Source organism: Paenibacillus vortex V453 (assembly GCF_000193415.1).
Classification (GTDB): domain Bacteria; phylum Bacillota; class Bacilli; order Paenibacillales; family Paenibacillaceae; genus Paenibacillus_AQ; species Paenibacillus_AQ glucanolyticus.
On the sequence record NZ_ADHJ01000045.1, the window covers coordinates 1 to 57,671 of the forward strand.

51 protein-coding genes, 6 pseudogenes and 1 riboswitch (1 of these 58 running past the window's edge) are annotated in these 57,671 nt (G+C 50.6%); of the genes and pseudogenes, 18 read left to right on the forward strand and 39 right to left on the reverse strand.

All coding sequences use genetic code 11. The annotated features are described in order from the left end of the window. Positions 1 to 107: 107 nt before the first annotated feature. Positions 108 to 290: a hypothetical protein gene (locus PVOR_RS24645; protein WP_006212263.1), complete on the reverse strand. Its 183-nt coding sequence runs from the start codon at positions 288 to 290 to the stop codon at positions 108 to 110. 306 nt (positions 291 to 596) lie between these two features. Here PVOR_RS24645 and PVOR_RS24650 point away from each other — a divergent pair. The 4 genes and pseudogenes from PVOR_RS24650 (at position 597) to PVOR_RS24665 (ending at position 4,204) form a co-directional block, all read left to right on the forward strand. Then, positions 597 to 1,551: pseudogene (locus PVOR_RS24650) on the forward strand (TIGR01212 family radical SAM protein). Beyond that, the gene (locus tag PVOR_RS24655) at positions 1,551 to 2,141 is read left to right on the forward strand and encodes a class I SAM-dependent methyltransferase (protein WP_006212264.1); all 591 of its coding nucleotides are present in this window, start codon (positions 1,551 to 1,553) and stop codon (positions 2,139 to 2,141) included. The pseudogene PVOR_RS24650 and the gene PVOR_RS24655 overlap by 1 nt, the downstream one beginning before the upstream one ends. A gap of 74 nt (positions 2,142 to 2,215) precedes the next feature. Beyond that, entirely contained in the window at positions 2,216 to 3,184 is a 969-nt protein-coding gene (locus PVOR_RS24660) for a type I phosphomannose isomerase catalytic subunit (RefSeq protein WP_006212265.1), read from the forward strand. A 57-nt stretch (positions 3,185 to 3,241) separates the two neighbouring features. Beyond that, positions 3,242 to 4,204, forward strand: a complete 963-nt coding sequence (locus PVOR_RS24665) for an alpha/beta fold hydrolase (protein ID WP_006212267.1) — start codon at positions 3,242 to 3,244, stop codon at positions 4,202 to 4,204. A 107-nt stretch (positions 4,205 to 4,311) separates the two neighbouring features. Here PVOR_RS24665 and PVOR_RS24670 read toward each other — a convergent pair whose 3' ends face one another. From PVOR_RS24670 to recQ, 3 genes and pseudogenes are all read right to left on the reverse strand, one after another. Next, entirely contained in the window at positions 4,312 to 4,488 is a 177-nt protein-coding gene (locus PVOR_RS24670; protein ID WP_006212269.1) for a hypothetical protein, read from the reverse strand. An 82-nt stretch (positions 4,489 to 4,570) separates the two neighbouring features. Further along, complete coding sequence (locus PVOR_RS24675; protein ID WP_006212270.1) at positions 4,571 to 6,334, reverse strand: B12-binding domain-containing radical SAM protein; 1,764 nt, start codon at positions 6,332 to 6,334, stop codon at positions 4,571 to 4,573. Between the two features lie 59 nt (positions 6,335 to 6,393). Beyond that, a pseudogene (gene recQ, locus PVOR_RS24680) lies at positions 6,394 to 8,275 on the reverse strand (DNA helicase RecQ). A gap of 196 nt (positions 8,276 to 8,471) precedes the next feature. Here recQ and PVOR_RS24685 point away from each other — a divergent pair. The 3 genes from PVOR_RS24685 to speD all read left to right on the forward strand — a co-directional run bounded on the left by PVOR_RS24685 (position 8,472) and on the right by speD (position 10,966). Then, positions 8,472 to 9,257, forward strand: coding sequence for an AraC family transcriptional regulator (locus PVOR_RS24685; protein ID WP_006212271.1), 786 nt, complete (start codon positions 8,472 to 8,474; stop codon positions 9,255 to 9,257). A gap of 299 nt (positions 9,258 to 9,556) precedes the next feature. Next, complete coding sequence (locus PVOR_RS24690; protein ID WP_006212273.1) at positions 9,557 to 9,919, forward strand: VOC family protein; 363 nt, start codon at positions 9,557 to 9,559, stop codon at positions 9,917 to 9,919. Positions 9,920 to 10,150: 231 nt separating this feature from the next. Then, positions 10,151 to 10,966: an adenosylmethionine decarboxylase gene (gene speD / locus PVOR_RS24695; RefSeq protein ID WP_006212274.1), complete on the forward strand. Its 816-nt coding sequence runs from the start codon at positions 10,151 to 10,153 to the stop codon at positions 10,964 to 10,966. A 31-nt stretch (positions 10,967 to 10,997) separates the two neighbouring features. On the opposite strand, the pseudogene PVOR_RS33110 reads toward speD, so the two are convergent. Both PVOR_RS33110 and PVOR_RS24705 read right to left on the reverse strand, forming a co-directional pair. Continuing rightward, positions 10,998 to 12,826: pseudogene (locus PVOR_RS33110) on the reverse strand (response regulator). 65 nt (positions 12,827 to 12,891) lie between these two features. Then, the gene (locus PVOR_RS24705; protein ID WP_006212275.1) at positions 12,892 to 13,476 is read right to left on the reverse strand and encodes a sensor domain-containing protein; all 585 of its coding nucleotides are present in this window, start codon (positions 13,474 to 13,476) and stop codon (positions 12,892 to 12,894) included. Positions 13,477 to 13,735: 259 nt separating this feature from the next. Here PVOR_RS24705 and PVOR_RS24710 point away from each other — a divergent pair, with 259 nt between their 5' ends. Then, positions 13,736 to 15,766, forward strand: coding sequence for a serine hydrolase (locus PVOR_RS24710; protein ID WP_006212276.1), 2,031 nt, complete (start codon positions 13,736 to 13,738; stop codon positions 15,764 to 15,766). A gap of 39 nt (positions 15,767 to 15,805) precedes the next feature. On the opposite strand, the gene PVOR_RS30825 is transcribed toward PVOR_RS24710, so the two are convergent. Next, a complete protein-coding gene (locus PVOR_RS30825; RefSeq protein WP_160164033.1) occupies positions 15,806 to 16,051 on the reverse strand; it encodes a hypothetical protein in 246 nt (81 codons plus the stop codon). Here PVOR_RS30825 and PVOR_RS24715 point away from each other — a divergent pair. Next, positions 16,032 to 18,608, forward strand: coding sequence for a rhamnogalacturonan lyase (locus tag PVOR_RS24715; RefSeq protein WP_085980680.1), 2,577 nt, complete (start codon positions 16,032 to 16,034; stop codon positions 18,606 to 18,608). The genes PVOR_RS30825 and PVOR_RS24715 overlap by 20 nt on opposite strands. Before the next feature lie 102 nt (positions 18,609 to 18,710). Here the strand turns inward: PVOR_RS24715 and PVOR_RS24720 are convergent, their stop codons facing one another. Both PVOR_RS24720 and PVOR_RS24725 read right to left on the reverse strand, forming a co-directional pair. Next, positions 18,711 to 19,517 carry an MBL fold metallo-hydrolase gene (locus tag PVOR_RS24720; RefSeq protein WP_006212278.1) on the reverse strand — a complete coding sequence of 269 codons (807 nt, stop codon included), beginning with the start codon at positions 19,515 to 19,517 and terminating at the stop codon, positions 18,711 to 18,713. A gap of 27 nt (positions 19,518 to 19,544) precedes the next feature. Then, positions 19,545 to 20,153, reverse strand: coding sequence for a winged helix-turn-helix domain-containing protein (locus PVOR_RS24725; protein WP_006212279.1), 609 nt, complete (start codon positions 20,151 to 20,153; stop codon positions 19,545 to 19,547). A 186-nt stretch (positions 20,154 to 20,339) separates the two neighbouring features. Between PVOR_RS24725 and PVOR_RS24730 the strand changes: the two genes are divergently transcribed. Both PVOR_RS24730 and PVOR_RS24735 read left to right on the forward strand, forming a co-directional pair. Next, positions 20,340 to 20,855 (forward strand): hypothetical protein, encoded by a 516-nt coding sequence (locus PVOR_RS24730; protein ID WP_006212280.1) that lies wholly within the window; start codon positions 20,340 to 20,342, stop codon positions 20,853 to 20,855. Positions 20,856 to 20,904: 49 nt separating this feature from the next. Next, positions 20,905 to 21,093, forward strand: coding sequence for a hypothetical protein (locus PVOR_RS24735; RefSeq protein WP_006212281.1), 189 nt, complete (start codon positions 20,905 to 20,907; stop codon positions 21,091 to 21,093). 28 nt (positions 21,094 to 21,121) lie between these two features. On the opposite strand, the gene PVOR_RS24740 is transcribed toward PVOR_RS24735, so the two are convergent. The 8 genes and pseudogenes from PVOR_RS24740 to PVOR_RS24770 form a co-directional block, all read right to left on the reverse strand. Further along, on the reverse strand, positions 21,122 to 21,976 hold the full coding sequence (locus tag PVOR_RS24740) for a VOC family protein (protein ID WP_006212282.1): 855 nt from the start codon (positions 21,974 to 21,976) through the stop codon (positions 21,122 to 21,124). A 218-nt stretch (positions 21,977 to 22,194) separates the two neighbouring features. Next, positions 22,195 to 22,641 carry an Rrf2 family transcriptional regulator gene (locus tag PVOR_RS24745; protein ID WP_006212283.1) on the reverse strand — a complete coding sequence of 149 codons (447 nt, stop codon included), beginning with the start codon at positions 22,639 to 22,641 and terminating at the stop codon, positions 22,195 to 22,197. A gap of 335 nt (positions 22,642 to 22,976) precedes the next feature. Beyond that, entirely contained in the window at positions 22,977 to 23,144 is a 168-nt protein-coding gene (locus PVOR_RS31135) for a hypothetical protein (protein ID WP_006212284.1), read from the reverse strand. 141 nt (positions 23,145 to 23,285) lie between these two features. Then, positions 23,286 to 24,210, reverse strand: a pseudogene (locus tag PVOR_RS24755) (AEC family transporter). Between the two features lie 104 nt (positions 24,211 to 24,314). After that, the gene (locus tag PVOR_RS24760) at positions 24,315 to 26,981 is read right to left on the reverse strand and encodes an ATP-binding protein (RefSeq protein ID WP_006212287.1); all 2,667 of its coding nucleotides are present in this window, start codon (positions 26,979 to 26,981) and stop codon (positions 24,315 to 24,317) included. Between the two features lie 28 nt (positions 26,982 to 27,009). After that, complete coding sequence (locus tag PVOR_RS32365; RefSeq protein WP_234973089.1) at positions 27,010 to 27,414, reverse strand: hypothetical protein; 405 nt, start codon at positions 27,412 to 27,414, stop codon at positions 27,010 to 27,012. Between the two features lie 203 nt (positions 27,415 to 27,617). Continuing rightward, positions 27,618 to 28,103, reverse strand: coding sequence for a hypothetical protein (locus PVOR_RS24765; RefSeq protein WP_006212289.1), 486 nt, complete (start codon positions 28,101 to 28,103; stop codon positions 27,618 to 27,620). A gap of 166 nt (positions 28,104 to 28,269) precedes the next feature. Next, positions 28,270 to 29,427: a response regulator gene (locus tag PVOR_RS24770; RefSeq protein WP_006212290.1), complete on the reverse strand. Its 1,158-nt coding sequence runs from the start codon at positions 29,425 to 29,427 to the stop codon at positions 28,270 to 28,272. Positions 29,428 to 29,689: 262 nt separating this feature from the next. Between PVOR_RS24770 and PVOR_RS24775 the strand changes: the two genes are divergently transcribed. Continuing rightward, on the forward strand, positions 29,690 to 29,959 hold the full coding sequence (locus tag PVOR_RS24775) for a hypothetical protein (RefSeq protein WP_234973090.1): 270 nt from the start codon (positions 29,690 to 29,692) through the stop codon (positions 29,957 to 29,959). Between the two features lie 67 nt (positions 29,960 to 30,026). Here PVOR_RS24775 and PVOR_RS24780 read toward each other — a convergent pair whose 3' ends face one another. Together PVOR_RS24780 and PVOR_RS24785 are read right to left on the reverse strand one after the other, a co-directional pair. Continuing rightward, positions 30,027 to 30,515, reverse strand: a complete 489-nt coding sequence (locus PVOR_RS24780) for a GNAT family N-acetyltransferase (protein ID WP_052649317.1) — start codon at positions 30,513 to 30,515, stop codon at positions 30,027 to 30,029. A gap of 100 nt (positions 30,516 to 30,615) precedes the next feature. Beyond that, positions 30,616 to 31,191 carry a GNAT family N-acetyltransferase gene (locus PVOR_RS24785; RefSeq protein ID WP_006212293.1) on the reverse strand — a complete coding sequence of 192 codons (576 nt, stop codon included), beginning with the start codon at positions 31,189 to 31,191 and terminating at the stop codon, positions 30,616 to 30,618. Between the two features lie 109 nt (positions 31,192 to 31,300). On the opposite strand from PVOR_RS24785, the gene pdxR reads away from it, so the two are divergent. Continuing rightward, the gene (pdxR, locus tag PVOR_RS24790) at positions 31,301 to 32,758 is read left to right on the forward strand and encodes a MocR-like pyridoxine biosynthesis transcription factor PdxR (protein WP_006212294.1); all 1,458 of its coding nucleotides are present in this window, start codon (positions 31,301 to 31,303) and stop codon (positions 32,756 to 32,758) included. A 166-nt stretch (positions 32,759 to 32,924) separates the two neighbouring features. Here pdxR and PVOR_RS24795 read toward each other — a convergent pair whose 3' ends face one another. Beyond that, positions 32,925 to 33,425 (reverse strand): GNAT family N-acetyltransferase, encoded by a 501-nt coding sequence (locus PVOR_RS24795; protein ID WP_006212295.1) that lies wholly within the window; start codon positions 33,423 to 33,425, stop codon positions 32,925 to 32,927. 232 nt (positions 33,426 to 33,657) lie between these two features. On the opposite strand from PVOR_RS24795, the gene PVOR_RS24800 reads away from it, so the two are divergent. Continuing rightward, a complete protein-coding gene (locus tag PVOR_RS24800; protein WP_006212296.1) occupies positions 33,658 to 34,746 on the forward strand; it encodes a M24 family metallopeptidase in 1,089 nt (362 codons plus the stop codon). Positions 34,747 to 34,935: 189 nt separating this feature from the next. Here PVOR_RS24800 and PVOR_RS24805 read toward each other — a convergent pair whose 3' ends face one another. The 11 genes and pseudogenes from PVOR_RS24805 to cobD form a co-directional block, all read right to left on the reverse strand. Continuing rightward, the gene (locus tag PVOR_RS24805; protein ID WP_006212297.1) at positions 34,936 to 36,330 is read right to left on the reverse strand and encodes an L-cystine transporter; all 1,395 of its coding nucleotides are present in this window, start codon (positions 36,328 to 36,330) and stop codon (positions 34,936 to 34,938) included. 204 nt (positions 36,331 to 36,534) lie between these two features. After that, a complete protein-coding gene (gene cobS, locus PVOR_RS24810) occupies positions 36,535 to 37,356 on the reverse strand; it encodes an adenosylcobinamide-GDP ribazoletransferase (RefSeq protein ID WP_006212298.1) in 822 nt (273 codons plus the stop codon). Continuing rightward, complete coding sequence (gene cobU, locus PVOR_RS24815; protein WP_006212299.1) at positions 37,353 to 37,931, reverse strand: bifunctional adenosylcobinamide kinase/adenosylcobinamide-phosphate guanylyltransferase; 579 nt, start codon at positions 37,929 to 37,931, stop codon at positions 37,353 to 37,355. The genes cobS and cobU overlap by 4 nt, the downstream gene beginning before the upstream one ends. After that, the gene (gene cobT, locus PVOR_RS24820) at positions 37,928 to 38,998 is read right to left on the reverse strand and encodes a nicotinate-nucleotide--dimethylbenzimidazole phosphoribosyltransferase (RefSeq protein WP_006212300.1); all 1,071 of its coding nucleotides are present in this window, start codon (positions 38,996 to 38,998) and stop codon (positions 37,928 to 37,930) included. Before cobT ends, cobU begins: the two co-directional genes overlap by 4 nt. Positions 38,999 to 39,065: 67 nt before the next feature. Then, positions 39,066 to 39,851, reverse strand: coding sequence for an ABC transporter ATP-binding protein (locus tag PVOR_RS24825; protein WP_006212301.1), 786 nt, complete (start codon positions 39,849 to 39,851; stop codon positions 39,066 to 39,068). Then, a pseudogene (locus tag PVOR_RS24830) lies at positions 39,848 to 40,895 on the reverse strand (FecCD family ABC transporter permease). Before PVOR_RS24830 ends, PVOR_RS24825 begins: the two are co-directional and overlap by 4 nt. Further along, positions 40,892 to 41,899 (reverse strand): ABC transporter substrate-binding protein, encoded by a 1,008-nt coding sequence (locus tag PVOR_RS24835; RefSeq protein ID WP_006212303.1) that lies wholly within the window; start codon positions 41,897 to 41,899, stop codon positions 40,892 to 40,894. The pseudogene PVOR_RS24830 and the gene PVOR_RS24835 overlap by 4 nt, the downstream one beginning before the upstream one ends. A gap of 249 nt (positions 41,900 to 42,148) precedes the next feature. Then, positions 42,149 to 42,353: riboswitch (cobalamin riboswitch) on the reverse strand. Positions 42,354 to 42,505: 152 nt separating this feature from the next. Further along, positions 42,506 to 43,246 carry a histidine phosphatase family protein gene (locus tag PVOR_RS24840; RefSeq protein WP_006212306.1) on the reverse strand — a complete coding sequence of 247 codons (741 nt, stop codon included), beginning with the start codon at positions 43,244 to 43,246 and terminating at the stop codon, positions 42,506 to 42,508. Next, entirely contained in the window at positions 43,237 to 44,214 is a 978-nt protein-coding gene (cbiB, locus tag PVOR_RS24845; RefSeq protein ID WP_006212307.1) for an adenosylcobinamide-phosphate synthase CbiB, read from the reverse strand. The genes PVOR_RS24840 and cbiB overlap by 10 nt, the downstream gene beginning before the upstream one ends. Continuing rightward, the gene (locus tag PVOR_RS24850) at positions 44,211 to 44,945 is read right to left on the reverse strand and encodes an adenosylcobinamide amidohydrolase (RefSeq protein WP_040680989.1); all 735 of its coding nucleotides are present in this window, start codon (positions 44,943 to 44,945) and stop codon (positions 44,211 to 44,213) included. Before PVOR_RS24850 ends, cbiB begins: the two co-directional genes overlap by 4 nt. 88 nt (positions 44,946 to 45,033) lie before the next feature. After that, positions 45,034 to 46,149 (reverse strand): threonine-phosphate decarboxylase CobD, encoded by a 1,116-nt coding sequence (gene cobD, locus PVOR_RS24855; protein WP_006212309.1) that lies wholly within the window; start codon positions 46,147 to 46,149, stop codon positions 45,034 to 45,036. A gap of 175 nt (positions 46,150 to 46,324) precedes the next feature. On the opposite strand from cobD, the gene PVOR_RS24860 reads away from it, so the two are divergent. Beyond that, the gene (locus PVOR_RS24860; protein ID WP_006212310.1) at positions 46,325 to 47,329 is read left to right on the forward strand and encodes a lipoate--protein ligase; all 1,005 of its coding nucleotides are present in this window, start codon (positions 46,325 to 46,327) and stop codon (positions 47,327 to 47,329) included. A 118-nt stretch (positions 47,330 to 47,447) separates the two neighbouring features. Here PVOR_RS24860 and PVOR_RS24865 read toward each other — a convergent pair whose 3' ends face one another. After that, positions 47,448 to 48,158 carry a metal-dependent hydrolase gene (locus tag PVOR_RS24865; protein ID WP_006212311.1) on the reverse strand — a complete coding sequence of 237 codons (711 nt, stop codon included), beginning with the start codon at positions 48,156 to 48,158 and terminating at the stop codon, positions 47,448 to 47,450. 284 nt (positions 48,159 to 48,442) lie between these two features. Between PVOR_RS24865 and PVOR_RS24870 the strand changes: the two genes are divergently transcribed. After that, positions 48,443 to 49,345, forward strand: coding sequence for a DMT family transporter (locus tag PVOR_RS24870; protein ID WP_006212312.1), 903 nt, complete (start codon positions 48,443 to 48,445; stop codon positions 49,343 to 49,345). A 36-nt stretch (positions 49,346 to 49,381) separates the two neighbouring features. Beyond that, positions 49,382 to 50,188 carry a Cof-type HAD-IIB family hydrolase gene (locus tag PVOR_RS24875; protein ID WP_006212313.1) on the forward strand — a complete coding sequence of 269 codons (807 nt, stop codon included), beginning with the start codon at positions 49,382 to 49,384 and terminating at the stop codon, positions 50,186 to 50,188. Positions 50,189 to 50,326: 138 nt separating this feature from the next. Here the strand turns inward: PVOR_RS24875 and PVOR_RS24880 are convergent, their stop codons facing one another. The 5 genes from PVOR_RS24880 to PVOR_RS24900 all read right to left on the reverse strand — a co-directional run bounded on the left by PVOR_RS24880 (position 50,327) and on the right by PVOR_RS24900 (position 55,231). After that, a complete protein-coding gene (locus PVOR_RS24880) occupies positions 50,327 to 51,088 on the reverse strand; it encodes a TioE family transcriptional regulator (RefSeq protein ID WP_006212314.1) in 762 nt (253 codons plus the stop codon). 305 nt (positions 51,089 to 51,393) lie between these two features. Then, complete coding sequence (locus PVOR_RS24885) at positions 51,394 to 52,179, reverse strand: MBL fold metallo-hydrolase (protein ID WP_006212315.1); 786 nt, start codon at positions 52,177 to 52,179, stop codon at positions 51,394 to 51,396. A gap of 400 nt (positions 52,180 to 52,579) precedes the next feature. Next, a complete protein-coding gene (locus PVOR_RS24890; RefSeq protein WP_006212316.1) occupies positions 52,580 to 52,813 on the reverse strand; it encodes a hypothetical protein in 234 nt (77 codons plus the stop codon). Beyond that, positions 52,810 to 53,838, reverse strand: a complete 1,029-nt coding sequence (locus PVOR_RS24895) for a TIR domain-containing protein (protein ID WP_006212317.1) — start codon at positions 53,836 to 53,838, stop codon at positions 52,810 to 52,812. Before PVOR_RS24895 ends, PVOR_RS24890 begins: the two co-directional genes overlap by 4 nt. A 112-nt stretch (positions 53,839 to 53,950) precedes the next feature. After that, positions 53,951 to 55,231, reverse strand: a complete 1,281-nt coding sequence (locus PVOR_RS24900) for a serpin family protein (protein WP_006212318.1) — start codon at positions 55,229 to 55,231, stop codon at positions 53,951 to 53,953. 186 nt (positions 55,232 to 55,417) lie between these two features. Here PVOR_RS24900 and PVOR_RS24905 point away from each other — a divergent pair, with 186 nt between their 5' ends. Beyond that, positions 55,418 to 56,035, forward strand: a complete 618-nt coding sequence (locus PVOR_RS24905) for a GNAT family N-acetyltransferase (RefSeq protein ID WP_006212319.1) — start codon at positions 55,418 to 55,420, stop codon at positions 56,033 to 56,035. A gap of 181 nt (positions 56,036 to 56,216) precedes the next feature. Here PVOR_RS24905 and PVOR_RS24910 read toward each other — a convergent pair whose 3' ends face one another. Then, positions 56,217 to 57,275 carry a sulfate ABC transporter substrate-binding protein gene (locus PVOR_RS24910; RefSeq protein ID WP_006212320.1) on the reverse strand — a complete coding sequence of 353 codons (1,059 nt, stop codon included), beginning with the start codon at positions 57,273 to 57,275 and terminating at the stop codon, positions 56,217 to 56,219. A 30-nt stretch (positions 57,276 to 57,305) separates the two neighbouring features. Continuing rightward, positions 57,306 to 57,671: pseudogene (locus PVOR_RS24915) on the reverse strand (sulfate/molybdate ABC transporter ATP-binding protein) (it continues 700 nt past the right edge of the window).

The window sequence follows — 57,671 nt, forward strand, 5'->3', positions numbered from 1 at the left end:
TCCAATGTCCACAAAATGGGGTCTTGACCATGCTTAACGCAAAGGTTTTAGGTTCCTTTTTCTTATATTTGGAATTGGGGTTCCGCGATGGTTAAACTGTGAATAGTCTACCTTTCATCTGCCTTAAAATCAAATGTCTTCTCAAAGGCGGCCCGAATCTTGCGACGTGCTGAAGCCTTCACATCTTGGTTGGAGTTAAACTCTACTCCTGTAAGGGCTAAAGCTTCATTCGGGGTAAGCTCCACAGCGATTTTGTCACTACGATCATGCTTTACTGTTGATGAATTCATTCGTAATCACCTCACGGTATTATTGTATCCATGACGTCACACAAATATGAATCCTATCCGATATATACCCATGCCAAAATTGCTTGAATCATATATTTATTTTTCTACTTTAAATATACCAATTATATGTAGTCCGTTCAAGTAACAACGTCTTAATTAGGCAGGAAGACCTGCATATGACGTAAAGCCGGATTTTTTGTTACAATAGACGTATCTGTTTGATAAACAAATGCCAAATAACGGCATGCTTAGAAGCTTCAAGATGCACATCTCAATTCAACCTATACAGCTACAAAGGGAGAACACATGAATACGCCACTTATACCCGCTCCAGAGCTATGGGGCGAGAAACGATTTCATACCTGGAATTACGAAATGCACAACCAATTCCAGAACAAGGTGTTCAAAGTCATGCTGGACGCCGGGTTTACTTGTCCGAACCGTGACGGCACGATAGCCAAGGGCGGATGCACCTTCTGCAGCGCACGCGGCTCCGGTGATTTTGCAGGACGCAGGCGGGATGATCTCGTTACCCAGTTCAATACCATCCGGGACAGACAGCACCTGAAGTGGCCAAACGCCAAATATATCGGGTATTTCCAAGCCTATACCAATACCTACGCTCCTGTTGAAGAACTTCGGGAATACTACGAAGTAATACTGCAGCAGCCAGGTGTTGTCGGCCTGTCGATCGCTACGCGCCCCGACTGTCTGCCTGACGATGTCGTGGAATACTTGGCGGAGCTGAATGAACGAACCTATCTGTGGGTGGAAATGGGTCTGCAGACGATCCACGATTCAACCTCTGAGCTCATCAATCGTGCCCATGACACGGAATGTTACCTGGAGGCCGTCGAGAAGCTGCGCAAGCATAACATTCGTGTCTGCACCCACATCATATACGGTCTCCCGCAAGAAGACCATGAAATGATGCTGGAAACGTGCAGAGCCGTAGCCAAGATGGATGTGCAGGGCATTAAGATCCACCTGCTGCACCTGATGCGGAAGACGCCTATGGTGAACGCAGTATGAAGCCGGACTGCTGCGCTTCCTGGAGCAAGACGAATACATCAAGCTGATCGTGGACAGTCTGGAGCTGCTGCCCCCGGAAATGATTGTCCATCGCCTCACCGGAGACGCTCCCCGGGATCTGTTGATCGGACCGATGTGGAGTTTGAAAAAATGGGAGGTCCTCAATGGCATTGATGCCGAACTCAAACGCCGGAATACATGGCAGGGCAAATTGTGGAGGGAATCCTGATGGGCTTCCTCTCGGTGTTGAGTTTTGCCCACAAACTGGTGGCTGAGAGGCTCCGGCAAGGAGACATCGCTCTGGATGCCACAGCAGGCACCGGGGCCGATACGCTCTATCTAGCCAAATGCATAGGCTCAAGAGGCAAGGTGTATGCTTTTGATATTCAGGAGCAGGCGCTGCAGCTAACCCGCGAAAGGCTCGCCAAGGAATCGCCGGATTCGCTTCCCGCAATCTCCCTTCATCAGCAGAGCCATGCGCTCATGAAGAGCTGCGTTTCGGATCGCGATCACGGCCAAGTTGGCGCGGTTATGTTCAATCTCGGCTACCTACCGGCTGATTCGTCGGATAAACGGATCATGACGGAAACCGCCAGCACGCTAACGGCTCTGGAAGCCGCAATCGAGCTTCTCCGGCCGGGAGGCATTATCACGGTCGTGCTCTATCCGGGCCACAAAGGCGGCGACGCCGAAGCAGCCGCTGTGCAGGCATGGGCGGAGCGGCTTCCGCAGCACGCGGTGCAAACGATATTATATCGAGGCCTTCAGCGTGCAGATGCACCATATCTCATTGCACTGGAACGCAAGAAGCCCTTATGATATAAGTTCTTAAAGCAACCCAAAGTTAAAGCAGCCATAGAATTTCAAACATGACGAAAGGTAGTTGATGTACAATGACACAACCATATCCACTGTTATTTCAACCTGAATTCAAAGAACGCGTATGGGGAGGCCGCGCCCTCGAGCAATTCGGCCTGGATATTCCGGAAGGACATATCGGAGAAGGCTGGATGATCGCTGACCATCCGAACGGCACTACCAGCATTGTCAACGGCGAGCTGGCTGGCCGCGGCCTGGATCAGGTTCGGGAGCAATTCGGCCGGGAATGGTTCGGAAGCAAAGGATTCTCCGAAGTTAACGGACGTTTTCCATTGCTGATCAAGCTGCTTGACTGTAATGACAACCTCTCGGTTCAGGTCCACCCGACCGATGACTACGAAGGACTCCCGAAAGGCGAATTGGGCAAGACTGAAATGTGGTATGTGCTGGATGCGAAGCCTGACGCCAAGATCATTTACGGTCTGAAAGATCAGGTTAGCCGTGAAACCCTGAAGGAAGCCATGGAAAATGGGACCGTTATGGAGCAGCTTCGGGAAGTATCCGTAAAAGCCGGAGATACGTTCTACATACCTGCTGGTACGGTTCATGCACTTTGTGCCGGCGTTGTTGTGGCAGAGATCCAGCAGAACTCCGATACCACGTACCGGATTTTCGATTATAATCGCCCGGGCCTTGACGGCAAGCCGCGTGAGCTGCACATCGAGGATTCCCTGAATGTCACTGCTTACGAAGGGTCAGGCGCTACTACCATGAGCACGGATGGCACGGCACCTGGAGAATGGCTGGAGCTTGCCAAGTCTCCGTATTTTGTAGTGGAAAAAGGTGTTGTCAACGGAGCTTGGGCACAGTCCACTTCCCCGGAGAGCTTCACCATCATCGTAGTATGCGACGGTCAAGGAACGCTAAGCTGGGATAATGGCTCCATCGGCTATACATCGGGACAATGCTTCTTGCTGCCCGCTAATCTGGGCGCCTATACACTGGATGGGCAGTCGACGGTTCTTCGTTCTTATCTTCCTTAATAAGCTTATGTAACATGCTGTAATCCATTCGTTTTTGTGGAGGTGTAAAGCCCAAAAATGCAGACCGACACGTTTACGATACTGAATACGCAGGGCATGTATGTTTTTGTATATCAATGGCTTCCTGACCCGGATACTCCCACCCGTGCAGTCGTGCAAATTGCTCACGGCATGTGCGAAACCGGCAAACGGTACGAGGAGCTTGCTGAATTGCTTACAGGACATGGTTATGCCGTGTACTGCAATGATCATCGAGGTCATGGACAAACGGCCGGGCTTGAGTTTCTCGGCGATGCCGGGGAGAACGGGTTTGAAGGAATGATCGAGGATCAATTGCTTCTTGCTTCCGAGCTGCGCAAGCGGCATTCCGCTGTTCCTCATTACTTGATGGGACACAGCATGGGGTCCTTTTTGACACAGAAAATCATGTGTTCGAACGGGGAAGCATTCGATGGCTTCATCCTTTCCGGCTCAAACGGTCCCCAGGGAATGCTTCTGTTTGGCCTCAAGCTGGCCGCACTGCAGATGCGCTTCCAGGGTAACACACACCGAAGCGTGATGCTGAACGCCCTCGTGTTCGGCCCATACAACAGAGGCTTCGGCACCATCCGAACGCCGTTTGATTGGTTGTCCCGGGATGAAGCGGAAGTCGATAAATATGTGAACGATCCCTACTGTGGTCAGGTGTGCAGTGCACAGTTCTTCCGTGATTTCTTCAAGCTGCTGTCCGAAATCCATAAGCCGGAATTGATGGAATGCCTGCTCAAGGATAAACCGATTTATATCTTCTCGGGTGAGGAAGATCCCGTCGGACAACGTGGCAAAGGCGTGCGGCGGTTGATTGAACTGTACCAGAAGTATGGCATTGAAGATCTGGAGTACCGTTTGTATCCTGGCGGCCGTCATGAGATGCTGCACGAGATCAATCGAGATGAAGTAGCAGCCCATGTCCTCGATTGGCTGGAGCGGCATACAACTGGATCAGGTGATACGGCCCGGAAGCCGGAACAGATCATGTAAACATGCTTATTAATGTCTCAATCATAGAAAAGGATGCCTCAGGGTTGTAAACCTGGGCATCCTTTTTCTGTTTATCATTAATTGTCAGCGTTGAACAAACAAGCCGCTTATTCTTCGTCGCTCGGTGTGCGGTCAATGATCAATTGTGTGACCTCGGTATAATCCCCGCGCTCCACTTCGTCTTCTGCTGCCTCTATACGCAAATCATCGTTGGTTTCCATCCCGGGCGCAATCGTCGGTTCATCATGCGAATGCGGCGCTCGCTCCTTCTGATTCCCGTTCACCAAACATCGCCTCCTCATATAGGTTGATGCGATTAGAATACCGATACCCGGGAAGTTTTATTCCGAGCGGGAGCTGCCCTTGTTACACAGGCACCGTGTAGTACTGCGGTTGCCCGGTTTCATTCTGCTGGTACAATACCAGCAGCATCGTTGCCGCCTCACCTTCGCCGCCGCTCGCCGGCAGGCCGGTTCCTCCCTGAATGACATCATTCAGGTCAAAAGGCAGCATCTCGATCATCGCATGTTTCTGCAGATCGCGCTCGGTGATTCCCAGATCGGCGAAATCGCCGGACAGTGCCGCAGGCTTCTCAACAATATGACGAACATGGGCGGTCCACTGGGCTTTATCCTGTGTATGATCCCACCAAATTTTACGCGGCTTGTACTTATGGCCCAGGAAATAATCAAATTTCATAAGACCCAGAATGACCTCCATATGTCGCGTTTTTCGATGCTGAAGAAATGCGGTCAAGCGCGTAAACAGATCCTCCAGCTGATGGCCGATTTTCTGCCAGCCCTGTCCTTCCCAATAGTCGCCGAACTCCTGGAAGAAATCAAACGGGGATGTAAATTCATGCTTCATCAGATAATTCACGGTATGGTCCATTCGGTGCGCGTTCCAATACTTCTCAAGCACGTCCTCCAGCCTCTTCAATCGAACGATATCCGAGAATGGAAGCACGTCACTGCCTAAAATCTCATATGGAGCATGATCCATATACGTGTAATTATACTTCTCCGCATCAATCCGCAGTCCGGTTCCCCGAAGCATCTTCAGAAAGCCTAACTGCAGCTCCTCCGGTCCGAGGGCAAATACATCATTGAACGTTTTGCGGAAGGTATCGTAGTCCTCTTCAGGAAGCCCTGCAATCAAATCCAAATGCTGGTCGATCTTGCGGCTGTCCTTGATCATGGTCACCGTGCGGGACAGCTTGGTAAAATTCTGGCGCCTTTTCACCAGCTCATTCGTTGGATCGTTGGTAGACTGTACCCCGATCTCAAATCGAAAAATGCCGGGAGGGGCATTTTTCGCCAAGTAATCCAGAACCTCGGGACGCATGATATCCGCCGTTATCTCAAACTGGAATACGCAGCCGCCATGATTCTCAATCAAAAACTCGAACATGTCAAGCGCATAATCCCGCTTAATGTTAAATGTCCGGTCCACAAATTTGATCAGCTTCGCACCGTTCTCAATCAGATAGAGAATATCCTTCTTGGTCCGTTCGATGTCGTAGTAGCGAACACCCACCTCAATGCTCGACAAGCAGAACTGACAGCTGAAAGGGCACCCCCGGCTGGTCTCAAAATATACGACCCGCTTCCCGAGATGCGGTATATCCTCCGGAAAACGATGCGGCGAAGGCAGCTCTGCCAGAATGCTTTTGGGTCTTCCCGGATTCACGATCACTTCGCCCTGTTTACGGTAGGCCACGCCATACACAAAATGAAATTTCCGGTCGCCTTCTATCGTTTGCAGCAGATGGTGGAACGTTTCCTCGCCTTCCCCCATCACGATAAAGTCGACATTATGCAGCCGTTTCATCCAGTAGTCCGTATCGTAGGAAACCTCGGGTCCGCCCAGTATGATCGTGACTTCCGGCATAATCTTCTTCACGATGTCGATCACTTTAATCGTCTCTTCGATATTCCATATGTAACACGAGAATCCGATCACATCCGGCTTGCGCTGGAACAGGTCGGAGACAATATTCATCACCGGGTCCTTGATCGTATACTCCGTTAATTCAATATCGAAATCCTTCTCGCTATATGCCTTCAGGCAGCGAATCGCCAAAGAGGTATGGATGTACTTGGCATTCAGGGTTGTTAGTATGACTTTCATGGTAGTGTCCACTTTCCTTCTAAATAATATATTCCGTGCTTCTGACCTGCGGCAGCTCGTTATTCATAGTCGTACAGGTTGTCACTGTCAGGCGATGCGCCCGGTCCGTTCAGGAAAAAATCCAGGAACGGGCGGCCATATTTGCGGAATTTCACTTCCCCGACCCCTTTGACATTCAGCATCTCATCCTCACTCTGCGGGCAGGCCACACTCATCTCACGCAGCGTTGCATCATTAAAAATGATGTAAGAAGGCACATGCTCTTTGCTTGCCAGCTCACGCCGAATCAGGCGAAGCTGTTCGAATACCGTTTCATTCACAGCGGACGGCGAGTAATCGCGACGGCCGCTGCTTCGCTGGCTGCCTGCTGCTTTTGAAGGTCGCGGAACGCGCTGCATGACTTCGCGCTGCCCTTTTAACACGTCTGCCGCCTCGCTTTGAAGTTTCACGACAGGATACTGGCCTTCGGTCAACGCCAGAAACCCTTCCGAAATCAGCACATTGATGGTCTCGGAAATCTCCTTCTCCGTCCGATTGGACATCACACCATAGGTCGGAAGCCGGTCAAAACCGTATTCCAGCACCTTTTTGGCACGTGATCCCTTCAGCACGGAGGCGATCATGGACACACCAAAACGTTCACGCATCCGGTGAATGCAGGAGAAGATTTTCTGCGCATCCACCGTGATGTCCACAAGCTCACGGTCATCGGTGCAGGAGCTGCACGTGCCGCAAGGCTTGTCCTCATGCTCTTCCCCGAAATAATCCAGCATCGCGCTTCGCAGACAGCGGGTCGTGTAACAGTAATCAATCATCTGCTGCAGCTTCCGGTAATCATTCTGTTTGCGCTCGCCTTCCTGCGGATTCTGTTCAATTAAGAATTTCTGCGTCATGATGTCCTGGGCGCTGAACAGCAGTATGCACTGGCTCGGCTCGCCGTCCCGCCCTGCACGGCCAGCCTCCTGAACGTAGGACTCCATGTTTTTCGGCATATTGTAATGAATGACATACCGAACATTGGATTTATCGATCCCCATCCCAAATGCATTCGTTGCCACAATGACCCGGATGTCGTCATACAGGAAGGCCTCCTGGCTGTCTGCTCGCTCCGAATCACTCATTCCGGCATGATATCGGCCGGCAAGAAGCCCTTGAGCCTGCAGCCTCTGAGACAGATCATCCACCTCTTTTGCGGGTTGCAGCATAGATAATGCCCGGCTGGTGGGTATGCGAAGCCGCGTAGTCGAGCACAAACTCGCGCTTGTTCTCACCGCGCAGAACCGACATCTCCAGATTATCCCGCCCAAGTCCCGTTACGAATACTTGCGGCTGCTCCAGACGAAGCAGACGCTGCATGTCCTCCATAACCTCAGGTGTCGCCGTTGCCGTAAATGCGGCTACAATCGGCCGCTTAGGCAATCCTTTAACGAAAGGCGCCACCGAGAGATAACTTGTCCGGAAGTCATGACCCCACTGGGATACGCAGTGAGCTTCATCGACGGCAACAATCGAAATATCGAGTCCTGCCATCTCCTCCCGGAACCAATCCAGCTCAAGCCGCTCCGGGGCAACATACAACAGCTTCAGGTCTCCCCGTTTCGCTGCGCGTATGCGCTCGTTCACTTCTTTGCCGCTGAGCGTGCTGTTGATATAAGCAGCCGCAACGCCCGCCGTCATGAGTGCATCCACCTGATCCTTCATTAAAGAGATCAAGGGGGATACAACCAACGTCAGACCGGGATACAACAGTGCCGGAATCTGATAACAGATGGATTTGCCTCCACCGGTCGGCATGATTCCCAGCGTGTCCTGGCCTTCCAGAAGACTGGCAACAATTTTCTTCTGACCATCCCGAAAATCAGGATAACCGTAATATTTCTGCAGATAATCCCGCGCTGTATTCATGTTGGTTGATTCTCTATCATTTGTTTCCACATTCATGGATAAAAACTCCTTATTTCACCTTGGTTTTCCGTTTTGGAAACGCTCATCCTTTAAGTTTAACGGCCTTTCCGTGAATGGGCAACCGAATCCAAGAAGGAAATTGCATTTGATAACGAGAACTTGATAATCATGGAAACAAAATGCCTTCCGTTCATAGTCAAAAAATATAAACACCCAAAGTTGGTGATCCCTAGTGAATGATGAACATACCGGAGCCGTACAGCAAGTCATTCAATATATGAAGGAGCATCTCGATGAGCCTATGACAACACAGCAGCTCGCCGATCTCGCAGGATACAGCTCCTTCCACTTCTCCAGAGTATTCAAGCGCGTAACCGGCATCTCGGTCAGGCAATACCTGTCAGCGCTAAGAGTCGAATCCGGCAAAACTGAACTCCTCAAAAGACCCTCCCTGCTCGTTAAAATCGGGATGACTATCGGTTTATCCAGTCCGGGCACCTTCAATACCCGTTTTAAGCAGTTTGTCGGTCATTCCCCGAAGCGATTCCGGTCCACATCCGGATCCCTGCATCAGTATGTGAATCAGTATGAGAACAAACCGTTAAGTTGGGCTGAGGAAGAACTCAATGACTTACCCCGGATCCATTGCCAGATTGTAGCTCCGGAGAATTTCCGCGGCATGATCTATGTCGGGCTGTTCCCGAGGCCCGTTCCCGACCAGAAGCCTATAAGCGGTACAGCTGTCAATCTTAGAAACCGGTCCTGTATATTGACCCGCATTCCAGCCGGCACGTACTATGTGCTGGCTGCCGGCATCCCCTGGAGCCTGAATCCTCGGGATTACTATCTGCTGAATAACTCCTTGCGCGGCAAGCTCGATAATCCCGTTCATATTGACGAGACTACCGATCTGTCGGTCAAGATTACCCTGCGGGAGCCGCTGCCCTATGACCCTCCGATCGTGGTCAACCTGCCTCTGCTATTGTTCGAGAAGGATCGGGGCAACAGCGCAAAGTAGAAGAATTTTGGAATAGCCTGTCCCTCTATACTGAATTTATAGAATAAGCGATCTGAACGCTTGATCGTTAGATGATGGAGGCAAAAGACATGACCATAATTCAAGAAACCCGGATCGAAGCAGCACCCGAGTTACCTTGGAGCATACAGGCTGGAAGGATTCGCAAGAATGGCTGCAAGCCAGAGAATGGGATGTGAATGCCTGGGAAGACATGTTAGCCAGCCTGAAATCGAGCTTCGAATCAGGAGATGGCATTCTATGCTGCGAGTAAACCAATTAAACTAGAGGAGTGAATAACTATGCCCAATCTATGCGTTCTGTCGATTAATGTAAGTAACATGGATCAAGCCAAGCAATTTTATTGCGACATTCTGGGATTTCAAATTTCCAAGGCATACAGTGAAGAGATCATCAGTTTGGAAAACGAGGGCCTCTCTCTTGTTCTGCAGAAATGCGACCGCATTACAAAAACGGATTACCCGCATGAGGCGCAGGTGATTATCGGAATCGAAACCGCTGATGTGAGCGCTGCCATATCGAAGTACAAATCACAGGGCGTTGAGGTGATCTTTGATACGCCGCAGCCTTGCCCTCCCGGTCTGTACAGTGCGATTCGGGACCCGTTTGGCAACGTAATAGAACTGCTTGAGTTTACGGAGTAAACGTACGAAACCCAAAGGATACGCTGCGTGTAGCAGGGTGTCCTTTTTTTATGCAGCGGATGCTTGACTCTGTGCTTTCCTTAGAACCCTCTGTTAAGGTTTAACCTGATACGGGTAAGAACATATTGTTGCAAACCTCTGGAGTCAGAAGCATCGATAGATTAGGAATTACCGGTTTCGGAAATAATAGGTACTCGAACTGATACACTAACTACACAAGGGGAAATTCATATGGATATTACACCGGAACAACGTGTCACCCTGCATGGGTTCAACAACCTGACGAAATCGCTCAGTTTTAATATGTACGATGTCTGCTACACCAAGACCCGGGAAGAACGGGAAGCCTATCTTGAGTATATTGACGAGCAGTACAATGCGGATCGGCTTACCAACATATTAAGCCACGTGGCCGAAATTATCGGAGCCCATGTGCTGAATATTGCTAAGCAGGACTATATCCCTCAAGGAGCCAGCGTTACGGTGCTCGTATCCGAAGGGCCTGTCGTTGAGGTTTCGGAGGAATCCTATGACGAGTCGCCGGGACCACTGCCGGGCAACGTTGTGCTGCAGCTCGACAAGAGCCATATCACCGTCCACACGTATCCGGAATTCCATCCGGACGAAGGCATCAGCACCTTCCGTGCGGATATCGATGTGTCGACCTGCGGGGAAATCTCGCCGCTCAAAGCCCTGAACTACCTGATCCACTCGTTTGATACGGATATTATGACAATAGACTATAGAATCCGTGGATTTACCCGGGATATTCACGGTCACAAGCTGTTCATCGACCATGAAATCAGTTCCATTCAGAACTACATTCCCGACGAAGCCAAGGATTTGTTCGATATGATTGACGTCAATGTTTACAAGGAAAACATCTTCCACACCAAGTGCAAGCTGAAGCAGTTTGACCTGGACAACTATCTGTTCGGTTACACCAAGGACAAGCTGGCAGAAGGCGAGCAGCAGGAGATAACAGAGCGTATCAAGCTGGAGATGGATGAGATCTATTACGGTAAGAACATGGACCGCAGTTATTGACGATTCGGATATATTAAACAAGGCTGGGCTCTCATATGAGCCCGGCCTTGTTTGCCGCTTCTATGGCTTCTTCCCGGTTACGGACGCCCATTTTGGCATACAGGGCTGAAGCGTAATTCCTTACGGTGCCATCAGACAGATATAATTTCATCGCAATCGATTTGTACCGCATGCCTTTGGAGAGATGCTGTAGAATCTCCATCTCCCTCGGCGTCAGATCATATAAAACCCTGAGCGGAGATGACTCCGGAGCACTAGTATCCAGGGGAGCAATGACCGTCTTCTCCTCAAGAAAATCACTCGCGTCCCCTTCGAACAGCTTCGCGGAAATGGAAGGATCCATCAGCGTTCCGCCTCGAATCACGATTCGGATATGTTCGGCAAGTTCACGGGGCTCCATCGTCTTCAGTAAATAACCGTCAGCCCCGCTTCGCATAGCCTGAACGGCCTTGCCCTTCTGCTCAAACGTGGTCAGGATGACCACCTTGATGGAGGGCCAGCGCTGTTTGATACTCTGAGTCGCTGTAATGCCATCCATCACGGGCATTTCCAGATCCATCAGAATGAGGTGAGGTTGGAGTTCCTCACACATGTTCACGGCATCCAGACCATGTTCTGCACGCCCAACCACCTCGAAATCCCTCTCCGATTCCAGAATCATTCCGAGACTATCCCTGACAAAGGGTTTCATTATCCACCAGCATTAGACTTTATGACATCGTCTGCCGGCTTCAGCGCCCTGGGCAGGCTGCAGGTCACAACCGTGCCTTCTTCGGAATCCGAGTGGATCGATACCTGCCCTTGAAGGCGGCTGGCTCTTTCTCTCATCGCGCTTAAGCCGAATCCTTCCTGGATTCGGGCAGTTCCTCTGCCGTTATCTTGTATCTCAAGCCGAGTCTGCTGCAGCTCAAATTGAAGCAGAACATCCATCCTCGTGGCATGGCCGTGACGCACGCTGTTGGTCAAAGATTCTTGCAAACAGCGGTAGAAGGTCATTTTCGCCTGCCGCGATATCTGATACTCATCCCCAAGTACTCTGAGCCCAACCTTAACCCCGGCGTTCCGCCCAAACTCCTCTGCTGCCTGTCGGAGTGACTGTACCAACGGAAGCTGCTCCTGGGGAGAATCCAACTCATGCAAATACCCTCTAATCTCATCCAGACTTGTCCGCGTCAATTCCAGCAGATCAGACAGCTTATGTTGCGCAGCTGCGTCAGCTGCCGTGGAGCGAAGGCTTTCCAGCCCCATAATGACAGCGGTATACGTATGGCCCATCGTATCATGCAGTTCCTTGGACAAGCGTTCGCGCTCTTCGAGCAGCGTGACCCGCTCAACCTGAGACAAATACTGCTCCAACACTGTATTTTGCGTTCGAATGATTTCATTCTGGCGATGATTGACCATTAACAGATGAAAAGCAAATCCAAATGCAAACGCAAGCGCGACATGAACCATCATCAGGATCAAATTCGTTGATGGCGCATACAGCTTGATCAGCAGCGGTATCAGCACTATAGTAACTGGCCCCGTCCATCGATACGCAATGCCCGAGCTATTCGCAGCCATCAGAAAAGCCGGTACAATAAATGACAGATAGGCTGCCGGAAATATGGAGGTCAAATATATAGAGATACCGCCCGAAATGACGGTTTCCGTAACCCAATATGCTTTATGATTCAACAGCAGGCACAGCCATGGTACCGAGAAAGCCGCCAATTCCCACAAGACGACAACCCATAACGCCAGAGTAAACTGATCTCGAAGCTCAATGAACGTTAAGATCAGAGAGATGCAGGCCACCATGCGGAGCAGGAGCATCGCCCAGTCGTACCACTTCCATTGCTTCACGATGTCAAACAAAGCTACCACTCCTTGTATTCCCTCTCACGATACCTCATTAATATGACATGGCTCCCAGCATGTGTCTACTGCCAAACGGAGAACATCCATTGCGTGTAGCGGCCTGTCAGTCTGGCTGCCCCCTTAGCTGCCCACGACCCGACGTAAGCAAAAAGAATGCCAGCCACCATCACAAGCAGGGATTTCGGCAACGTATCCATGCGAAGGTTCCCTAAATTCACATCCACAACCGAACTGGCCCATGGTGCCAATATCCACAAGACAGGGACAATACAAAATATAACGCCACAGAATAAACTAATGATGCCAACGATAAACTTCAGCATTAACATCGACACCGCTTTCCAATTTCGTACGTTCGCAAGCTCTTCCTTGGCCTGAGTCCAGGAAGACCCAGAGTGCGCCTTCCTCTTCATAACAGGCTCAATCGTAATATCCGTATAGAACTTTGTCTGGATCCGGTCATAATTCATGAAGGTCCGGGTCGTTCGCAGAAGATACGTAAGGATCGGTATTCCCACGATGGTAAAACACATACTCAAGCCAAACACCAGGCCCACGAGATAATAGCAAAAATAAAATACCCCGGTTCCAAAAGTCAACATCAAAAAACAAAAGTTCAACAGATATTCCCTCAGCCATTTCTTCATACTTATCAGAGCTCCCTTCAGGTCTTGGCGACCTCGATTTCCTGTATCCTACTTCACCCATTGTCATATCGGACAGTGTCAAATTGTCATATGACACTGCTGCATCAAAGAGATGACAGCTTGTTACTGGCCGATATGACAACCCGTTTGCCATACTGTGGGAGATCAAGCCGTCCAAGCCCCAAGATGATGAAATGCAGGATCAAGGAGCCATCGGACCAGCCTTATCCAAACTCATAACTGAAGGAGTATGATATCAATGAAATGGAACAACCCGAAACTGAAAAAGGCATGTTTATTTGTAACGACCGGAGCTCTTGCAGCGGTTGCACTATTGGGGAATGGACCTCTTATAACCGTAGCCTCGAATACGACAACGAATACGATTACCTCTCCGGCGGGATTATCCGCCCCGGTCCGTAACGGACCTGAGGATGTACAGGAGTTGTTAACATTCGCTGATCCGCTGTTTGCCGACAAAATGAAAAAATTCAATGTCGCCGGATCCAATTTTGTGGTTGTCAAAGATGGCAAAGTGCTTGTCAGCAAGGGTTATGGGTATGCCGATAAAAAGAAGCAAATTCCCGTAGATTCTCAGACCGTATTTCAGATTGCTTCCATTAGCAAGACGTTCACGGCCTTGGCAGCGATGCAGCTCGTGGATCAGGGCAAAATCCAATTGGACCATAACATAGAAGAATATTTGGGCGGATTGAAGATTCCGAACAAGACAGGGAAGCCGCTCACCATGTTCGACTTGCTGACGTACACCAGCGGCGTGGATAAGCCTGACATTACCACCTACGTCTCACCGGAATACGTGAAGCAGGACATTCCGACCAGAGAATTTTTGGAGAAGCATATGCCTACCGTGGTCCGTCCGCCAGGAGAAGCTTATACGTACGACAACTTTGCCTTTCTGCTCGCCGGTTACGCAGTGGAGAATATGAGCGGCATGCGTTATGACCAATATATGAAGAAGAATATTTTCGAGCCTTTGGGAATGAAATCCACAAGTGTGCGATTCACACCGGAGCTGCTTGCGCGGCTGGCCTCCCACTACAGCCCGGCCGGGGAGTTCCAGCCGCTGTCTGGTCACGCTCCAACTGATGGACCTCAGGGAAGCATCTTATCCACGGGGGAAGACATGGCGCAATATCTTCTGATGCAGCTGCAAAATGGCAGAGCTGGCGATAAACAGCTGGTAAGCCCGCAAAGCTTGAAGCAGATGCACACTTACCAAACCTTCGCAGAAGCCTCGATCCCCATCGCCACCGTTGGCTTCGAAGGCTACTACAAAGAACTAATGAATGGACACCATGTCGTCCTGAAAGGCGGCAATATGCCGGGACATTCCTCCTTAATGGTATTGATTCCGGAGCATAATACGGGCTTTTACATGTCCTATAATAACGACACCAACATGAGCTTGGAGATCTACGAGGCGTTCATGGATCACTACTTCCCGGAAACGGAAGCAAGTCCGCAGCCTGCATTCGTAGAATTAAGCAAAGAGGAAGCCAAGCCATATACCGGGATTTATCAAAACACCCGGGCTTTCAGTATTCGAACTCAATTCGCTTACGAGAACGGCCATCTTACCATGGAAGATTCCACAACGGGTAAACATACGCTTCAGAAAATCAATGCCCTGCTGTTCCAGGATGAGCTGGGAAACAAAGTCAGCTTCAAAAAAGGAGCAGCCGGACAAATCCAATATTTTTACTACACCAGCCCAGTCGGTCTGGGTGTCGTAGCGGAATCTCAGAAAATGGAGTCTAAACCTCCTTTTGCAGATGTGCCGTCAAACAGCAAGTTTAGAACCCACATCGATCATTTGCAGACTTTGGGCTTAATCCAGGGCATAGGGGGGAATCGCTTTGATCCCAAAGGAACGATGACGCAGGGACAATTCGCAGACCTGCTGATCCCAGCCCACGGCTGGAATATATTCCCTGTCGCGGCCAAAGCCAATCAACAGCAAATGATCCAAGGCATTCCCGGTTATCATCGCTCGAAGCCTATTACAAGGCAAGTTGCCGCTGTCATGATCCAGAATCTAAGACAGCTGAACGTGGATACCAAGGTTACCTTATCCGGTTCGACAGATGCCTGGGCGGTAGAAGCCGTTCAAGCGCTTGTCGGAAATGGTGTCGTGGACCCGGACACCCGCGTCCAACAAGACGGCTCGGTCCACTTTCGTTCCAAGCAGCTGCTCCTTCGTCAAGAAGCCTGTGCGCTGCTGGACAAGGCTTTTAACTACTACGCCCTCCCGATAGCCTTGAAATAAATCATGGATCAATAAGTTCTGCACCCCTCGCTGCAGGACTTATTGATATTCCCCTTTATATCCAACAAGGAAATAAACTCTGTTTTTTAAATCAAATGGCCTGTTTTTTGTATGTTGCCAATCCCCAATGTTCCATACAATGAAAGTGATTTTCCAATAACTTGCCATTCCATAAGGGAAGGAGGATTTCCACACCCCGTAAATGAAAGCGCATACGGATGGCTGTATATCAGCATCCACACCAACCATGGAAAGGTGGCTGAACATGAAGAAAGGAATAATCATCGGCTTTTACCGCAAGCTGCTGGCAGCAGCCCTTATCATTCCACTTATGATTGGCGGTAGCAGCCCATTGTTTGCGGCGGAATCACATGACCTGGAGGGCAGTCCTCAGGAAGCAAATGCGAAAGCCAGCCGCATCCAGCTGGAATATTTGGACAGGGGGATCGTATCGGCCCCCACATCGGAAGGTATCTTCCTGAGCTGGCGTTTGCTTGCTGATGAAGTGACCGGCTATAGCAGCAAAGGACTGACCGGTCCGATCTTCCATGTATACCGGGACGGCGCCAAAATTGCCGTTGTGGAGAACAGCACCAACTATCTGGACCCATCAGGTACAAGTTCATCGACCTATTACGTATCCGCCGTTATCGACGGCAAGGAAGTGGATCAAAGTGCAGACTCTGCCCCCTGGTCCTCCCCTTACTACGACTTGAAGCTCCAGAAACCGGCGGCTGGCATGACGCCTGCCGGAGAGCCGTATACGTATTCCGCGAATGACGCCAGCATCGGGGATGTCGACGGCGACGGGCAGTATGAGTTTTTTGTCAAATGGGACCCCTCCAACTCCAAAGACGTTTCCCAGATAGGATACACCGGCAACACTTACATTGACTGTTACACACTGGAGGGTACCCTGCTGTATCGGATCGACCTCGGTGTAAACATTCGTTCAGGCGCACACTATACGCAGTTCATGGTCTACGACTTTGACGGTGACGGCAAAGCGGAAATGATGCTCAAGACAGCACCCGGCACTAAAATTCTGCGCTATGACCCTGCGGGCAACATGACCTCCCAGAGATACATTACGCTGCTGCCCGAGGATGTGAAGGCTGGTTACTCCAATCAGGACGATTACCGGCTGAGTAAAGACGGCTATTACGAGCATATGGTGAGTTTGTTCATGAATTGGCATCAGCATGAAGAGGTCGCAAGCGGCCATTGGCCGGCTATACTGGAAGAAAGCTTCGGGATGGAAAAAAAATACAGCTATCCGCTCTCCCGCACCGATGCCGAAAGTCTGGTCGATGATTTCATGGATCGTTATGCGCCGCAGCGAAGCGCCCGCAATAATCTCCGGGCCTTCGAAGGGTTTATCGTGGAGGGTCCGGAATATCTCAGTGTATTCGAAGGCGCAACCGGCAAAGAGCTGGAAACCATCCGTTACAAACCCGGCAGACATGACGACGGTCTGATGTGGGGCGATTATGCGATGGCCCGAATTGAGCCAGGGAATCGCGTGGACCGCTTCCTTGCTGCTGTCGCTTATCTTGATGGAGTACAGCCCTATGCCGTATTCGCTAGGGGATATTACACCCGATCCACGCTGGTCTCCTATCAATGGGACGGGAAGCGTTTAAAGGAGAATTGGTACGTGGACAGCGGCTGGACGCCCATGACCAATCCGTTCAACGACAGCCCGCATGGCCGGGACGGAACCGATGCCGTCTTCGGTACGTTGACAACGCAAGGGGCACACTCTCTGAGTGCGGCCGACGTCGATGGAGACGGCAAACAGGAAATCGTATACGGCTCCGCAACGATTGACCATGACGGCACGCTGCTGTACAGCTCCATGGACGTGCTTCCGCCCCAGAGCGCAGATCCCGGTACGGTGGCTCGCCTTGGGCACGGGGATGCGATGCATGTGACCGATATCGATCCGGATCGACCGGGTCTCGAAATCTTCATGGTTCATGAAGGCGGCACTTATGCCCCTTACGGTTATTCCCTCCGTGACGCTGCAACAGGCGAGCTGCTGTACGGTGGTTATACCGGAAAAGACACCGGCCGCGGCATGATTGGGGATATCGATCCCGATCAGCGGGGACTTGAAACCTGGGCTGTCGGGACGTGGACTGCAGACGGGAAGCAGCTTTCCACCGCCATGCCGGGCACAAACATGAACATCAAATGGTCCGCCGACATGACAACCCAGATCATTAACGGAAATTCAGATCTGACGCCTTCCATTGAGCGCTGGCGCCATGGAACACTGCTCACCGCAGAAGGCACACGCACCAATAACGGTACGAAGGGAAATCCGGCGCTCGTTGCCGATATCTTCGGAGACTGGAGAGAAGAGCTGGTGGTGCGCACTACGGACAGCTCCGCACTTCGGATCTATCTGAGTACCGAGGTCACCGACCGAAAACTCTATACGTTAATGCATGATCCGCAGTACCGGGTAGAGGTTGCCCGGCAGAATACAACGTATAACCAGCCTTCTTACACCAGCTTTTATTTTGCATCCGATACGGACTTTTCAGCTGTTCCCGTTCCTTACTATCAATCACCGGGCATGCTGGATTTGCTGGAAAATCGGGTGAGCGAATATGCCCTCTCGGGCGAACTGACAAATCCACTGCACTCCCGGCTTACCCATTCCCTGAAGCAGGCGAAGTTTCACATGAGCAAAGGCTCCAGGGGGCAAGCGCTCAAATTCATGAATACATTTATTGCTCAGCTTGAGGAGATGAAGAAACCGGGAACGATATCGAATAAAGCACGGTTGAATCTGTCTTACCAAGCCCATGCCCTCATGGGCTTGTGGAAGTAGCATGATCCCTCAGTAGTATCACTCCCTAATAAAGCCGCCCCACTCCAATTTCTATATTGGCAGTGCAGGCGGCTTTAACGACTTTAACCTATAAACCGTGTATTAGAATTGAACCGAAAATCCGTCAAACCGGTGAATTCCCGTCCCAAATCGAACCAGGTCCTGCTTCCGCAGTGCTTGCACCGCTGCTCGAACCTCGTCCAGCAGGACCGGGTCCAGCCCGATCGTATTATGCGCACCGTAAATCCGCTTCACCCCGTCGATATCCGCTATCCGCTCCAGCGAGTTCACCAGATCCTCCGGGCTTGTCGTAGGGTAAAATGCGTAGACCGGCGTCTCGTCATACAGCAAATCCCCCGTGAACAAATATCCCCGGCTCGGATCAAACAATGCGATATGACCGGGAGAATGACCCGGTGTGTGGTAGATGACTAGATTTCGCCCGCCAAGCTCGATGATATCTCCATCCCGGAGGAGACCGGTCGGCTGCCCTTGGTAAGGGGTGTACGCTGCGGGATCAAAGGAGGCCGGTACGGGTCTTGTGATATCGCGTGATATATCCTTGCGAATCTGTTCAACAGAGAGCTTCTTAATACCGCTGACAAGCCAGTCCTCCTCAGCCTCATGCACATAAATATCTTCATATTGCCCGTGACTGCCGATATGGTCCGCGTGAACATGCGTGGTCAGTACCATGATGGGTAAATCCGTCAGCTGATCCGTCATCCGCTTCATGTTGTCGATGCCGAGTCCCGTATCAATCAATGCCGCCCGCTCGTCGCCAATTAACAAAAACGAGTGCACCTTCTCCCAATGACCGTATTCACTGATCACAAACGTAGTGTCGTCAAGCTTGGATACGGTAAACCAGACATCATCGATCACGACTTGATATGGTTTATGCTCCATATGTATGTCCCCCTCATTCAGCTTTATTTAGCCGTTTATGTCCTTACGATTATCCTGAAATGCAATCAAAGACATATAATAACTTTTCTCTTCTGCGGTCAGAGATGTCCCACCTGCTGGGGGCGGCTCCATCCTGAAGTGCTTGTCCATAAGCAATTTGAACTCCTCTATAAAAGCATGAAAGCTCTCCTGTGTAGCATGGAAACGATAGGTCGAGGCCAGATTTTTCCGGTGATGCTCATTCGCGCTGCTCAAGGCAAAAGAAGCTGCCGGTGCATGCTCAATCTTCGTCCGGGTAATATCCAGCGTCTCCATAAAGACCTGCCGCGAGGTTTCCACCAAATCGAGGCTGGGGAGCAAGTGATCTTCCGGAATAAAACGGCTCGCGACAGCGCGATAATATTTCTGAACGATCCCGTTCTTCTCTTCCTTGCGGACGATCTGAATAACCCCGTGTTTCTCCAGCTCTTTCAAGTGAAAATAAATATTGTTTCGCGTTATATCCAGCATCTCTGCCAATTGCTGTCCCGTATGGGCATCCTTTACGAGTTTCATCAGTATTTTCGTGCGGAGCGGATCGGCAATCGCCTTCAGCTGCTCATGGGTTTTAATTTTATAGACACCCGTAATTTCCAATTTAACACCTCTCTATACTTTACCGGTAAAATTAATTTTACTGTTGGTCGTGTATCATCCTAACATGTCAACTATCCACAGTCAATCCTGTTATCCTATAGTCGGCATGTTCCCCTTCTATGACCGAATTGTGATATAGTAGCCTCATCGTATTTATGTCATTATGATTTTCGAAGGATGTGCCTTATGTTTGACCCCAATATATTTGATAATTTAAAGGTTGGCATTGAGAATGTCGTCTATGACCTTGACAATCTGGATGAAGTTATTCATGTAATCGGCAGGGCAGACCTGCTGGATATGGCCGTTATGTCCAGAAGCTTCAGCCTTCGATTCGAGTTAGTTCAGCAGCCCATGACTTCGGCTGAGATTATTCTGGAGACGGGACTGCGTGATCTTGCCACTGAGATTTTGGAAATTTCGGAGGGACAGCCTGGCTGTGAGCTGAAGCTCCGCTTCTATAAACATATCGCAGATGTTTCCAGGGAATGTCCGGTCATTTCGCAGATCGTGGAGGAGATATGGAAGCCCGAGCTTCGTCCGGTGCAAACGATAAGTTACACCTACGGCAACGATTCGCCTCAATTACACAACACCATTGAGCTTCGCTTTCCCCGCAAAATTAACGAAGAACAGATGGGGGATATCCAGAACATGATCGAGTTTATGCTTCGTACGCTGGGGGAATTAAACCGGATGTAACTAGCAAGGGGCTCTATAGTGTACAAGAATTAGAGAGGAGTGAGTTCTAGTGAAACGGTTCATTCTGTCTGCTGGGATCGGATTAACGATGATTTTCGGCATAACTTGGTTGATCCGCTTGGTGAAAGACGATACCTTTCTAATTGCACATTTTATACTAGGACTTGCCGGTATCATCATGCTGAGTTACTCCATAGGCAGCTATCTCATAAAAAGAAAGAGCCCACCCTATCATTAAATAGAGGTCGGGCTCTTCTGCTATACTCTTATGCAACCACCAATCGGATCCAGATATCCGATGGATCCTGGACTGCCCAGACGCCATCCCGCTGCTCCAGCTGCAAGCCGGCCTCGCGGATACGCCCGGTCACGGCCTCAAGCTCCTCATGGCTTGGAAGCACAATGCTATAATCCTCGATTCCCGCAGCGCTCCGCGGGGTGTTCGGAATACCGCGTCCAGCCCATACATTCAGTCCGATATGGTGATGATATCCACCAGCAGATATAAACAGCGCAGCATCTCCGTAATGGGCCGTCACCTCAAAACCGAGCACGTCGCAATAAAACGCCCGTGCATCCTGCAGGCTGGACACATGGAAATGCACATGCCCGATCACGGTGCCTTCCGGAAGTCCATACCATTCCTTATCCTTGGATAAAGCGAGCAGACCCTCCACATCGACAGGATCGGTGGTCATCACGTATTCACCCTTGGCATCCCGCTTCCAGGTATCCTGCGGGCGGTCGGCATAAATCTCGATGCCATTTCCATCGGGATCATTAATATACAATGCTTCGCTGACCAGATGGTCGCCTTGACCAACCGGAATATTATGAGCAATTAAATTCGCAAGTGCGAGCCCCAATGATTCCCGGTCCGGAACGAGAATTGCAAAATGGTATAGACCCGCCGTTCGGGTCTGGGGTCTGACCAGATCCTGAACCTCCTCTACAATCAGCAGCGGCTGCTTGCCGTCCGCCGTCAGCTCGGCCACTCTGCCGTGTTGGCGAAGCATTTTCAAACCAACGACCTCCGTATAAAAGCGTACGGATTGTGCCAGATTGCTGATGCGCAGAGAAACCGGTCCGAGATTTGTGGATGGATGTAGTATGGCTGTCATGTTCTCACTCCTTAAATGTTGTTTGTATTCCAGAAAATATATTCATCTGTTCTATAAGGACAACTTGTAATCAAATCAGTTACATCTTACTTGTAATCATTATAGTTACAGGACGTGACTTTTGTCAAATACAGTAATTAACATTTCAACTATTTGCACTACTACCGCTAACAAAAAGAAAACGCCCTTCCCACACTAGGACAGAGCGTTGATCATCACTATTTTTCGTTTAATGTTCCATTAGCTGAAGCGTAGATATTCCTGATGATCTCTTCCAAACTCACCTCATGCAGCGTATTCTCCATCGCCTTCTGAGCAGCAGAGAAGACCGGTACAATGGCCGTTTGTATATGTTTGCCCACAGGACACTTCGTGTCCGAATTCTCGTGAATGCTGAACAGGGAATCCTCCTGCACGACGTGAACGGCATGATAAATATCCAGAAGCGTAATCTCGGCTGGATGCTTCGCCAGCTTCGCGCCTGCAACTCCAGGTTTAACCTCAACAAGGCCCGCTTTACTCAGCATGCCGACAATACGCCGTATGACCACCGGATTCGTATTCACACTCTCTGCAATATAATCTGAGGTGCTGATCCCAGCCTTATTCATCTCCAGCACGGAAAGAATATGGATAGCCACTGCAAATCGGCTGCTTATATTCATGTGATCCCTCCTGACGGTCCCAATCTTCAAATAACTAGCATGTAACCATCATAGTTACATTACACCGCAAAGTCAACGATCAAGCCCCGCCAAGAGCATGAAGTGCGCTATATCAATCCAAGGAACACGGTCCCTCCTATGTAATTTTACGATTCGGATATCCGATATATTCAGGAGCTGCTCGCCAACTGGTCTGATGAAGAGACCACACTGGAGAATCTGATGATCCCGCCTGCGAAATAAAGCTCATCCCTTCATGAAAAAAAGCCTCTTTCACGCTATGGGTCAGTCCCATATGGCTGAGAGAGGCTTTTCACGTTTAGGATCCGCTGGATTTAGAACATCGGGAATACGTATTTGATAAGGAAATACAAGAAACCAAAAAAGATGATCAGATATGCAACGTACTTGATTAAAGTAGAAGCCACCCTGCTGGAGTCGCTGCGCTCCTCGATGTTCCGAGTCTCAATCTCCACGTCATGGTCCTGGCGCTGCCTGCTCATAGTCTCCACCTCCATCCGATTCTGTAGTGCAGATGATGGTAATCTCTTGAAGCTTACTACTCTTTACACACTCGTCAAGAGATTGAACCATTCTGCAAGGGAGACTGGAGTAATTGATAGTACCTTAGCAGGCCTTGTTATTTAAAGAAAGCCAATCATGGCAGGCAGCACGATGAAGGAAGCCAGTGTGGTCCACAGGATGCACCTGGATACAAGCTTCGGTGCGGCGTCATACTCTTCCGCAAGGATCACGGCGTTTACCGCCGCAGGCATGGCGGACAGAATCAGAATAACCGAGAATAATGTTCCCTTAATGGATAGTATCGCGAGCAAGCCCCAAGCCACTAACGGGCCGATCAGCATTCGCATCGCCACTCCCCGACCAGAATCCGCGCCTTGTGACGGATAAAGACGTTCCAGCTTCCCGTACGCCTACCATCTGAGCGCCCAGAATCACAAGGGCCAGCGGCGCATAAGCTGCGGACAGCATGGATACGCCGGTTTCCAACCCTTGCGGGAGCTGGAAATCCGTCACGCGGAAGAGCACGGCGAACGCCGCTGCGTAGACCGAGGGAAGCGTGAATACCGATCGGATCGCTTTGACTGCCGAAAAATGTGATCTTGCTGCCAGATACACGCCTAATGTATTCATAATGATAATTTGTACAATGACATAGACGGAGGCTTTATCCAGCCCTGCCTGCCCGAAAGCCAGCAGCACGAGCGGAAGTCCATAATTCACGCTGTTGGTGAAGATGGTGGTCAAGGCAAGCCCGGATTTTTCCGTTTGGGATAGACCCAGCATTTTCCCGGCGAAGGCACTGAGTGCCCACAGGACCATCACGTTCAGAAGACAAAACGCAACTGTGACCGTGACCTCGTTCGAGGTTATAGAAGCCTTCTCCAACGTCTCGAAGATGAGGGCCGGGCTTAACACATACAAAGACAAGGCCGAGAGCGCCTTGGTTTCGATTCCCTTAAAGCGTTTGAGCAGCGCTCCACCGATGACAGGCAGAGATATGGGCAGGAATACGCTATAAATCGTAGCTAAGAAAGAAGAGATCATGGAGTTCACCCTTAAACAAATTAAAATATCACGTTCTCTACATCCTACCCCATCCCTAAAGCATTCGTCCAAGATTCAAAGACTATAGGTCTAATAGGTATTCATTATGTAAGCCTCCTGATCACAAAGGAAACGACGGTTCCATTGCCCCGCGAGCTGTTGATCTCCAAGCCTTGCCCGTATATTTGCTTCAAGCGGCGGTCTGTGTTGATCATGCCGACTCCCTTGAGGTGTTTGTGGTTTCGCTGATCGTGCTCCAGCATGCGGCTGAGGTGCTTCTCATCCATCCCGACACCATCATCCGCGATAATAATCTTCACGATTTCCGCTTCACTTGAAATGCTGATGCTCACGGTTCCCCCCTCAGCCCGTACCAGTATTCCATGAACAACTGCATTCTCCACAATCGTCTGCATGGCCAATGGAGGCAGCTCCAATTCCTGAACAGGAATTTCGTCCGCAATATTCCAATGGACGCGGAGCCGGTTACCATACCGTTCACCCTCGATATACAGATATGAACGAACCAGGCCCAGTTCCTGCTCCAGCGGTATAAGTCGCTGCAAGTTGCTGACATCATAGCTTGTTCTCAGGTAATGGCTGAATTCCTCAATCAGCATAATCATCCGGGAAGGGTCGAGCTCGCCTAATGAAGCGATCGAATTTAATGTATTGTGCAGAAAATGCGGCTGGATTTGTGCCTGGAGCCAAGCCGCTTCCATATGCAGCCGTTCCTGAATGGACCGCTTCAGTTCCAGCAGTGCGCGTACCCTCGTTTTTAGTTCCAGATGATCCACCGGCTTAATCAGATAATCGTTGGCTCCGGACATGAACCCCATATGGATATCCTCGGGCTGGCTTCGGGCGGTCAGCAGCAGGATCGGAAGCTCGGCGAGCATATATCTCTGCCGAATACGTCTGGACAGCTCATATCCTGACATCTGGGGCATCATCACATCCGAAATGATCAGATCCCACTCGGCCTGCTCCAGTAATCGGAGGGCCTCCTCTGCCTGGGTCACGACAGTAATCCAATACCCTTCGCCAGAGAGCAATCCACGGATAACCTTCAGGTTAACCGGATCATCATCTACGACGAGCAATCTGAAGACGTCTTGATCCGAATACGGCTTAACCTCCACCGTTTCGGTCCTTTCCTTATCGGACACATCCATCTTATCAAATGCGGCCCCCGTCTCTTGTAATGGGGTTGAGGATGAAGCGGCCGCTGCGATCAACTCCTGAGTCTGCAGCTTCTCCTGTGCCGTAATCTCATCCAGTTTCAAGGTGAACGTAAAGTAAGTTCCCTGTCCGGGAACAGATGACACGGAAAGATTCCCTCCATGCAGCTCGACCAGCTGTTTACAGATGCTCAGCCCAAGCCCCAAGCCGCCTCTTGCAGCAGTCAAACGGGAATCACCCTGCTCATATGGGTGGAATATACGTCCCAGCGTCTCTTTCTCCATGCCGATCCCCGTATCACGAACATGGACGCGAGCGGTTGCCTGATCCGCATCCGCAGCTAGCTCAATTCGGCCATGCTCGGTGTACTTCAACGCATTATGGATCAAATTAAACAAAATCTGGACCAAACGGCTTTCGTCAGCGCGTACCTTAGGAAAGTCATCTGCGATCTTACATACCAGCTCGATGGGTCTGCCTTCCGCCATCGGCCGGAGCATATCCAGCACACCCTGGGCTGCACCCTGAAGATGAACAGGCTGAATGTTAAGCCGCATTCGGTTGTCCTTCAGCAATGAAACATCCAGCAAATCATCCAGCAGCAGCGACATCCGCCGGCCAATTCCGGTTATCAGCTCAAGCTGTCTTTGATCCTCTTTCGCTGGTGCTTCTTGTTTCTTATCCCGATCCAGCAGCGTTTGTGCGATATTAATCATGCCGTGCAGCGGGTTCCGCAGTTCATGAGACGTATTCGCGAGAAATTCATCCTTCATCTTGTCTGCACGCTTCAGCAGCTCAGCCTGTTCCTTCAGAACGACAGCGTTTCTCGTAAAGCGGATGAACCAGAAGGAGGCGAAACCGAGAAATGCGATGATCAGATCAACCGGATAATACGGAAGCTCTTTGAAATACCAAAATCTAAGAATTCCGCTTAGCATAATATTGCAGGACACGGCAACGGCCGACAGCAATATGAATATCGCGGCCTCCGTCCGCTCATTGACCGCCTTTCTGGCCATTGAGGGCAGAAACAACACGGCACCTATTAATACCACGGACAAAAATTTTGTGAGATACACCATAAGATGAAACGGCAGAATCAAATAAACCACTGCATAGGAAACTGCCAGAATCACGTAGACCCGATAAAAGACCTCCTTGATTCTGGGCTGAAGCAGATGCTTGGTGCACAGAATCAAGCATAGAGAAATCGCCACATAACTGATAACCCTGAGCTTCACCGTCCATTCAAAATTAATGACAGGAAGCCAGGCAAGAAGCAGCTTATCATCGTCAACCAGCGTGGCAAGGAGAGTGACAAGAATGAGACCGGCAAAATAGTATAGGCCTTTGCTCCGATAGCCGATCAGATACAAAATAAACACATACAAGACATGAAGCAGTAACACGATGCACACCAGCAGCTGCATGTTTTCCGAGAATGCTTTCCCCTTCATGACCGCTTCAGCCGTTCCAAATTTGATGGGCAGCCGGATTCCGCCGGAATCCGGATATTGATAATTGCTCACTTCCAGGGTGATATCCAGCTCATTTCCAATGCCCGGTGGAAAGATTGCGACATGAGGCACATTCCTGGCGACATGAGTGTCTGGCGTATCAGACGGATCGGCCTAATTCGTGCACTAAATCGCCATTGACGTACAAACGATAGGCCGTACGGATATCCGTGATCCAGATGCCATAAATTGCGCTCTGTTTCGGTACGAGCACCTTGAGACGATAGGTTCCGTATCCGATCTCGCTTCCGTTCTCGTTCAAACTCTCCCAAGGGCCGGGAACCTGCAGGCAGCATGAATCGGAGGCCGTCTGTGCTCCTTGATGATGCAGCCGTTCAGGGCCCATCCATTGATTCGGGTAAAAGATCCATTCCCCATTAAGAGCAACCATATTTCGGTCATCCGCCTGCCACTCCCGCAGATCTAACACCCCCTGCTGGAACGGGACTTGTTCGGGTACCATGATGAACTTAAACCATACGAATCGTATGAAGAGTAATATCACGATAAATAATAAAGTAATCCCCAGCAATCTTCTGCCGGAGATCGGTTTGGAATCAGTGTTGGAATGGGTCGACAACCATAACAGTCCTTTACCTTATAATAATGAACCCTACATCATATCTGTCCATTATTTTACATCGTTACAGGACCGCTGTCTTTGAATTTCGACAAAGTTTCAGCTTAACCTGCTGTCAGGCACACCCCTTACACAACCGCCTTCCCTTCACGCTGCAGCGGCCGGTATGGAAATAATTCTGCGGCAGAAACATGTTTTAACCTATAATAAGAATAAAATCTTTTCCTTCCCGACGCCTCATACAGCCACGAGAAAAAATCGAATATCGAATCATCCACCCATTTTCCGTTGTATTCAACGAGCGACCGCAGATAAGGGATTTGGAGTTTCACTTTGCCCTCCCACATGAAAATAAACGTGTTGACCTCCGCATTTTTTTGCAATAAAAAATGAAGTGTTTGCTCATCCAGCAAAAACTTCTCCTGGTCACATATGAATACAGGCCCCTCGTCTGTCGCTACGATGCCGATCAGCTTTGTGTTGAAATGAACATAGAAGCCTCTGCAATACTGGACATCCTTCCCCGCATCCAGCTCAAGCTCCCGAAACGATCCAAGCTCCAGCCCCACAGCCTTATGCAGCGAAGAATCCTTAAATCTCCGAATAAATTTCATAACCGAATGATGTACCTCCTGATTCTTATGATTCTCTCCAGAGTATAGGCGGCCATCCTCTACAATTTCTGAACAGGGCACCAGAATGCAGGTCTTCCTTCTTCGAACAATATAAAAAAAATCACCGAATGCATATCCGGTGATTACGCGCAATATAAGTGTTATTCTAGTTCAGGCTCTCAGTATGAGCTCCGTGGTTCCATTCGTCGTACCACTTTTTTATGTAAGGACTCGGCTCCTCACCCATCTCATCCCTTAATAATTGAGACAGAAGAGCGAATTGTCGGTGCACTTGTGCCGGATTATCCTGCATCACATATAATTTCATGAGTGAAAAATAGGCCTTCTCCTCCATGGGATGCTGCCTCTGGATCGAGGAATAACACAATATGGCCTCATCCATACGCTCCTGTTCCACATACCAGTCCGCCATGCATAAAGAAGAAGTAAGCCATAACTCCTTCAAGCGCTGCCGTTCTCCCTCTGCCCACCAATAATCATATTCCTGCAGGTAATCGCCTGTGTACAGCTTCATCATTTCAATATGCCGATCAATCGAAGCGGCCGACACGGAAGGGTTTGACGAGAACCAGTTCTCCCATTCCTCGATGTCCAGCTGTACGTCCTCTATATTCAGCACGTAGCCTTCCGTCGTGTTGGTAATCTGAAACCTAGTGTCGTAAGGCTCCAGGGTCTTTCGGATGTGATAAATGGCGGTATACAGCTGCGGATATGCCTTGTCCATATCGAACTCCGGCCACAGCATATCGATCAATGCCGACTTTCGAACAAGCTGCCCCCTATGCTGCAGCATATAGATGAATATCTCCTGGGCCCGGGTTGTCCGCCAATGGAGCATGGCAAATTGCCCTGGATCATTCGGCTGCTCGACCATCACTTGACGAAACATTGTCATCCGAATTTTGCGGTTGGGCTCCATAACCTCTTCCGGCCTTGCAGCAATGCGGCTTCGCAAGCGCTCCATCGTTTTGGCCACTCTGTCGATCTGCACGGGTTTCACAATGTAATCGACCGCATTCAATTCAAATGCAGTAACGGCATACTCGTGATAACCCGTCACAAAAACAATGCACAGATGGGGCTTTTGTTCCAGAAGCTGCTCGGCCAGCTCAATTCCGTTTAATTCGGGTAAGCTGATATCCAAAAAAACGATATCCACATCCCGTGATAGAATTTCTTTTCTCCCTTCAAAGGGATTCGTGTACGCGCCTATTACATCTATAGAAATGGTATCCAGTTTTAACAGCTGCCGTTCTAAATACTTCAAGGCCAACGGTTCGTCATCTACGAGAATTACCTTCATTCATATTACTCCTTGGATTGGAAAAATACGGTCATATTTAACTATATTGATTCCTGCGCATTGTTGCAACAATCGATATCGCAATTATGACAATATACTCATTATTTTTTCTCTTGAAAAACTTATAATTCCAAGTATAATACTTGGTATAAAACTGAGAAAGAGTTTGCTAAGGGGGCCTTCAACTTGGAGAATCACGATAAAGAACCGGCATCTTTGTCCCTTGATGATTATCTCGATCTTCTAGAATCTGGCCATTCGCTTGGGAGATACGAAGTGGCAGGTAGATATTATGGCCACGCTCCAGCAAATGCAGGAGCCGCAGTCCAAACCGCACATGAAAAAGGACGAGTGCACCGAGCAGGAGCTGTGGCAATGCGTGGATCAAATCAATGACCGCATGCTTGTCCTGTACAATGATCTGAAGGCAACGGATGATGAAGACATGCAGCGCGAGCTGCTGGATCAGATGTGGAGGCTTAAAATTGCGCGGGTTGAGGTGTTCCGAAAAATACGCTCGATATATCTATAAAACAAAGACGATTCTTCAGCTGGAAGAATCGTCTTTGTTTTATAGATGAGGATACCGCTCTCTATAATTATACATTCAGGTTATAATACACAAACTCATCATCCCTCGCGTACCCCGCGGATTCATACAACCGCTGCGCTTTCAGGTTATGCAGCTGCGTGGACAAAGTCAGCCCCTTGGCACCGGTTTGAACAGCATGCATTTTCGCTTGATCAAGCAATTTTCTGCCGATGCCATGCCCCCGGTAATCCGAATCCACAAACAGATCATTCAGAATCCATATGCGGGACATCGAGAGCGATGATAAGGATGGATATAGCTGTACATAACCTGCCGGAACCAGGGTATCTGCCATCTTAGAGACTGCTAAATAAATAACTGAATCCCCTCTAGTGAGTCTCTCCCGGATATATTGCTCTGCCCCGGACAAGTCATCATCCCGCTTGTAAAATTGCCGATACTGATTGAATAAACCGGCTGCCTTGCCCAGATCCTGCAATTCTGCTCGATATACATAAATCTCCGCCTTCAAACATCCCACATCCTTTTTGTCCATCGTTAATTCTAGTGTACTGGGGACATGCAGGTGTTTAGAATGCAGATTTCAATGAATTGTTTGCATGGATAACCCTATTTAGCCATCCCGATATCCGCTATTACGCTTGATGATATAACGCCCTGTATTCATCCTCCAGGATACTCATCATAATGGAGTCATGGTAACGGTGATTGTAGTACAGCGCATCACGCTGGACCCCTTCCCGTTTAAACCCTACCTTCTCGTATGCCTTAATCGCCCGTTCGTTATAATCAAAGACCTGCAGCTCGATCCGGTGAAGATTAAGAAGTCCAAAGGCATATTCCAACAAAAGCCTGATCGCTTCCGGTCCATATCCCTTACCTAGATGCTCAACGGATTCGATAGCAATGCGAATATTAGCATTCCGGTTTATATGATCGATGTCCTGCAGAGCTACGTCACCAATGACCTGATCGTTATCCGATAAAGCAATCAGGAGCAGAACGGTATCGCCGCCAACAGATTTAGCCTCAATATATCGACGAACGCCTTCCATCGTAAAAGCCTGTTTTGTCCCCGTCAGCCTCCGCATTTCCGGATTGAACAGCATCTGGAAATATCCTTCTGTGTCTTCTTGTCCGACGGGTCTCAAGTAGATCCGCTCGCCTTCCAGAAACCGTACCGGTTTCGGATTCCATATGGTTGAACTCATTGCCGTTGTAACCTCCTGTTTCCTCTGGAACTTGAAATCCCTTATACTATATCAATACATTGACCATATCCATATATGCAGATTCCAATAATTATAAAGGACAGATTCTATGAAACAGGTTCCCCTTAATCAAACAGAGATTACATCAGCGCTTGATGATTCCTCTATCCCTCTGTATGTGGGATTATATCAATATATCAAACAGGAGATTTCAGGCGGTCAGTGGCCTCATTCAGCCCGTCTTCCTTCCGTTCGCAAGCTTGCGGAGCTGCTTAATGTCAGCACCACGCCGATTGAAATGGCGTATCAGCAGCTGCTGGCGGAAGGGTTCATTGCCAGCAAACCCCGCCGCGGATACTATGTTCAGATGGCAGCCGATGCTCCCTTTTTGCCTCCTATACAAACGTCTTTACCAAAAGGGCCGATGCTTAAGCGCCACCGCTACTTCCCATACGACTTCCACATGTCGAAGAATGAATATCAATATTTCCCGCTGACGGAATGGAGAAAAACCTATAACCGCTGTTTGCAGGAAAATGCCACCACTGACATGCTGTTCTACGGTGACCCTCAAGGCGAGGAAGGGCTCCGTTACCAGATTGCAAACTACGCCAGGAGTTTTCGCGGGGTATCCTGTACACCTGAGCAGGTGATTATCGGCTCGGACCCGTTCCCTCTTCTGGATCTGGTCAGCCGATTGCTGCTTCCTTACGGACAGACTATCGCGGTAGAAGACCCCTGTTACCCGCAGCACCCGGAGGTTTTCCGGCAGAAGGGCTACGATGTCATTCCCATCCCCGTGCTTCAGGATGGGATCCATCAGCAGGAACTGCAAAGCAGCGGAGCATCCTTCGTATCCGTCTCCCCCTCCCACCAGTTCCCGACGGGGGTCATCATGCCCATCTCCCGCAGGCTGTCGCTGCTGCAATGGGCAGATGAGACCGGTGGTTTCATTATCGAGGAAGATTCTGATGGTGAGTTCAGATATGAGGGAAGACCGATCCCGAGCCTTCAGGGGCTGCTGCCCGACAGCCGTGTCATCTACCTGGGAGGGTTCTCGCAGGTGCTGTCCCCCGCGCTAGGCATCCAATATATGATTTTGCCGAACATACTGCTGCCGGATTATCATCAATTAAAGTTCCAGCTGTTTCTGGATTGTACGGCCTCTAAGCTGAATCAGATCACACTGGAGCGCTTTATGCGGGAAGGCCATGTCGAACGGCATCTGCGCAAAATGAGAATGAAACTCCGCAGAAAGCATGATCGCCTGATCAACGCCATTAGGTATCACTTTGGAGATCGCGCTCATATATCAGGTACCGGCTCCGGGTTTCACCTCATGCTCGGCCTGAGGCATCCCCTGTCCGAGGAGGAGCTGCAGACGATAGCCGAGGATCGGGGAATCCGCGTAAACTCTGCTTCCTATACGCGAATGACTAACCCTGATCATCCCAAGGAACCGGAGCATCGAGAGTTCATTCTCGGTTTTGGCGGACTGAGGGAAGATGAGATTGAAGCAGGCATTAAGCTGCTGGCTGACTGTTGGCTAGGCGACCTGCGTATCTAGGGAGCATTTTGGCATCGGCAGGCAGGCCATACTGCTTGCGGAACGCTGTATATTTTCACAACAAAAGGCTGCCCCCTTAGATTGAAGCAGGGGACAGCCTTCTGTTCATTTGGTCTGCAATGCGTCGGTAACGCCGGCAGATATTGTATTCTTCTCGCGGCGGTGGTTACACAGAACGGCCTACGATGACCAGATCCCGCTTGATCCCGTCAAGCTCCGCAACCCCGGGGAGCAGCCCCCACTGGTCAAAGCCATACTTCTTCAGCAGCTTCATGCTCGGTTCGTTATGACCAAATACAAACCCTACCAAATTGCTGACCTTAAGGCGCGGACTCTCCTCAATTGCCTTCTCAATCAGTATACTGCCGGCACCGGTACCGCGATATTTCTCGTTTACATATATGCTGATCTCAGCAGTTCCATTATAGGCTGGTCGCCCGTAAAAGGATTGAAAGCTCATCCATGCAACCATTCCATCATCAGAGTGCATGACCCACAGCGGCCGAAAATCGCTGCTGTGCTCTTCGAACCAGCGAATACGGCTCTCCACCGTAACAGGCTCCAGGTCGGCGGTTACTTTTCTGCCTGAAATCGTTGAATTGTAGATGTCCACAATGGCCGGCAAATCCTCTTTGACGGCGTAATCGATACGGTATTGATGCGTCATCATGTTCTACCTCCGAATAGATGCGTAATAAAGTCTCATAATGAGTGTAAGATGCCTTGCTCCATATGAGATCTATTGTACAAGAGGCAGCGGAAAAACGCTTCTATTTTCTTAGGGGGAGATTATTCACGAATGTATTGCCCAAGGAAAACTTTACTTACGCTAAGTAACACGATACCCTAACATTAAAGGCATAACGACCGTTTTTCGAATAAGAAAGGAATGAATGCAAATGAACGAACGACTGCAAAGTTTGCAGCAATCCATGAATACACACGGCTGGGATCATGTGCTGGTGACAGACCCCAAGCATGTCTATTATTTGACCGGCTTTGCGAGCGATCCTCATGAACGCTTTCTCGGCCTGCTCCTCTCCACTGTGAATGAGCCGGTGCTTATCGTGCCGGCTCTGGATGCCGATGCGGCCGGGGCTGCTTCAACGGTTAAGAATATTGTCACTCATCAGGATACCGAGAACCCGTATCTTTTGCTTAAACGGCAAATTCAAGGGGCAGCGGGGACATGGGCCGTGGAGAAGGAACAGCTTACCGTCTCCCGTTATGAGCAGCTCCAGCAGCATGTGAACGCTGACCGCATCGATGATGTCGGTGTTGTTCTCCGGGAACTGCGAATCCGGAAGTCCGCAGATGAGGTGAAGATCATCAAGCATGCAGTCCGGCTGGTTGAAGAGGTTCTTACTCAAGGACTGGCCCAGGTAAAAATCGGCGTCAGCGAGATTGAGCTTGTAGCAGAGCTGGAATACTTGATGAAGAAGCTGGGCGCGGATGCCCCCTCCTTCGCCACGATGGTACTATCAGGTCCCAACACAGCGCTGCCGCATGGGGTCCCCGGAACACGCCGTATTCAAGCCGGGGAGCTGCTCATGTTTGATCTGGGCGTATATGCCGGAGGTTATGCGTCGGATATTACCCGTACCTTTGCCGTAGGCGAACCGAAGCCTGAAGCCGTACACGTCTATGAGACGGTCCTCGCTGCGAACCTGGCCGGTATTAAAGCCGTCAAGCCAGGCGTAACCTATGGTTCGATTGACCGGGCGGCTCGTAAGGTGATTGACGATGCAGGATACGGCCATGCTTTTGTACACCGTTTAGGACACGGGCTTGGCATGGATGTTCACGAATATCCATCGATCCACGGCATGAACCAAGAACTCTTGCGGCCCGGTGCAGTATTTACAATCGAGCCTGGCGTTTACCTGCAAGGAGTAGGCGGCGTACGGATTGAGGATGATGTCATCGTAACCGAGAATGGCGTAGAAGTGCTAACCTCTTTCCCGAAAGAGCTGACCATCATCGGTTAACGTTGTTTTCATCATAGCAGTAAGCCCGAATGCCGTTATTGCAACGGTATTCGGGCTTTCTCTGTTTACAACGGCCTATTTGCTGTCTCTGATCCATGTTATCCTTGTACGCACCCGAGGCGAAAAAGCCATCCTGCCGGCACAACATTCGCCGTCAAGATGGCCCTCCATTCAATTCGCTTATTTCGCTTATCCCTGAACCAAGTCCAGTTCAATGTTGTCATCATTAAACACGTCTTTATCCACTTCATTCATAACTTTCCCTGTAATTACGCCGGCTGTCATGGAATCATTCACATTCAGAGCTGTACGGCCCATATCAATGAGCGGCTCTACGGATATTAACAGACCCGCCAGGGCTACCGGGAGGTTCATCGTCGACAGCACGATGAGTGAAGCGAAGGTTGCTCCGCCTCCAACACCCGCCACGCCGAAGGAACTGATCATAACAACCACGATCAAGGTAAGGATAAACGACCAGGAGGTTGGGTCCACACCGGCTGTCGGCGCGATCATAACGGCCAGCATGGCAGGATAAATGCCTGCGCAGCCGTTCTGCCCAATCGTGGCACCAAACGATGCCGACAGGTTCGCAATGCCTTCGGAGACACCTAGCTTTTTGTTCTGCGTCTGTACGTTCAGCGGGATGGTAGCCGCGCTGGAGCGTGACGTAAAGGCGAAGGTCAGGGTAGGGAACACCTTCTTCACATATTTGAGCGGATTGAACCCGAATATCGCAAGCAGCACCAGATGGATAATGAACATAACAATCAAGGCCACATAAGAAGCCAGCACGAAATCGATCAGATTCATGATGACCTGCAGATCCGTTGTGGCAATCGTTTTGGCCATCAATGCAAGAATCCCGTAAGGCGTCAGACGAAGCACAAGGGTCACGATACGCATGACGACGCCATAGACTGCCGAGATCATATTGCGGAAGGTTTCCGCCTGCTCCTTGTTTTTCCTGTCCAAACCGAGAACCGCTATCCCGATGAATGCGGAGAAAATGACGACCGCAATCGTCGAGGTTCTTCGCGCTCCGGTCATGTCGGCAAACGGATTGCTCGGAATGAAATCAAGGATCTGCTGGGGCAGAGTCCGGCCCTCAACATCTCCGAGCCGCTCTTGCAGAAGTGCGCCTTGCTGCTCTTCGGCAGCACCGCCTTGAATATTCACGGCAGACAAATCAAATGCCAGAGCGGTTGTAATTCCAACTGCTGCAGCAACCGCCGTCGTTAGCAGGAGCACCGTAATGATGAGGCCGCTCATTTTGCCAACATTCCGGCCTCCCTTCAGCTTCATGATAGCCGATATGATCGATACCATGATAAGCGGAATAACCATCATTTGCAGCAGCCGAACATACCCGTATCCAATCAGATTAAACCAGTCGGTGGATTTCACCACCACATCGGAAGTCGAAGTGTAGATGAGCTGCAGTGCCACTCCGAACAACACACCCAAGCCAAGTCCTGCAAACACTCGTTTGGTAAACGAGTAATGCTTTTTCTGCATCCAGTACAAAATGCCGACCAGCAGAATCAGAACAAGGACATTGATGATAACCCAAAGCGTTTCCATCCTAATCATTCCTCCCATTCTTGTATAAGGATATGTTGTATCATCCTCATGTCATAAGTGCGCTAGTATGTATTCATTTCCATCTCACGGCCCACTCTAAACATAACATTACCCATTCCCGTAGATTTCCTATCGAAATCGTTGTTTTTCACCTGATGTTGATTATGTTGATCGGATTACCACTGCTATGCCTCTTCTATCTTATCATGTAAGTTTCAAGAGCAGAACCACAAATATTAACACAACCGCTTCGATCAGTTCATTCAGCGCCCCGTAAGTATCTCCCGTCAGTCCGCCAAGTCTTTGGCTCATCCTTTCCGCCGTTACCGTTCCGATTGCCCATGAAATGAACGGTATGAAAAAGAGTCCCCCGATGCCCAGCAGCCAATAATCAGCGGTATCTGCCATGACCCATTGGAGACCTATGATGACAACTGTTAACAACGCAGCCATGGAGCCCGCCATCCTTCTTCTTCCAGCGGTCAGTCCGTGAAACAAAGCCGCAAGCCCCTCACTCCCCCGCGCCATCGGCCAGCGATACATGGCATAAACCATGAACCATCGGCTCCAGACCGGAGCAAGCACCAGCAGCCAAGCTTCCTGCTTCCAGGCCCCCTCCGATAAATCCCATACGGACATAATCAAGGCAGCCTTCAGCAGGAGAAGCAGCATACACGCCATGACCCCCATTGCACCTACGCGGCTGTCCTTCATAATCTCCAGCATCCGTTCGCGTGACCGATGACTAAGCAGGGCGTCCGCACTATCCATCCAGCCGTCCAGATGAAGCCCGCCCGTCAGCGCTACCCATACGATCAGCAGGATGACAGCAGCAGGAAATGAAGGCAGCACAAAGCTCAAGCCGATTCCCAAACCGACCACAATCAGACCGATAACAGCGCCTACCCATGGATAAAAAACAACGCTCCGCTTCTGAACCTCTGGCGTAAAGGGAATCTCGCGCCGAATTGGAAGCCTCGATAAAAATTGAAAAGCGGCCGCAGCCGCCTGTATCATCTTGCTCATATGAGGTACTCCTTGCTCTTGATTTCCACCGGAATTCCCGCAGTCACCAGAAATACTTCGTCACAGACCCGGGCCAGCCTCTGATTCATAATCCCGGCCCAGTCGCGGTATATCCTGCCCAGCGGATATTCGGGCACAATGCCCGACCCCACTTCGTTTGTCACCAAAATGACCAGGCCCGGATAGACCTGAACCGCTCTTGCCAGCCTGCCGATCGAAAGGCCCAGACGCTCTTCCATCACGGCTGTTCCTTCAGGCTCAGCCTGGAGCAGTACATTCGTAAGCCACAGCGTAAGGCAGTCCACCACTACGGCCGGAGCATCTGAAACCGTTTCGCCAAGCGTGTCCAGCAGCTCTGGCAAGGCAATTGGCTCCTCCACCGTCTGCCACCCATAAGCGGAATCATGCCGCCGGTCTTGATGGATGCGGATGCGTGCTTGCATCTCATCGTCATAAGCCTGCGCAGTCGCCACATACATTCCGGATTCAGCCCGCTTCATGCACAGCTTCTCCGCGAATGAACTCTTCCCGCTTCTTGCCCCTCCCGTGACCAGCACGCTTCCTTGTTGGCTCATACCGATCCCCCGCTGATTCCGGCGCTTTCAAACGTCGCCATCTCCTGCATGATCCTGCAAGCCGCTTCCACCAGATGCAGGCACAGCACGCCGCCGGTTCCTTCTCCAAGACGCATGTCCATTTGCAGCATCGGGTGGAGTCCCAGTTCTTCGAGCAGAAGAACATGCGCCTGCTCATGCGAAGCATGAGAGGCAATCATATAAGCGAGGGCTTCCGGACAAATCGATTTTGCAATCAAAGCCGCCGCACTGGAAATAAAACCGTCGATGATAACAGGGCATCCGTGTGCAGCTGCACCGAGAATCAGCCCCGTCAATCCACCGATTTCATAACCCCCGACTTTGGAGAGCACATCCAGAGGATCATGCGCATGCGGTTGATTGACTTGTATAGCCTGCTCCACAACGTTAATCTTATGTATCAGCCGCTCATCGGTTACGCCAGTTCCTCGTCCCACAACCTCAGAGGGTTGTTTGCCTGACAGAACCGAGAAGATCGCGGCGCTTGGCGTTGTGTTCCCAATGCCCATCTCACCGGTCACGAACATCTGCGTCCCCTGGGAAGCCAGCTCTGCCGCTATCTCTGCTCCGGTTATGATGGATTGCAGCGCTTCCTCTCTGGTCATGGCCGGTCCTTTAGCCATATTGGCGGTTCCTCTGCCAATGTTCCTGGAGAGGAGCTTCTCATGGTTCAGCTCTGTCCCGACACCGATGTCAACACAATGAACGTCGGCTCCCGCCTGGCGAGCCAGCACGTTAACAGCTGCGCCTCCATTCAGGAAGTTCATGACCATCTGAGGCGTCACCTCTGCCGGAAATGCGCTGATGCCTTCCTCACACACTCCATGGTCCCCGGCCATGACAACGACAGATTTTTTTGTAAACGACGGCTTGATGTTGCCTGTGATCCCGGCTAATTGAATTGCAAGCGACTCGAGCTTGCCAAGGCTCCCCGGAGGTTTCGTCAAGGTGTCCAAATAGGCTGCGGTCGCGGCCTGCACTTCGGCATTCAGAGGTTTGATGTTAGCCGTTATATCGTTCAAATGATCCGTCAAGGATTTACTCAATTCAAACTTCCTCCTTCTTTCTTGCACCTAAATCTTACATCGCCAGCAGAAGCCGGAGCAAGAGCTGTCAGGACCATGTGCTGTTCGCCGTTAACAGCACCTGTGGAGCTCCGTTCTCGGGATGGGTGACAATGGAGGGCTCTACCCTGAATATTTGGCGAATATATTCTGCTGTCAGCACTTCCTCCGGCTTCCCGACCCCTGCGACCTTTCCCTGATCCAGAACCAGCAGCTTATCGCAAAATTGAGCCGCCAGGTTCAGATCATGCAGTACGCTGATCACCGTAATGCCGGATGAGTTCCGCCATTCTGCCACCATATCCATGAATTGAAGCTGATAGCGAATATCCAGATAGGTTGTCGGTTCGTCCAGCATCAGCAAGGACGGCTCCTGGACCATCACCTTGCCAAGGGCAACTCGTTGACGCTGACCCCCGCTTAACTCGGTAAGCCGACGTTCCTCGAAACCGCCAAGATCCAGCTTCTGAATAATGGCATCAATGAGCGGGGTCGCATCTTTATCCTCTCGACCAAGCCAATTCAGAAACGGGAAGCGTCCCATTTCCAGCACTTCCCGCACGGTAAAATCCGTCGGATCGAGACCTTCCTGCTGAAGGACGGCTGCGATTCGTGCCAGCGCTTTTCTGTTATAACTCGAAAGCTCCCTGCCCCGGAGCGAGACGCTCCCTGCCGTAGGACTCTCCACACCGGATAACAGCTGCATCAGGGTGGATTTGCCGCTTCCATTCGGACCGATGATTCCCCACCATTCACCTTCCGTTATGTGCAGATCTACACCTGCAAGTATCGGCACCTGGCCATATGCCTTGCCAAGACCCTGGGCTCTAATCATGCTAACCCCTCCCTACGCCGTTTTTTGTTCCGGTACAGCAGGTACGCAAAGAAAGGAGCGCCTATGAATGCAGTGACCACCCCGAGCGGTATTTCCGTTGGAGCCAGCACGGAACGTGCAGCCGTATCACACCAGACCATAAAAATCGCACCGCCCAGAGCCGACAAAGGGACAATGGTACGGTAATCGGAGCCTGTGATAAGGCGTATCATATGCGGAACCACAAGCCCCACGAAGCCAATGACGCCGGAGACCGATACGGCAGCGGCGGCAAGCAGGGTAGCTACGATCAGTACGCTTGTCTTCAGGCGATCCACATTCAATCCCATATGAGCGGCCTGCCGTTCCCCAAGCGACAAAATATTAAGCGCTCGCGACCGGCTCCATAAATACGCGAATCCCACGATAAAATACGGGAAAAGGATGGCCGTATACGACCATCCGCGCATGCTCAGGCTCCCCATCGTCCAGTACAGGATTTGGTTTACCGTATCTTTGGACATCACCGTCAGAAACGAAACCACAGCGCCCAGAAACGACTGCATGACCACCCCGGACAGGATCAGTCCGTGAATCGGCAGCTTTCCTTGATCCCTTGCCAACAGCAGCACAACCCACAATGTGCCTGCTCCGGTCAGAAATGCTACAAGCGGCAGGGTGTAACCTCCAGCAAAGGAGTATTCCATCCCGAAAAAAATCAGGGATGCTGCGCCAAGCGCAGCACCCGAGGATACACCGAGCGTGAACGGATCCGCCAGCGGATTACGCAATACGCCCTGAAAGGCAGCCCCGGCTACCGCCAGGGAAGCTCCAACAAGCATCCCCAGCAAAATCCGCGGTAACCTCACCTTCATCAGAATTTGTTCGGATGAAGCTTCCCAGCTCGGGAGGATGGAATCGCCGATCCCCGGCAGCCGGTGCAGCAGCATCGCCCCAATCTCTCTCACAGGTTGCGTGAACGGATCCGATTCCGAGACTGACAACCAAGGTTAGCAGCAATAGGATAACGCCGGCCGCACCGAATCCTGCAAGTTTTTTACTCATGGATTCATCAGTTCCGGGTAAACAGCCTTCGCCACTTCAATTAGTCCTTGCGTAACGCGGGGACCCGGACGGCTCAGCAGGTTGGCATCTACGGCAATGACCTGATCGTTCTTGATGGCTTCGATCTGATCCCAGCCTCCGCGCTCTTTAATGAGTTGATCCAGTGTTTTTTTGGTCGCTTCATCAACCACATCGTCCGTGTACAGAATGACATCCGGGTTCGCAGCGATAATCTTTTCTTCGCTGATTTCGAACCAGCCTTCCGTATCGCCAGCTGCATTAACACCGCCGGCTGCAGTGATGATCTCATCCATAAATTCGCCTTTGCCTACAGTCCATCCCGGGGAGAACTCGACGTACACCTTCTTCTTGTCTTCATCCTTCACGGATTTCACAGCTTCCGTAACGGATGCCAGTTCCTGCTTCATCTGATCTACGACCGCTTTGGCATCAGCTTGACGATCGGTAATTTGTCCGATCAGCTCAATGTTCTCCATCACGGCATCGATGGTTTTCGGATCATTGACAAACAGGGTTACGCCAAGCTCACGCAGTTTCTCGGCATTCTGTGCATTCATCGAAGCGGCAAACACCACATCGGCATCAGCTGCAATAATAGCCTCTTTATTCACTTGGAATCCGCCCAATTTGGGCTTGGATTTCGCAGCTTCCGGATAATCGTCATTATCCGATACGCCTACGATTTCCTCATCCAGACCCAGAGCAAACAGCTTTTCCGTCTCGGACGGAGTCAAGGATGCAATCTTAGCCGGCGCTTTATCAAACGTCATTTCAACCCCGGTTGAATCCTTAACCGTTAATGGATACGTGGTCTTAAGCTCCTCACCGGAGTCGGCTGGCGCTTCGTTGGTCTGCCCTTGCTCCTGTGCAGCTTGCGGCGTGGTTTCTTTCGGTGCCCCTTCTTCCCCGCCACAGCCGATCAAGGCCAGAGCCATCAGTATGGCTACTAGAAGTACGGACCATGTTTTGTTTATTGCTTTCATCTCTTCAAATCCCCCTAAACATAATTGAGAACCTGGCGCTGTACGTCTAAATTCCTTCAACCGATCCCCTGAGCAGGAAGAAAAACGTCAATCGTCATACTCCAAAGAAGCAAAAATCCCTGATTCCTCGTAAATAAGGACTCAGGGATTACGTTTTAACATAAGGACACCTGGATAACCGTTCACAGATAGCGCCTTAAACTGCCGTCCGCACGGGACTGCAAAACGTAATCCTCTCCTCGAAGGACCGTCATTCATTCGCTAAGGGCAGGTCTCCTGACTTACAGGCTGTAACGACTTCCCCGCCTTCCCAAGCGCTGACGCTCAGTGGCATGTGGAGAAGTCCCTGCTTCACAGTGGCGGGACCGTGCCGGACTTGCACCGGCTTCCCTATTAACCCGGCAGAAGACATGAATAACCTCTTCTGTCCGGGACCCTCGCAAACAATATGAATTTATTTATGATAGGCCAAGCATGGTTTCTCTGCACAAGATTATAGGCGATAAACCATCGCCTTACAACTGGAAGTTTCGCTCGTTTCAAGGGTTTAACGATATTGGTTTTTCCCGTTATCGTTCATTCCGCACCAAAATCGTACGATTTCATTTATTCGTTTACCCGTACGCCTCGCCAGCGTGCTCCGTCCCAGGCCAACTGCAGCTGGAGCACCTCGCCCGGCGATACCGACGTAGCCCAGAATTCTGTATCCGGGAGGGTTGCCGCTGCAATCTGCCGGATGACGCCCCCGTGGGTGACTACAAGCACGTCCATATCGAGCACCCCCGGCTGAGTCTCGGTATCGTGGCCCGCTGATTCTGACTCTGACTCTGACTCTGACTCCAAGAGAATAGCGGGGCCTTCCTGCATCGACAATAACCCCTTCATATCCTGATACATTTCGGCCAGAAAAACCTCAATTCGGGAACAAAAAGATGGCCAACTCTCCCCGCTCGGCGGCGTAACCGTTCCCGGGTTGTCGATCCAGCGCCGATAAGCCGCATTTTCCTTCAAATCCTCGTAGGTTTTTCCTTCCCAATCGCCAAAATCAAGCTCCCGCAGCTTCCTGTCATAACAGACACCGGGAATAACGCTGCCAAGCTCGACCTCATTTATAATGCCGGGCATATGTAAATCCGACAGGATGCAGTTCAGTGTTTGTCTACAACGAAGGAGATCACTGCAATAGACCTTGGCAACATGCCTGGAGCGAAACTCCTCCCGCAGCGGAAGCAGCTGTTCCAGCCCTTCCATCAGAGCCCCCTGATCCTCGTGACCCAGGTAACGGCGTTCCTCATTCCACTGCGTACGGCCATGACGAACAAGATGCAGGTTCAGTCTTACAGCCATAACGCACCTCCGGCTGCTGTAATCAGCCCCAGCACCGCTGTGCCGAGTACCGTGAACAGAATGGATACGCCCAGCAGAAGCCGGGTTGTCACCCGAATATGCTCTGCATGAAGCGCACGTTCGGGATCGCCCATGTAAGCCCGGAACGAGATCACGCCTTGATAGGAATTCTCGCCTCCCAGGCGAATGCCCAAGGCGCCGGCAACCGCGGATTCCGGGAAGCCGCTGTTCGGGCTTGGATGCTTCCGCGCATCTCTTTTGACCATCGCAATCGCTTGCTTCCACTGCAATGAGAACATCGCAGCCACCACGGTTAACAGGCCTGCGGTCAGGCGCGCTGGTATCCAATTGGCGATATCGTCCAAACGGGCGGAAGCCCAGCCTAGGGACTCGTATTTCTCGTTTTTATAACCGACCATGGAATCGAGTGTATTCACCGCACGGTAGGCCATTGCAAGCGGCGCTCCGCCGATCAGGGCAAACAACAGCGGGGCGATCACCGCATCCACGATATTTTCCGCCACCGTCTCCACCGTTCCGCGTACAACCTCCGGCTCATCCAGATGGTCGGTGTCTCTGCCGACCACCATGCTAAGGGAGTATCTCGCTTTGGCGAGATTCCCGGAACAAAGATGGCTGTATACTTCCAGTCCGGCATCACGCAGCCCTTTTACAGCAATCGTAGTGGCTATGAGCACGACCTCCGCTCCCCAGGCAAGCCAAGGATGAATCGCCGCACATAACAGCAGCAGAAGCCATGTCAGCACAAAGGAGCCGCCGGCCACAATCACCGGCAGCAGAATGCCCGCACGCTTCAGGCCTTGAGCCGTAGTCGCCCGATGGCGTATCCATCCTTCCACCCGGCGAATGACCTTCCCCATGCCGATGACAGGATGGGGCAGCCATCTCGGATCCCCGATCAGCAAGTCCAGCAGCACGGCTGCCCAGATGACCCATATGGCAGTCATATCCGGTCCTCTCTCTCAGAGACAATGCTCTCCGTAACACTGCGGTAAACGAGTTGGCCAATCATACCGCCCATATCGGTTGCAGTTCCGGCATAATGATGATTCACGCCGTAAGCGGGATTTCCGCTAACCCCCAAGACGATGGCATCGGTTGTCGTTCCGGTCGCGATGGCTCCCGTTTCATGATCCTTCACGCCCAGATCATGAAGTGCTGCGGCCTTCGCTTCCGTTGCCGTCAGGACGGCATTCACCATACAAGCAGGCGTCATCATCCCGTCGATCAACAGCATGATATTAATCGTGCCCGGCTGATAAGCGGCAAAGGTCGTACGGCTTGATCCTGCACGCGCAGCATTGCCCACACCAGCGGTGGCGCAGCATAGAATGGAGGCTTGTTCCCCACGCTCTTCCCATATGGATGCATATTTCAGTTTTACCGCTGTCATCAATCCCGCCGTAGAGCCAGCCGGATACCCGTGTTCCTCGATAAAGCTAAACATATCGTTTACGGGATCACTGCAATCGTAATGCCTGTCCACATAGCGGTTCACCAGATGATCCACACGCCCAAATCCGCCGCCATATATGGCACTGCTCAAGGAAACGGCCTGATCCGGCAGCGATATCCGAATATGCGGGTAATCCTGCTCCGCTTCCAGGGACACTGTCGTTCCCAGCCACGCTTTCGAACGGTAAAGGTGACTCTTGCTTGTTAGAAAAGGTACGGCCACGTTTCTCTCCCCCTGCTCCATGATCTTGTTAACTCCCCACCAAGTGCGCTGCCCATGTATCTGCCGTTCTGACAATCCCTAAGGCACGTCATCCAGAAGATTTCAAAAGAACCTCCGCCGCCATGGCAAGCATCCTGTCGTTGGACTGGGCATCTTTAACGGCTAGCCGGATATGGCGCTCACCCAGACCCGGGTACATGGCGCAGCTGCGGACAAGCACGCCGCGTCTGCCCATTTCCCGTTGAAAACTTTCTGCGTCCATATGCTGAGGAAGCTCCATCAGCAGAAAATTGGCTTCCCCTGGCGTAACATCGAGCCCCAGCGCTTGCAGTCCCTGCATCAGCTTGACACGCTCTTCGTGAATCAGCTGCAGCGTATTCTGTTCATAATCCCTTCCGCTCCCTAAACACACTTCTCCTGCAAGCAATGCCAGCCCATTGACACTCCATGTGACCTGCTTGCCAGCCATCGCCTGTATGACATCGGGATGCGCAGCAGTATACCCGAGCCGCAGACCCGGAATCGCATAGAACTTGGTCATCGATCTTACGATTACCGTCCGAGGATATTGATGGAGCTCTGGCATCAAGGTCTGCCTGTCTTCCAGCGGAATGAAATCAATAAAGGCCTCATCCAGCACCAGCCAAGTCCCTTCTTGCTCTGCAGCAGACGCCATATCGCGGATATCCTCGAGGCTGTATTGAACCCCGTTCGGATTGTTGGGCTGCCCCAAGAATACTAAATCCGTGCGGGCAAGCAGCGCCACAATATCCGCCTTGTCCGCACGCCAGTCCCGTTCCGGGCGACCGCAAACGGATCGGATATCCGATCCGAACTTGACAGACAGCTCCCGATATTCGGAAAAACAGGGATCGACCACTCCAACCGTTCGCGGCTGAAGGCCCATCAGCAGCAATGCCATGCATTCTGCCGCCCCATTGCCGACAAGAATTCGCTGGGCATCGGTGCGCAATTCCTCAGCGAGCATTCCCTTGAAGCTGCGATGCCCGGGATCCGGGTAACGAATAACTGCGCCCAGTCCTTCTTGCAATGCTGTTATGACCCCTTGAGGCGGTCCAAGCGGGTTAATGTTGGCGCTGTAATCCAGAAAAGCCGAAATCGGCTGTCCAAACGTCGAAGCAGCTGTCTCCACATCCCCGCCATGTCCGTATACCTCGATCAAGGGTTGTCTTTTATCACTCATACGGGCTCCTCCAGTTCCATTCCACAGCGCTTGCAAGCCCTGCCGTTATGTAATGCCACCATTATGTCGCTACATTCCTTGACTCGTCAACATGGAATGCTTTGTCTCTGCCTTAAAATTGGTTTACAATAGTCTTTGTGGCACCACATTTTGAATTGTGACGACGGAGGATACTATGCTATTTATCGATAATCAGGGGATCCATGATCCATCCATTAACCTAGCGATTGAAGTAATATGTCTTGAAGCACTTGTCGATGGACGAGAGCGTACCTTCTCTTTTATATTAATAAGCCTTCCATCATCATACGGAAAGCATCAGAATACGATTGAAGAGATCAACCAGGAATACGTTCGTGACAACAACATTCAGATTGTACGCCGGCTGTCCGGCGGCGGCGCAGTATACCATGATCTCGGAAACCTGAATTTCAGCTTTATTACAAAGGATGACGGGCAGTCCTTCCACAACTTCCTGAAGTTCACCCAGCCGGTCATCGACTTCCTGCAAAAGATGGGCGTGCCCGCTGAGCTCAGCGGCCGAAATGACCTCCAGGTCGGCGAGAAGAAAATTTCAGGGAACGCCCAGTTCTCGACGCGGGGACGCATGTTCAGCCACGGCACACTCATGTTTGATCTGAACCTGGATGACGTACAGGCATCGCTGAATGCCAATCCGGAAAAATTCAAATCCAAGAGCACCAAGTCCGTCCGCAGCCGCGTTGCAAACATCAAGGAGCTGCTCGGCACCGACATGACCATTGAACAGTTCCGCGCTGAACTGCTCCGCTCGATTTTTGGCATGGAGCCTGACCAAGTGCCGCAGTATGTGCTTCAGGAGAAGGACTGGGAAATCATCAACCAAATCTCGAAGGAGCGTTACCGGAACTGGGATTGGAACTACGGACTGTCCCCTGAGAGCAACGTGAAGCATGCCAAGAAATTCCCAGTGGGCATTATCGATATCCGCATGGATATCCGTGAAGGACATATTGGAGAGATTAAAATTTACGGCGACTTCTTCGGTGTAGGCGATGTCGCTGACATCGAAAACCTGCTCCGCGGCAAACGTTACGAAGAGCATGCCGTTCGCACCGCACTGTCAGACATCAACGTCAAACACTATTTTGGCAACCTGGAGTTTGATGATCTGATCAGCCTCATCTTTCTTGAGGAATAGAAGGTCTGAGGCATCCTGTCACTGGATTCCGGCCCAAATTTAAATAAGCCTCGCACCCCGTGTGGTAAAAAACACATAAAGGTGCGAGGCTTTTTTCGTCGATAATAACAGCTATTCATCACGAGGCCATAAACACATACCACACCAGGATAAGCGTCAACAGTATGCATACATTCTCTACTGTACGCCCCCACTTGCTTCCCGTGCTCATAATTTTAAATTTAATTCTCCATTTGAACGGCGGCAGCGGCCGGATGCCGCGGTTGGTCAAGGCATCTGCAAGCAAATGAATGGAATAGGACAGACCTCCGGCAAACCATAGGCTTTCCCCGCCGATCTTGCCCTGCGATGCAAAATAGAGCAGACCTGTCCATCCAACGGCAGCATAGACGGTATGGGTTAACCCGCGATGGGTCACCAATGAACCTGCAATCAGCACGCTGCCTGCAATCGTGTTCCATGGGCTGAAGCTTTGCCCGAAGGATATCAGTCCAAGACCGATCAGAAACATCACGATATGACGCAGCGTCCGGCTTGGCAGGTATGACACGACCCCGATCAGTCCGGCCAGGGCGATGTTCCATGGCGCATACTCCTTGCCATAGAATGCAACGAATATAGCGGCGCCAATCATGGCGAGCTGAAGTATCCTCAGCATGCCTGAAGGAATGGCTTTGCGGACCAGCAGGGAGTTGGGTTCGTCAATGTCGGGAAGCAGAGCGCTAACCAGGGCCACAGCCGCAGCAGGCAATGTGACAGGCACCCCGCTCATGCCCATTACGGATAAAGTAACCCCTGTGCTAATAATCAAATGAGCTCTCCCCATCATGATGACAATCTTCCTTTCTAAAGCTCTGTGTTGACTATGGGATAGATGCCGGTCTTTCGTCCGATAAGCCCAGGGTCATGAGAATATACGTTCGGTTCATAAGTATAGCAAAATCATCCTCTTTTTGTCTAGCCCTTCCACTTTTGCTAGGGTTAAAAATGGTTGTCCTATCCTCTGATATGGGATACAATTTGATCACTTGCCCCGGATTTCTGCCGGGGACAACTGTACGGACTCTCATCAGGAGTTGGAGTTTCTCATTTTCGGAAAGGATGACTACATAAGTGAAACGCGCACGAATCGCCGATCTCAGCCTGCTCGTGGTGGCTATGATGTGGGGATCTACCTTTCTCATCGTCCAGCATGCGGTACGCGTGCTCCCGCCGATGGCTTTTAATTCTGTCCGTTTTCTGGGAGCGGTCTTGCTTCTGGCATTCATCATTACGGTGTTTTATCGGAGCCAGTGGAAGCAAATTTCCGGAAAAATGCTTGTTCATGCTTGTCTGCTGGGTCTTTTTTTATTTATAGGCTATGCGTTTCAAACCGCCGGCCTGCTGTACACGACCACATCCAATACAGGATTTATCACAGGTTTGTCCGTTGTGCTGGTACCCTTCATATCCTACGCCTTATTAAAGCATGCCATCTCCAAATTCACTTGGATCAGCGCCTTGCTTGCGGCAGCAGGCCTGTATCTGCTGACCTTCACCGGATCGGGAATACGTCTGAATCAAGGGGACTTGCTGGTGCTGGTATGTGCCATTGGTTTTGCGCTTCATATCGGCTACACGGGCATTTATGCCGGGCGTTATCCTTCTTTGCTCCTGGCTGCGCTTCAGATGGCTGTTGTCGGAATATGCAGCTTGATCGCTTCCGTGGTGACTGAACATGTCGGGAATACGTCCGACCTCGTGGAGAAGTTGACCCAGCCGAACGTCCTGTGGGCACTGGCTGTATCCATCGGACCCACCAGCGCCTTCGCCTTCTGGATTCAAACCGTCTGTCAAAAATATACAACGCCTTCCCGTGTAGCCATCATCTACGCAACTGAGCCCGTATTCGCTGCGCTAACCGGAATCCTGTTTGCCGGGGAGCGGCTTACAATCATCGGAGGCATCGGTTGTTTATGTATTTTGGCAGGAATGATGATTGCGGAATTGAAGTCTGCGCCACAGAAGGTACAATAGAGATAAGACAGAGATAGATTCAAAGGAGAGATAACCATGACAACTTACAAATTGATGGCCATCGACATTGACGATACCCTGATCAATGACGATAAGGAAGTAACCCCCGGTGTCCAGCAGGCGCTGGAGCAAGCGGTCGCCCACGGTGTCGTTGTGACACTGGCTACCGGACGTGCCTATGCGTCAGCCCAGGCCATTGCCCGTCAGACCGGACTCAACGTTCCCATTATCACCTACCAAGGTGCCTTGATTAAAAATCTGCTCGATGAGAAGGTTCTCTACGAACGCTTCGTTCCCATTGATGCTGCCGTGAAGCTGTTTGAATACTGTGTGGAGCACAATCTTCATCTGCAAACCTACATTGATGACAAGCTCTATGCCCGTGAAGAGAATCAGAAGCTTATTGATTACTGTGCCCTGAATCGTACGCCATATTATATTGAGCCTGATTTTATGACCATGGTTCAGAAGCCGACTCCAAAAATGCTCATCATCGACGATCCTGACTATCTGGATGAGCTGATTCCTGTGTTCCGCGAGCTGCTTGGCGATGAAATGCATATTACCAAATCCAAGCCGCACTTTCTGGAGTTCATGCATAAGGAAGGAACCAAAGGACACGCCCTCACCTTCCTGGCCGATCATTTTGGCTGTGATCTGAAGGAAACCATCGCTGTCGGCGATTCCTGGAATGATCACGAAATGCTGGAAGCAGCCGGACTTGGCGTCGCGATGGGCAATGCCATCGAGCCGCTTAAGGCGATTGCGGATTACGTTACGCTTGGCAACAACGAGGACGGCGTGAAACATGTCATTGATAAATTCGTGCTGAATAACGGTTAACATACGAAAAAAATAAACATACGGTAATAAGCCTCCATGGTGATCCATGGGGGCTTGTACTTGTTGATATATAGTCCTTTGTACGCGGTTAATTACATTCGCTTGGAGCATAGCAAGCTTGCAGCACGTTCCGCTGTATCATTTTCGGTCCGTATCAAATGTAAGAATCGGCTTCAGGAGTGATGCTTCGTTGTATTTCAGCAGCCCCACCTCGATACACAGCTCCATCAACTTATGAATTCCGTTGAATTGCTGGCGATTCCGCTGATGAATGATGGACAGCGCTTCACGCACCAATTTCCTGGCCTGATCGATACTCTGATGTTCTACGGCTTGGATAATTTCTTTAATTCGCTCCAGATAGTACACGGTTCTCCGAAGCGAACGAATCAGCAAAATCTGCCGGACATGCGATGGAGTATAGAGCCGGTAGCCATTCTCGGGATTTCGATCCGGGGTTAACAGCCCTTCTCTCTCCCAATGCCGTATCGCAGACGATTCCACATTGGTCAGTTCGGCAGCTTCGCCGATCGTCATGTGGGCTTTGAGCTTTTTCTCCTGGATGAGATTAAGATCGGGATTCTCAAGCAGAGCAAGCGTTTCATCGGCAATATTCTTCTCCTGCTGCAGCCTGACCTGCTCCCCGTTTGCAAGCCAGAAGGCTTCATCCATCTCTTGTTTCTGGATGTGGCGAAGCACCTCATAAGTCACCGCAAAACCGAAACCGGGGAACATGGCACGCAGACACCGAAAGTAGGCCAGATGAGTCTGCGTATATAAACGATATCCGTTCTCGCTACGTTCAGGAGAGGGCACCACTCCCCAAGATTCATAATGCCGTAAAGCACTGGTACTGATTTGCAGCTCCTTCGCAATATCTTTTGGCTTGAGGTAATGCATGGCGTTCCCTCCTCGATTGGGATTGAGAGCCTACTTTACCAGAATCGCAAGCCATTGGCAAACCTTTAATTAAAAGGTTGAAGTACCTCGGAAAGGTTATGAATTGAACTCCTCGGGATCGCTTGGGTTTGGTGCTTAACATCTTCTCACTTGCATCAATGTTGTATATTGGTGGGTACAGAGATGAATTGACTCTATTCGAACACAACGGGAGGATGATCATGATGAACGTACACATAACTCAAGAGTCTCCAAAGAGCAAAGAATATATTTTACTCCATCCCGGAGTCATCATCAGCATTTTTTCATTTACTCAAGTCTACAGTCATCCCAGTCATCGCCACGCTTACCCCTTCAGACAGAGGCAGCTCTTTCCGGACATCCACGTCATGCGACATATGCGTATATATCGTTTGGCGCGGGTTCACCTCGGACAGCAGCTGTGCCGCTTCCTTCATATCATAAACGGAGCGCGACTCGAATATCGCGGTTTCATGAACAAAACTTGTCCCGAGGACAAGCAGGTCAAGGCCTTTTAAAGGCTCCTTTTCCGCCGGGCTCAGATTAATCGAATCCGAATTGTACACCCATGTATACTCGCCTTTCTGGAGCCGGTATGCGTAGGAGTAACCGTTCTTGCCATGATTCACCTTCCAGCAGGAAATCTCCCAACCGCCCAATGTGATGCCGTCATCCACAGCTGTCATCTCCATCTGCCGCGGAAGCCATGGATACTGCCGCACAATCTGTTCAAGCACGTCGGCAGGAGCATATAAGCGACCTTTCTCCCCCAGCCATCTGCAGGCATCGCTCCATTCCGGCAGACCGCCGATGTGATCAAAGTGAGCATGGGTAATCAGCATATCCCTCATCTTCCGCTTGCCAAGCCCTTCCATCATAAAGCGCCAGTCCGGACCGCAATCAATCATAAAAGACGCTTCGCCACACTCCACCATCACCGAGGAGCGAAGACGCCGATTCACACCCGTATTCCGTGCTTCCGTGCATACCTCGCAGTCGCAATATACCCGTGGAACGCCCATTGCATCCCCGGTTCCCAAAAAAGTTAACGTATCCCCGCTCACACGCATTCCCCACTTTCTTTTATTGAAATCCCATATCGGTATCAAACCTGGTCATTCTTCAGTATGACTGGCTGGCACTGGTTCATCACGATAAGCAGCATATTAGATTAACTACGCATGCTGAAGCAGCAGGACGAACCAGTTCGATTGAAATCAGCATGATTGAACAAGCGCTAGGGGACCAGTCCGATTCTAGCAGTAGGAACCCGCATTAGGATTCTCCTCGACCTGCATTTTACAGCCTGATTCCTCGTTAGATTCCTTAAACAAGCTAGAGGCATCTTGTTAAGAAACCCGGTCCCCTTATTGTATAAGTGCAAGGAGAAAAAACAAAGACCGCCCGGATCATATCCGAGCGGTCACTTGTCATTCCCAATCCTATAATGTCGCTAAGAATAGCAATTCATTAAGCAAATGAGGGCTTATTATCGTCAACAGCTCCGCTGATGACCTTGACGTATTTCTTATCTACACCTTCCACAGAAGGACCCACATATACACTGTTCTTGCTCTGGCGCCTTACCGAGCGCTTCCTTGATTTCAGCGTACTCATCATCGGTACCGGTCCCCGAACCACCCAGCTGCCATTGGTGGACCCCTGCGGATGACCTGACGTTCTCTTCTTCTCATTCCTGCTCACGACGAATCCCCTCCAACTAAATGCCTGATGGTACGAAGCAGCTCACGATTCTGTTCGACAACCTCCGCGAGATCTTCATCCGAAAGAATCTCATGTCCCGTGAAATGAACGGACAATACATGATTTACTCCTAAAGGATAGCAGAACACATACACCTGCGCAACTTCCTCTTCGTGATAAAATGCCCATTTTCCACTATTATAGACATCAATCACGTAAATAGACTGGTTACTTGGCGAGCGTTCCTCTTTCCCGTCGAACGGGAAATACCTTCCTCTACCTACATTACCCCCAATTTGGGCAATGCCTTCATCTCTGCGTCCCCAAAAAGCGGCACCGGTCACCCTAAAGTCCCCTGCAGCCGGCGGGAGTAAGGAGTTTCGGACGGCTTCACTCAGTGCATGATATTTTTCAGCTTCATCGATCACATGCACATTTCGATTATATTCCCAGAAAAAATGCAGCACGCTTTGCTTGCGCCGAAGCTCTGCATCCTTCTGCTCAATCACGGTGCTCGGGTTGTTGTAGAATCCTTCGGTTTCTATGGCATTTAGAATATGTCCGCATGCAACGTCAACGGCTGATTTGTAATCGTCATCGCTTCGTAATTCATACTCAAGCAGCGTAATACCCTGGAGGTCGGAAAGAAGATGATAATCCTTAACAATAACATCCTGAACAGACATGCTGTCTGGCTCCACCTGATCCGGAATGATGCAGTACACCCTTCGTCGCCCAAGCCTTCCCCAGTACAGTCCCATCTCGAACAACGTGTTGTCACGGGTCACAAATACATGTTTGCCTCGAATGAGTGCCACATCATCCGGAGAAAAGACGAACACACCAAAATCACTGGACGCAAGCTGCTTCTCCAAAGCTTCCATCGTATACATATTCGCCCCGAACGTACCGCCGTACCAAGGTGTCACTTGCGCGGATCGCTTGATCTGTTCGTGGATCGCCCTTGCATACTTGATGGCCTCTCTGGAAGAACCTATGAATAAATTCGGCTTCGGTATGGTCATAGGCACATCCTATTCTCCCTTTGTTATACATTTTAGTCTTATTCGACCATTATAACAAAGTTGCCTATATTTGGGTGAAAATAATGGCAGGCGCATGTTGGTACATTATATGCTAAGGTCGCAAAACAGACCCCACAAATAACCATGTGCCTGTGTCCCGATCTTCAATGGCAAAGAAAAAAGGGCGGTTGATCTTCATCACGACCGGCTGGGCAGGCGGCTCGGCACTTTCCGTTATTCCCACCGCCGTAACCGCTGCGGCCTTTGTCCCTTTTTCACTTACATCCACAATGATTTTGTGCTGGACATGATCGATCCAAAATCCATCACCTTCTTCAGCCATGTTGCTAAAATCAGCTTCGCCTGCATCAAATGCCTTGACCATTCCCAGTCCTCTTAGTGCATCCGGAAGTTCGAAGCTCTGTTCCAGCTTGAATTTGGGCAGGTCAAGTCGAACGGTCTCAAACGAGTAATCGTCCTTCCAGACGGACGTATCCTTCCACAGCAGCTGATGCAGCTCATCCATGGAGGAGGACACCTTCGGAAGGATGACCAGCATATGCATACGGCCGTCTCCGTAAGGAATGCGAACAGCCTGCCAGGACTCTCCTTCTTTGTAACTATACTGTCCTTCCCGCTTCATCATCGGAACTTTTTGAATGCTGCCGTCAGCAAGCGTGAATGCTTCATCCACCGTATGCGCAGGGTCAAATTCATCCATCCATCCACCGTTAAAATAAATAGCATTGATCAAGACCGCAACACCGCCTGGTGGATCCTCATAGATGGCAGGAATCATACCGCCGGTTTTATCATATACCCACTTGTTTATCGCCTTCAGCGCATCACCGCTTTTCAGATCCGTCTCCACAACCTCCGCACCATAACCGTCCTTTACGGCTTTCAAATAGGCTTCCTTCAACTTGAGGCCTGGCCGGTGCCAGACGGAGTTGGCCACGTTCAGCTCGACGCCGCCCCCGTTCTCCAGCAATGACCGCAGCTGGCGGTTCCCTTCGTTGATATCAGCCGTCTTCATGCCCTTCCAGCCAAGCATGTCAGACATCTCGGCTGCTGTATCACCGGCTGTGCCATTATAGGCAAGTGCCAAGGCTTGCGTAATGCTGTATGGAGAGATAATTAGATTATCACTCGTATACTCAGGATTATCCGATAACGCCTGGTGCAATCGTAAACCAAAAGCATTTTGCGCGTTCATCATGCCGATATCTACCTTGCCTAATACCTCTTTGCGTTCATTGACCGACAATTCCTTCGCTTTGGGCTGCTGTGGCGCGCTCCCTTGGGGTTCCCCTTGCTGTAACCCACCATCCTGAGTGCAAGCCGTAAGCCCGAGAAGCAAGCATAGACCTATTAATACCTGCCTTTTTCGCATATCCTTGTCCCCCTTCAATATTATATTCTTTGTCTATCTGCTATTGACGGGACCCATACACCTAATGTTTCATATAAAGGTTCATTTATCCAAATTTAGTTGCAATCCACTTCATCACCGATACAATAAAGAGATGGGATCCTCCATCATTAACCAAGACAGCCAGAACGAAAGGAGCTTCTACATATGCAAAAAATTCGTCTTGAAGGCAGTAAAGTTACGCTCCGATCCAGAAAGCCCGATGATACACCGGTTCTATATAATCTGATCTATGGCACGGAAAATCCGGAATGGAAAAAATTCGACGCTCCCTACTTTCCATTAAAGAAGATTTCCTACGAGATTTTTGAAACCCAATGGAACGCGGATTTCGAGACAGATCAATTCCCGGGTGATCTGCTCATTGAAGCTAATGGACAAACGATTGGCATTGTCACCTTCTATTGGGAGCATGAAGCCTCGCGCTGGCTGGAAGCAGGCATCCTGATCTACGATCCGAGCCATTGGAGCGGCGGATATGGTACGGAGGCACTGTCGCTGTGGATTGAATGTTTATTCCAGCATCTCAACATTGCCCGGGTCGGTATTACGACGTGGTCCGGCAATCCGAGAATGATGCGCTGCGCAGAGAAGGTTGGCATGCAGCTTGAAGGCCGCATGCGGAAGTGCCGATATTACGCAGGCGTCTACTACGATTCCATTCGTATGGGCATTCTGCGAGAGGAATGGGAAGCACAAAAGGCAGCTTGTGTAACCGCATCGAATGACCCATCTACAAAAACTTCGGGAGTACATGCTGAATAGGGACACAGCCAGACGATTATCCGCACCTTGGATCAGCATACAAATGAAACGAGCTGTCCCAGGGTCTCCCGGGACAGCTCGTTTTTTTTATAAAGGTATGTTCATAGGCGCTGCAAACTCAAACATGATCATGGCGGATCTGTTTATTCAACGTATCCCATGAATTCCATGTCAACTGGCATTACAATCCCGCCAGCACCTGATACCAGACGCCCCGCCTCGAATAAAGCGTCTCTCGTACCTGATCCCATCCGCCCAGGTACTCAATGTCGAATAACCCCGGCGGGTTAGCAAACTGATGCTTGGTCTGTGCAAGCACCGACTCCTCAACCGGGCGGAAGCCATATTTGACGAATATGTTCTGGGCCTCCGGAGTACGCAGGTAATCCACGAAGGCAGCCGCCACATCCTGGTTGCCGTGCTTATCAGCGAATCGCTCCACAACTGCAGCGGGATTCTCAATCAGCATCGTATGCTCCGGCACAACGATGTCGTACTGGACGCCTTGGGCGATTCGGGCAAGCAGCTCGTTCTCATACGTAACGATAACATCCCCAACCCCATATTCAAACGCCGCCATGGACGCGCGCCCGCTTTTATCCAGCGATTCCACATTGCGGTGCACCGCTTCAAGAAAAGCCTTCGCTTGAGCAGGATCGCGCTTTCCGTTCTCTTCCGATTGCTTCAAGCCTGCGCCATAGATTGCGTTAATGTCCCACTGTGCGCCGCCGGAGGTTTTCGGATTCGGATACAGCACCTTCACGTCTGATCTCATCAGGTCGTCAAAATCCTGTATCCCTTTTGGATTCCCCTCACGGGTGCCCAGAACAACAATGGAGCGTGTCACCATTCCGCTGTAAGGCTGAGACTTCCATTCCGGGTCCACAAGCCCTGACCTGACCAGCTTGTCTACATCCCCTTCCATGGCGAGCAGCGTAACGTCTGCTTCAAATCCCCCTGTGATGGCACGAGCCTGCGTTCCGGAGGCTTCGTATGATTCCTGAAAGTTAATGATTTCGCCCGTCTGTTCCTTCCATTCCGCCTGAAAAGCGGGAATGATCTCGGACATGGCATCTCTAACGACGCTGTAAGCACCAAGCACCAGCGTTCTCTCACCTGACGGTGATGTCACTTCTTCACCAGCCGGATCGTCACTGGCGCATCCTACTACGAGAAGACTGAAGAGAAGCGCCATGCCAGCCAGCAGGAATGAGGTGCGTTTTATATTTAAGATCCGCATGAATCCACTTCCCTTCGGAGTATTAAACAATCAGATCATAATCGGCATCGGATCAACCTTCAGACGGTTCTCCTCAATCCAGCTGTGGTCGTCATTGAAAAGATAAGCCCGGTGAACGAGGACACGAACCTCCTGGCCCGGCTGCAGCGTCTCCTTTTCCAGGGAACGGTAGGTGATCAGCTTATGTCCTTTAACATCCACCTCCACCAGCCATTCACTGCCGCGAAAATGCAGATGACGGACAACGCCCGTCTCGGTTGCCGACAGCACGCTGAAGTCATGCTCGCTCCCAATCTCGATATATTCCGGACGAATAAGTGCGCGCGTTGCATTCTTATTAGCTGCTGCCTCAAATCCCTTCAGCTCGGCAGCACTCGATATGACCGTAGATTCGCC

Bases quoted from the DNA above. Each gene is read 5' to 3' on its own strand.
- PVOR_RS24645 (WP_006212263.1), bottom strand. From the start codon at position 290: ATGAATTCATCAACAGTAAAGCATGATCGTAGTGACAAAATCGCTGTG.
- PVOR_RS24655 (WP_006212264.1), top strand. From the start codon at position 1,551: ATGGGCTTCCTCTCGGTGTTGAGTTTTGCCCACAAACTGGTGGCTGAG.
- PVOR_RS24660 (WP_006212265.1), top strand. From the start codon at position 2,216: ATGACACAACCATATCCACTGTTATTTCAACCTGAATTCAAAGAACGC.
- PVOR_RS24665 (WP_006212267.1), top strand. From the start codon at position 3,242: ATGCAGACCGACACGTTTACGATACTGAATACGCAGGGCATGTATGTT.
- PVOR_RS24675 (WP_006212270.1), bottom strand. From the start codon at position 6,334: ATGAAAGTCATACTAACAACCCTGAATGCCAAGTACATCCATACCTCT.
- PVOR_RS24690 (WP_006212273.1), top strand. From the start codon at position 9,557: ATGCCCAATCTATGCGTTCTGTCGATTAATGTAAGTAACATGGATCAA.
- speD (WP_006212274.1), top strand. From the start codon at position 10,151: ATGGATATTACACCGGAACAACGTGTCACCCTGCATGGGTTCAACAAC.
- PVOR_RS24705 (WP_006212275.1), bottom strand. From the start codon at position 13,476: ATGAAGAAATGGCTGAGGGAATATCTGTTGAACTTTTGTTTTTTGATG.
- PVOR_RS24710 (WP_006212276.1), top strand. From the start codon at position 13,736: ATGAAATGGAACAACCCGAAACTGAAAAAGGCATGTTTATTTGTAACG.
- PVOR_RS24715 (WP_085980680.1), top strand. From the start codon at position 16,032: ATGAAGAAAGGAATAATCATCGGCTTTTACCGCAAGCTGCTGGCAGCA.
- PVOR_RS30825 (WP_160164033.1), bottom strand. From the start codon at position 16,051: ATGATTATTCCTTTCTTCATGTTCAGCCACCTTTCCATGGTTGGTGTG.
- PVOR_RS24720 (WP_006212278.1), bottom strand. From the start codon at position 19,517: ATGGAGCATAAACCATATCAAGTCGTGATCGATGATGTCTGGTTTACC.
- PVOR_RS24730 (WP_006212280.1), top strand. From the start codon at position 20,340: ATGTTTGACCCCAATATATTTGATAATTTAAAGGTTGGCATTGAGAAT.
- PVOR_RS24740 (WP_006212282.1), bottom strand. From the start codon at position 21,976: ATGACAGCCATACTACATCCATCCACAAATCTCGGACCGGTTTCTCTG.
- PVOR_RS24745 (WP_006212283.1), bottom strand. From the start codon at position 22,641: ATGAATATAAGCAGCCGATTTGCAGTGGCTATCCATATTCTTTCCGTG.
- PVOR_RS31135 (WP_006212284.1), bottom strand. From the start codon at position 23,144: ATGAGCAGGCAGCGCCAGGACCATGACGTGGAGATTGAGACTCGGAAC.
- PVOR_RS24765 (WP_006212289.1), bottom strand. From the start codon at position 28,103: ATGAAATTTATTCGGAGATTTAAGGATTCTTCGCTGCATAAGGCTGTG.
- PVOR_RS24770 (WP_006212290.1), bottom strand. From the start codon at position 29,427: ATGAAGGTAATTCTCGTAGATGACGAACCGTTGGCCTTGAAGTATTTA.
- PVOR_RS24780 (WP_052649317.1), bottom strand. From the start codon at position 30,515: ATGGACAAAAAGGATGTGGGATGTTTGAAGGCGGAGATTTATGTATAT.
- PVOR_RS24785 (WP_006212293.1), bottom strand. From the start codon at position 31,191: ATGAGTTCAACCATATGGAATCCGAAACCGGTACGGTTTCTGGAAGGC.
- pdxR (WP_006212294.1), top strand. From the start codon at position 31,301: ATGAAACAGGTTCCCCTTAATCAAACAGAGATTACATCAGCGCTTGAT.
- PVOR_RS24795 (WP_006212295.1), bottom strand. From the start codon at position 33,425: ATGACGCATCAATACCGTATCGATTACGCCGTCAAAGAGGATTTGCCG.
- PVOR_RS24800 (WP_006212296.1), top strand. From the start codon at position 33,658: ATGAACGAACGACTGCAAAGTTTGCAGCAATCCATGAATACACACGGC.
- PVOR_RS24805 (WP_006212297.1), bottom strand. From the start codon at position 36,330: ATGGAAACGCTTTGGGTTATCATCAATGTCCTTGTTCTGATTCTGCTG.
- cobS (WP_006212298.1), bottom strand. From the start codon at position 37,356: ATGAGCAAGATGATACAGGCGGCTGCGGCCGCTTTTCAATTTTTATCG.
- cobU (WP_006212299.1), bottom strand. From the start codon at position 37,931: ATGAGCCAACAAGGAAGCGTGCTGGTCACGGGAGGGGCAAGAAGCGGG.
- PVOR_RS24825 (WP_006212301.1), bottom strand. From the start codon at position 39,851: ATGATTAGAGCCCAGGGTCTTGGCAAGGCATATGGCCAGGTGCCGATA.
- PVOR_RS24835 (WP_006212303.1), bottom strand. From the start codon at position 41,899: ATGAAAGCAATAAACAAAACATGGTCCGTACTTCTAGTAGCCATACTG.
- PVOR_RS24840 (WP_006212306.1), bottom strand. From the start codon at position 43,246: ATGGCTGTAAGACTGAACCTGCATCTTGTTCGTCATGGCCGTACGCAG.
- cbiB (WP_006212307.1), bottom strand. From the start codon at position 44,214: ATGACTGCCATATGGGTCATCTGGGCAGCCGTGCTGCTGGACTTGCTG.
- cobD (WP_006212309.1), bottom strand. From the start codon at position 46,149: ATGAGTGATAAAAGACAACCCTTGATCGAGGTATACGGACATGGCGGG.
- PVOR_RS24860 (WP_006212310.1), top strand. From the start codon at position 46,325: ATGCTATTTATCGATAATCAGGGGATCCATGATCCATCCATTAACCTA.
- PVOR_RS24865 (WP_006212311.1), bottom strand. From the start codon at position 48,158: ATGATGGGGAGAGCTCATTTGATTATTAGCACAGGGGTTACTTTATCC.
- PVOR_RS24875 (WP_006212313.1), top strand. From the start codon at position 49,382: ATGACAACTTACAAATTGATGGCCATCGACATTGACGATACCCTGATC.
- PVOR_RS24880 (WP_006212314.1), bottom strand. From the start codon at position 51,088: ATGCATTACCTCAAGCCAAAAGATATTGCGAAGGAGCTGCAAATCAGT.
- PVOR_RS24885 (WP_006212315.1), bottom strand. From the start codon at position 52,179: ATGCGTGTGAGCGGGGATACGTTAACTTTTTTGGGAACCGGGGATGCA.
- PVOR_RS24895 (WP_006212317.1), bottom strand. From the start codon at position 53,838: ATGACCATACCGAAGCCGAATTTATTCATAGGTTCTTCCAGAGAGGCC.
- PVOR_RS24900 (WP_006212318.1), bottom strand. From the start codon at position 55,231: ATGCGAAAAAGGCAGGTATTAATAGGTCTATGCTTGCTTCTCGGGCTT.
- PVOR_RS24905 (WP_006212319.1), top strand. From the start codon at position 55,418: ATGCAAAAAATTCGTCTTGAAGGCAGTAAAGTTACGCTCCGATCCAGA.
- PVOR_RS24910 (WP_006212320.1), bottom strand. From the start codon at position 57,275: ATGCGGATCTTAAATATAAAACGCACCTCATTCCTGCTGGCTGGCATG.